This is a genomic window from uncultured Salinisphaera sp. (assembly GCF_964012375.1).
GTDB lineage: Bacteria > Pseudomonadota > Gammaproteobacteria > Nevskiales > Salinisphaeraceae > Salinisphaera.
This window is the reverse complement of record NZ_CAXGSH010000023.1, coordinates 1-42,125: the sequence shown is the minus strand read 5'-3', so window position 1 is coordinate 42,125 and position 42,125 is coordinate 1. Positions and strand designations below refer to the sequence as shown.

General features: G+C 64.6%; 43 protein-coding genes. 26 read left to right on the top strand and 17 right to left on the bottom strand.

From position 1 onward, the window contains the following. Both ABNU97_RS06110 and ABNU97_RS06105 read left to right on the top strand, forming a co-directional pair. Positions 1-955: SDR family oxidoreductase (locus tag ABNU97_RS06110; protein ID WP_348765862.1), on the top strand; the 955-nt coding region annotated here is incomplete at its 5' end. Positions 956-1,059: 104 nt separating this feature from the next. Continuing rightward, complete coding sequence (locus ABNU97_RS06105) at positions 1,060-1,644, top strand: hemerythrin domain-containing protein (RefSeq protein WP_348765861.1); 585 nt, start codon at positions 1,060-1,062, stop codon at positions 1,642-1,644. On the opposite strand, the gene ABNU97_RS06100 is transcribed toward ABNU97_RS06105, so the two are convergent. The 3 genes from ABNU97_RS06100 to ABNU97_RS06090 form a co-directional block, all read right to left on the bottom strand. Beyond that, positions 1,641-2,474 carry an AraC family transcriptional regulator gene (locus ABNU97_RS06100; RefSeq protein ID WP_348765860.1) on the bottom strand — a complete coding sequence of 278 codons (834 nt, stop codon included), beginning with the start codon at positions 2,472-2,474 and terminating at the stop codon, positions 1,641-1,643. The genes ABNU97_RS06105 and ABNU97_RS06100 overlap by 4 nt on opposite strands. Beyond that, positions 2,471-3,079: a LysE family transporter gene (locus ABNU97_RS06095; RefSeq protein ID WP_348765859.1), complete on the bottom strand. Its 609-nt coding sequence runs from the start codon at positions 3,077-3,079 to the stop codon at positions 2,471-2,473. Before ABNU97_RS06095 ends, ABNU97_RS06100 begins: the two co-directional genes overlap by 4 nt. A 118-nt stretch (positions 3,080-3,197) precedes the next feature. Then, positions 3,198-3,776, bottom strand: coding sequence for a methyltransferase domain-containing protein (locus ABNU97_RS06090; RefSeq protein ID WP_348765858.1), 579 nt, complete (start codon positions 3,774-3,776; stop codon positions 3,198-3,200). 160 nt (positions 3,777-3,936) lie between these two features. Here ABNU97_RS06090 and ABNU97_RS06085 point away from each other — a divergent pair, with 160 nt between their 5' ends. The 3 genes from ABNU97_RS06085 (at position 3,937) to ABNU97_RS06075 (ending at position 7,284) form a co-directional block, all read left to right on the top strand. After that, a complete protein-coding gene (locus tag ABNU97_RS06085) occupies positions 3,937-4,734 on the top strand; it encodes a GNAT family N-acyltransferase (protein ID WP_348765857.1) in 798 nt (265 codons plus the stop codon). 178 nt (positions 4,735-4,912) lie between these two features. After that, a complete protein-coding gene (locus tag ABNU97_RS06080) occupies positions 4,913-5,272 on the top strand; it encodes a hypothetical protein (protein WP_348765856.1) in 360 nt (119 codons plus the stop codon). Then, positions 5,269-7,284 (top strand): pyrroloquinoline quinone-dependent dehydrogenase, encoded by a 2,016-nt coding sequence (locus ABNU97_RS06075; RefSeq protein WP_348765855.1) that lies wholly within the window; start codon positions 5,269-5,271, stop codon positions 7,282-7,284. Before ABNU97_RS06080 ends, ABNU97_RS06075 begins: the two co-directional genes overlap by 4 nt. Positions 7,285-7,409: 125 nt before the next feature. Here the strand turns inward: ABNU97_RS06075 and ABNU97_RS06070 are convergent, their stop codons facing one another. Beyond that, complete coding sequence (locus ABNU97_RS06070) at positions 7,410-7,844, bottom strand: SRPBCC family protein (protein ID WP_348765854.1); 435 nt, start codon at positions 7,842-7,844, stop codon at positions 7,410-7,412. A 158-nt stretch (positions 7,845-8,002) separates the two neighbouring features. On the opposite strand from ABNU97_RS06070, the gene ABNU97_RS06065 reads away from it, so the two are divergent. The 4 genes from ABNU97_RS06065 to ABNU97_RS06050 all read left to right on the top strand — a co-directional run bounded on the left by ABNU97_RS06065 (position 8,003) and on the right by ABNU97_RS06050 (position 11,975). Then, positions 8,003-9,031 (top strand): serine hydrolase, encoded by a 1,029-nt coding sequence (locus ABNU97_RS06065; RefSeq protein WP_348765853.1) that lies wholly within the window; start codon positions 8,003-8,005, stop codon positions 9,029-9,031. A 102-nt stretch (positions 9,032-9,133) separates the two neighbouring features. Continuing rightward, positions 9,134-9,880: an MBL fold metallo-hydrolase gene (locus tag ABNU97_RS06060; protein ID WP_348765852.1), complete on the top strand. Its 747-nt coding sequence runs from the start codon at positions 9,134-9,136 to the stop codon at positions 9,878-9,880. Then, the gene (locus tag ABNU97_RS06055) at positions 9,877-10,491 is read left to right on the top strand and encodes a hypothetical protein (protein ID WP_348765851.1); all 615 of its coding nucleotides are present in this window, start codon (positions 9,877-9,879) and stop codon (positions 10,489-10,491) included. The genes ABNU97_RS06060 and ABNU97_RS06055 overlap by 4 nt, the downstream gene beginning before the upstream one ends. Positions 10,492-10,598: 107 nt before the next feature. Continuing rightward, the gene (locus ABNU97_RS06050) at positions 10,599-11,975 is read left to right on the top strand and encodes an NAD-dependent succinate-semialdehyde dehydrogenase (protein ID WP_348765850.1); all 1,377 of its coding nucleotides are present in this window, start codon (positions 10,599-10,601) and stop codon (positions 11,973-11,975) included. A gap of 435 nt (positions 11,976-12,410) precedes the next feature. Here the strand turns inward: ABNU97_RS06050 and ABNU97_RS06045 are convergent, their stop codons facing one another. Continuing rightward, positions 12,411-13,373 (bottom strand): AraC family transcriptional regulator, encoded by a 963-nt coding sequence (locus ABNU97_RS06045; protein ID WP_348765849.1) that lies wholly within the window; start codon positions 13,371-13,373, stop codon positions 12,411-12,413. Between the two features lie 186 nt (positions 13,374-13,559). Here ABNU97_RS06045 and ABNU97_RS06040 point away from each other — a divergent pair, with 186 nt between their 5' ends. Beyond that, entirely contained in the window at positions 13,560-14,351 is a 792-nt protein-coding gene (locus tag ABNU97_RS06040; protein ID WP_348765848.1) for an MOSC domain-containing protein, read from the top strand. Between the two features lie 99 nt (positions 14,352-14,450). Here the strand turns inward: ABNU97_RS06040 and ABNU97_RS06035 are convergent, their stop codons facing one another. Beyond that, on the bottom strand, positions 14,451-14,690 hold the full coding sequence (locus ABNU97_RS06035; RefSeq protein ID WP_348765847.1) for a hypothetical protein: 240 nt from the start codon (positions 14,688-14,690) through the stop codon (positions 14,451-14,453). A gap of 123 nt (positions 14,691-14,813) precedes the next feature. Beyond that, positions 14,814-15,254, bottom strand: coding sequence for a potassium channel family protein (locus tag ABNU97_RS06030; protein ID WP_348765846.1), 441 nt, complete (start codon positions 15,252-15,254; stop codon positions 14,814-14,816). Positions 15,255-15,403: 149 nt separating this feature from the next. Between ABNU97_RS06030 and ABNU97_RS06025 the strand changes: the two genes are divergently transcribed. From ABNU97_RS06025 to ABNU97_RS06010, 4 genes are all read left to right on the top strand, one after another. Further along, a complete protein-coding gene (locus tag ABNU97_RS06025) occupies positions 15,404-16,852 on the top strand; it encodes a DUF2235 domain-containing protein (protein WP_348765845.1) in 1,449 nt (482 codons plus the stop codon). An 89-nt stretch (positions 16,853-16,941) separates the two neighbouring features. Beyond that, entirely contained in the window at positions 16,942-17,985 is a 1,044-nt protein-coding gene (locus ABNU97_RS06020; RefSeq protein ID WP_348765844.1) for a hypothetical protein, read from the top strand. A 348-nt stretch (positions 17,986-18,333) separates the two neighbouring features. After that, on the top strand, positions 18,334-18,975 hold the full coding sequence (gene queE / locus ABNU97_RS06015; protein WP_348765843.1) for a 7-carboxy-7-deazaguanine synthase: 642 nt from the start codon (positions 18,334-18,336) through the stop codon (positions 18,973-18,975). 208 nt (positions 18,976-19,183) lie between these two features. Then, positions 19,184-19,711, top strand: coding sequence for a 6-carboxytetrahydropterin synthase (locus tag ABNU97_RS06010; RefSeq protein ID WP_348765842.1), 528 nt, complete (start codon positions 19,184-19,186; stop codon positions 19,709-19,711). Positions 19,712-19,919: 208 nt separating this feature from the next. Here the strand turns inward: ABNU97_RS06010 and ABNU97_RS06005 are convergent, their stop codons facing one another. Next, positions 19,920-20,456, bottom strand: a complete 537-nt coding sequence (locus tag ABNU97_RS06005) for a DUF1176 domain-containing protein (protein WP_348765841.1) — start codon at positions 20,454-20,456, stop codon at positions 19,920-19,922. A gap of 343 nt (positions 20,457-20,799) precedes the next feature. Here ABNU97_RS06005 and ABNU97_RS06000 point away from each other — a divergent pair, with 343 nt between their 5' ends. Next, positions 20,800-21,852, top strand: coding sequence for a GGDEF domain-containing protein (locus ABNU97_RS06000; protein WP_348765840.1), 1,053 nt, complete (start codon positions 20,800-20,802; stop codon positions 21,850-21,852). Positions 21,853-21,889: 37 nt separating this feature from the next. On the opposite strand, the gene ABNU97_RS05995 is transcribed toward ABNU97_RS06000, so the two are convergent. Next, positions 21,890-23,341 (bottom strand): MFS transporter, encoded by a 1,452-nt coding sequence (locus tag ABNU97_RS05995; RefSeq protein WP_348765839.1) that lies wholly within the window; start codon positions 23,339-23,341, stop codon positions 21,890-21,892. Positions 23,342-23,548: 207 nt separating this feature from the next. Here ABNU97_RS05995 and ABNU97_RS05990 point away from each other — a divergent pair, with 207 nt between their 5' ends. Both ABNU97_RS05990 and ABNU97_RS05985 read left to right on the top strand, forming a co-directional pair. Then, a complete protein-coding gene (locus ABNU97_RS05990) occupies positions 23,549-24,709 on the top strand; it encodes a hypothetical protein (RefSeq protein WP_348765838.1) in 1,161 nt (386 codons plus the stop codon). A gap of 142 nt (positions 24,710-24,851) precedes the next feature. Beyond that, complete coding sequence (locus ABNU97_RS05985) at positions 24,852-25,178, top strand: hypothetical protein (protein WP_348765837.1); 327 nt, start codon at positions 24,852-24,854, stop codon at positions 25,176-25,178. 173 nt (positions 25,179-25,351) lie between these two features. Here the strand turns inward: ABNU97_RS05985 and hmpA are convergent, their stop codons facing one another. Further along, positions 25,352-26,578 carry an NO-inducible flavohemoprotein gene (hmpA, locus tag ABNU97_RS05980; RefSeq protein WP_348765836.1) on the bottom strand — a complete coding sequence of 409 codons (1,227 nt, stop codon included), beginning with the start codon at positions 26,576-26,578 and terminating at the stop codon, positions 25,352-25,354. Between the two features lie 75 nt (positions 26,579-26,653). Here hmpA and ABNU97_RS05975 point away from each other — a divergent pair, with 75 nt between their 5' ends. The 4 genes from ABNU97_RS05975 (at position 26,654) to ABNU97_RS05960 (ending at position 29,235) form a co-directional block, all read left to right on the top strand. After that, positions 26,654-27,085: an Rrf2 family transcriptional regulator gene (locus tag ABNU97_RS05975; RefSeq protein WP_348765835.1), complete on the top strand. Its 432-nt coding sequence runs from the start codon at positions 26,654-26,656 to the stop codon at positions 27,083-27,085. Positions 27,086-27,207: 122 nt separating this feature from the next. Continuing rightward, positions 27,208-27,411, top strand: a complete 204-nt coding sequence (locus ABNU97_RS05970; RefSeq protein ID WP_348765834.1) for a DUF2795 domain-containing protein — start codon at positions 27,208-27,210, stop codon at positions 27,409-27,411. A 213-nt stretch (positions 27,412-27,624) separates the two neighbouring features. Then, positions 27,625-28,035, top strand: a complete 411-nt coding sequence (locus tag ABNU97_RS05965) for a YkgJ family cysteine cluster protein (protein ID WP_348765863.1) — start codon at positions 27,625-27,627, stop codon at positions 28,033-28,035. A gap of 276 nt (positions 28,036-28,311) precedes the next feature. Further along, positions 28,312-29,235: a glutathione S-transferase family protein gene (locus tag ABNU97_RS05960; protein WP_348765833.1), complete on the top strand. Its 924-nt coding sequence runs from the start codon at positions 28,312-28,314 to the stop codon at positions 29,233-29,235. Positions 29,236-29,484: 249 nt separating this feature from the next. Here the strand turns inward: ABNU97_RS05960 and ABNU97_RS05955 are convergent, their stop codons facing one another. Then, positions 29,485-29,862 carry a YchJ family metal-binding protein gene (locus ABNU97_RS05955; protein WP_348765832.1) on the bottom strand — a complete coding sequence of 126 codons (378 nt, stop codon included), beginning with the start codon at positions 29,860-29,862 and terminating at the stop codon, positions 29,485-29,487. Between the two features lie 161 nt (positions 29,863-30,023). Then, positions 30,024-31,007, bottom strand: a complete 984-nt coding sequence (locus tag ABNU97_RS05950) for a calcium/sodium antiporter (protein ID WP_348765831.1) — start codon at positions 31,005-31,007, stop codon at positions 30,024-30,026. A gap of 360 nt (positions 31,008-31,367) precedes the next feature. Here ABNU97_RS05950 and ABNU97_RS05945 point away from each other — a divergent pair, with 360 nt between their 5' ends. Continuing rightward, positions 31,368-32,909, top strand: a complete 1,542-nt coding sequence (locus tag ABNU97_RS05945) for an AbgT family transporter (RefSeq protein WP_348765830.1) — start codon at positions 31,368-31,370, stop codon at positions 32,907-32,909. A gap of 84 nt (positions 32,910-32,993) precedes the next feature. Here the strand turns inward: ABNU97_RS05945 and ABNU97_RS05940 are convergent, their stop codons facing one another. Next, the gene (locus tag ABNU97_RS05940; RefSeq protein ID WP_348765829.1) at positions 32,994-33,551 is read right to left on the bottom strand and encodes a lipocalin family protein; all 558 of its coding nucleotides are present in this window, start codon (positions 33,549-33,551) and stop codon (positions 32,994-32,996) included. Positions 33,552-33,917: 366 nt separating this feature from the next. On the opposite strand from ABNU97_RS05940, the gene ABNU97_RS05935 reads away from it, so the two are divergent. Beyond that, positions 33,918-34,937, top strand: coding sequence for a GGDEF domain-containing protein (locus tag ABNU97_RS05935; RefSeq protein WP_348765828.1), 1,020 nt, complete (start codon positions 33,918-33,920; stop codon positions 34,935-34,937). Between the two features lie 146 nt (positions 34,938-35,083). Further along, on the top strand, positions 35,084-35,986 hold the full coding sequence (locus ABNU97_RS05930; protein WP_348765827.1) for a GGDEF domain-containing protein: 903 nt from the start codon (positions 35,084-35,086) through the stop codon (positions 35,984-35,986). A 159-nt stretch (positions 35,987-36,145) separates the two neighbouring features. Here ABNU97_RS05930 and ABNU97_RS05925 read toward each other — a convergent pair whose 3' ends face one another. The 4 genes from ABNU97_RS05925 to ABNU97_RS05910 all read right to left on the bottom strand — a co-directional run bounded on the left by ABNU97_RS05925 (position 36,146) and on the right by ABNU97_RS05910 (position 39,273). After that, positions 36,146-36,361, bottom strand: a complete 216-nt coding sequence (locus tag ABNU97_RS05925) for a hypothetical protein (RefSeq protein ID WP_348765826.1) — start codon at positions 36,359-36,361, stop codon at positions 36,146-36,148. A gap of 25 nt (positions 36,362-36,386) precedes the next feature. After that, positions 36,387-37,247: an endonuclease/exonuclease/phosphatase family protein gene (locus tag ABNU97_RS05920; RefSeq protein ID WP_348765825.1), complete on the bottom strand. Its 861-nt coding sequence runs from the start codon at positions 37,245-37,247 to the stop codon at positions 36,387-36,389. 17 nt (positions 37,248-37,264) lie between these two features. Continuing rightward, positions 37,265-38,143, bottom strand: coding sequence for an MBL fold metallo-hydrolase (locus tag ABNU97_RS05915; protein ID WP_348765824.1), 879 nt, complete (start codon positions 38,141-38,143; stop codon positions 37,265-37,267). Positions 38,144-38,322: 179 nt separating this feature from the next. Next, positions 38,323-39,273, bottom strand: a complete 951-nt coding sequence (locus tag ABNU97_RS05910; RefSeq protein ID WP_348765823.1) for an alpha/beta hydrolase — start codon at positions 39,271-39,273, stop codon at positions 38,323-38,325. Between the two features lie 258 nt (positions 39,274-39,531). Here ABNU97_RS05910 and ABNU97_RS05905 point away from each other — a divergent pair, with 258 nt between their 5' ends. After that, on the top strand, positions 39,532-41,025 hold the full coding sequence (locus ABNU97_RS05905) for a protein adenylyltransferase SelO (RefSeq protein ID WP_348765822.1): 1,494 nt from the start codon (positions 39,532-39,534) through the stop codon (positions 41,023-41,025). Positions 41,026-41,191: 166 nt separating this feature from the next. After that, positions 41,192-41,965, top strand: a complete 774-nt coding sequence (locus ABNU97_RS05900) for an SDR family oxidoreductase (protein ID WP_348765821.1) — start codon at positions 41,192-41,194, stop codon at positions 41,963-41,965. Positions 41,966-42,125 lie beyond the last annotated feature (160 nt).

The window sequence follows — 42,125 nt, the reverse complement described above, 5'->3', positions numbered from 1 at the left end:
CGGCGGGGTCATTCCGGTCCAGGCCGATCTGCTCGACGCGCAGGCCACCGCCAAAGCGCTGGCCGGCCTCAAGATCACTCACGTGTTCTTCTGCACGTGGACTGCTCGCGACTCCGAGGCGGAAAACGAAAAAGCCAACGGCGCGATGATGCGCAACCTGTTCGACGCGCTGGACGAAACGAAACTGCGCCATGCGTCGCTGGTGACCGGCACCAAGCAGTATCTCGGTTCGTTCGAAGCCTACGGCAGCGGCAACGTGGAAACGCCGTTTCGTGAATCCGCCGAACGTGTGCCGGGGCCCAACTTCTACTATGTACTCGAAGACATTCTGTTCGAAAACGCCCGGCGTTACGGTTTGAGCTGGAACGTGCATCGACCGCATACCCTGATCGGCTATGCGCGTGGCAATGCCATGAACATGGGCGTGACGCTCGCGGCCTATGCGTCGATCTGCAAGGCCACCGGTCGTGCGTTCAAGTTCCCCGGTTCGCAGACGCAGTGGAACGCGCTCACCGACCTCACCGATGCGTTGCTGCTGGCACGGCAGATGGAATGGGCGGCCATTTCGCCCGGCACCCAGAATCAGGCATTCAATTCGGTCAACGGCGATGTGTTTCGCTGGCGTCGTCTGTGGCGGGAGATCGGCGAATACTTCGGGCTCGAGGCCGAGGGCCCGGACGAAACCCCGCATCCGCTCGAGCAGCAGATGGAGGGTATCGAATCCACCTGGGCCGAACTGGCCGAAACTCACGGCCTGGTGGAGTCGGATATCGGCCGCCTGGCGTCCTGGTGGCACAGCGACGGCGATCTGGGTCGCGAGCAGGAATGCGTGAACGATATCAACAAGTCGCGCAACTTCGGCTTCATGGACCACCGTGAAACGCGCGCGTCGTTCTTCGATCTGTTCGATCGGCTGGCTGCCGAACGCATCATCCCGCCGATTCAGGCCGACTAAGCCCCTGGACCGGGCCCGGCAGGCTGCGCCTGTCGGGTCCGAGGCCTGCAGACGTGTTGCTGTGCGCCGGCAAAGCGGCTGCGGCTTCGCGTTATCATTGCGTGATGCACACGATTTCCGACGACCTGCGCTTGGATCAACGCGCCGCGCTACCGGCCGAGATCGCGCTGCTGCGGGCGAAGTATCCGGCACCGCAATGGCCGGCGCACGCCAATTACGGCGAACTGGCCGCCTTCTGGCTGCAGGTTCACGATGCGCTGCGCGCCGAGGGCGGCGCCCTGGCCCGGGTTAGCGAGGATTTTCGCGAGGGGCGCACCGACATCGCGGCGTTTGAGCGCGCGTTCGCGCCGCGTCTGCGGGCCTATCTCCAGCATCTGGAAGGGCATCACCGAATCGAGGATGCCCATTACTTTCCCCGCTTTCGAAACCTCGACGAGCGCCTGATCTACGGCTTCGATCTGCTGGAGAACGATCATGAAATCATTCATGAACAGCTGCTGTCGGTCGTAGATAGCGCACAGTCGTTGCTGCAGGCGTTCGCGGTGGGCGACGACGCGCTGCGCTACCGCGTGGACACCTATGCCGAGCGCGCGGACCGTCTGCTGCTGCTGGTTAAACAGCACCTGGCTGATGAAGAGGAAATCGTGATTCCGAGCATTCTCGAATACGGCGAACTGGCACTGCGCTAGCCGCGCTCGCGGCTTTGGCCGGTGGCCTGGGCGGTGAGCTTGAGCCAGCGACCAGGCGAAATGCCGTAGGCATCGCGAAACTGTCGGGTCATATGGCTCTGGTCGGCGAAGCCGGCCGCCAGCGATGCATCGGCCAGCCCGTCGCCGGCATCCAGACTGCGTTTGCAGCGCTCCAGGCGGCGCATGGTGAGGTAACGATAGGGGCTGGTGCCGAACAGCACCCGAAAATCCCGCGACAGCCGCCAGCGGTTCTGCCCGGTCACGGCCTCGATCTGATCGAGGGTGATGCGCCCCTGTGGGCTGTCATCGATGAACGCGCGTGCACGCTGTGCGGACACGGCGTCGACCCGCCGCGGTTTGGTTTGGGTGCCCGCCAGCGCGTTCATGGCACGGATCAGATCGAACAGGGCATCGTCTTCCTCGAACGATTCGAGCGCGTCGTCGATCGGGCGCAGCAGCCGCAGCACGCTCTCGGCCATACGGGCATCGGTGGTAATGCCGCCCGGTAGAAACGGCAGCGGCTGACCACCGAGCATGTCCTGGAACACGGTCGGCGGAACATAGACCATGCGGTAGCGAAAGCCGTGAATATCGCCGGCATGGCCGTCGTGCACTTCGTCCGGATGAATCACGATCGTGCGCCCGGGCAGACTGTGTCGATGCGAGCCGCGGTAATGAAAGCTCTGCACCCCCGCCAGGGTGACCCCGATCGCATAGGTATCGTGGCGATGCGGGTCGTAGGCATGGCTGCCGAAATAGGCCTCGATGCGTTCGAGGCGCGGCGTGGGCGAGTGGATGAACCAGTCGTGTTCGTAAGTCGCGGCGCTCATGCGATGCCGTTGCCGGTGGCGATAAAGAAATCGTAAGCGATTGAAGCGGCCACGGCGACCAGGCACAGGGCCATCACCTTGTTGGCGATGACCAGCGCGCGGCCGTGATGGATGCGCGCGCCGGCAAGCCGGCCGAGCAGTGCATAGCAGGCCGGCGCGCCAACAGCACCCAGCGAAATAAGCAGAGCACAGGCGAGTATGCCGCTGCCGCTCAATCCGGCGGCCGGAAACATGAGCGTCGTTACCGGCAGCACCAGCACCCAGCCCTTGGGGTTGAGCAGCTGCAGGCAATAGCCCTGGCGAAAACGCAGGTCGGTGGCGGGTTCGGCCGCCTTTGCCGCGTTCGTGTCCGCGGTAAAAAGATGATAGGCGAGATAAAGGATATAGGCGCTGCCGGCGCCGGCCAGCCACGGTAGCAGGGCGTCGCGAACGAGGGCCGCACCGGTATAACCCAACACCAGGAATACGCTCAGCATGGCCACGCCCACGCCGACGCAATAGCCGGCCAGCGTGGCCGGCGGGCGGTGCAGCGCCGTGTTGAAGGCAAGCAGGTTGACGGGCCCCGGCGAATACATCACGCAGAAGGTATAGATCGCGATTTCCATGGCGTGTCGACGAACAGGCGGACGGGTATCGACAAGCTTGAAGCGGACACGTCAAGGCGATCTTGAACGATCGTGCAAGCGATCGTTCAACGTTGCTGCGCGTGGCGTTCGGGCGGGGTTACAGGCCGACGTCGGGCCGATACTGCCACAGCGTCGCTGGCGGCCAGTTAAGTGCGACCCGCCGAAAGCGGTCGGCGCGATAGCCCCAGCGCTCCAGCGCCCGCTGGCGCACGGGCGAGCCGGGCAGGTAGGTGATCTGGGTGAAAAGCGTGCCGGGCAGGGCGCGTGCGAAGCAGCCGTCGAGCACGCGGCGCTGATCGGCGCGGGAAAAATGCAGGATCGGCAGGGTGGATACGATCGCGGCCACCTGGTCGATACCCTGTTGGGCAAACAGTGAATCCAGCGCCCGGGCGTCGCCCTGGACGATGCCGCCATGCCCAAAGCGTTGCCGCAGCAGGGCAACGAGGTCGTTGTCGTATTCGACCACGCACAGCCGGCGGCGATCGATGCCGGCCTCCAGCATGGCGGCGGTAATCGGACCGGTGCCGGCGCCGAGCTCGACGATGTGGCCCTCACCGGGGGCGGCGTCCAGCGCATCCACAAAAGCCTGGGCCACGGCGCGCCCGGTCGGCGTCCAGGTGGCGATCTGGCGCGGCTTGGTCAGCCATAGCCTCAGTAGCAGGCTGGTATCCGACATGTTGCTGTCCTGGAGCGAGCGTTATCGCTACTGGATAGCAGCTTGAAATGACGCAATCGTTACATTCCGCTGCGTCATACAGGCGTCACCGTTGGGTCATTTGCGTATCACACAGGGCTCGGAGAATTGCCGTCGTTGATTCGCGATCGAGATGCCCGCCATGACCGCAACGACGACCAAACAAGCAGCGCAGGAGCGCGGTGCCCGTTTCTACTACAGCTTTGCCCGGACCCAGAACGAGATCGACGACAGCCTGGCCCTGCGCTATCGCGTATTCGTACAGGAAATGGGTGCCCAGGCCACGCTGGCCGGCAGTGGCCTTGAAGCCGATGCCATGGACGCCTTCTGCCTGCATTTGCTGGTTCGTGATGCCCGCGATGGGCGCGCGGTTGCCAGCACCCGGGTTCTCACGCACGAAGCAGCCGTCGCCGCCGGCGGCTTTTATTCGTCCAGCGAATTCGAGCTCGACGCGGTGCTTGCCTGCCAGGGGCGCTTTCTCGAAATCGGCCGTACCTGTGTTGCCGAAGAGTATCGGCGCAGTCCGGCGATGGCGGTGCTCTGGAGCGGTATCGCCGATCTGATTCGTGCCGATCGCTACGATCACCTGATTGGCTGTGCGAGTATCGATCTACGCGACGGTCTGGCGCTCGCCCATGCGACCTATCGCCAGATCTGGGCCCGCCAGCCGGCCGAGCGGCATCGTTGCGTGCGACCGCGCCTCGCGCTGCCGCCCGCCGAGGCACCGCTTGATCGTGCCGTGCGCCTGCCGCCGCTGATCAAGGCCTATCTGCGTGTCGGGGCCTGTGTCGGCGGGCCGCCGTGTTACGACCCGGACTTCAACGTGGCCGACGTGTTCATGCATCTCGATCTCAACCGGCTGACGCCGCGCTATGCGCGGCACTTTCTGGGCCGGACCATGCCCGATGATGGCCGCTCGGCCGCGCGCATGTCGGCTTGAGCCACCCGGCGCCTGTTCGATGATCTGCCTGTTGATCGCGCTGCGCGGCGAGCTGCGGCGCTCTCGGCGCTAGCCGCCGGCTGGCCAGTGGCTGGCGCGCCGATGTAATATATGCGTTATGCATCTATTGGGCGGGCGTGACCGCGTTGGCCCTGGCTTTTCGCAGACGGCGGTTCCCATGTCCTCACCCGATCGCACGGCCCGTTTGGGTGCCGTGCTGCTTCTTGTCGCAGTCCTCGCCGGGTTCGGCGTCGCGGTTTATTCCTATTTTGCGCCGCTGACCGGCGTCACAGAGACGCTGGGCGCGCTTGCCGCGATTGGCGTGAGCGCAGCGCTGGTCGTACTGTCGCTGCTGCTCGCTCGGCGGCCCGACCAGGGCGTTCTGGTGGCGGTGACGTTGATCGGACTGGTCGGCAACGCGTTTGCTGGCGCGCTCCTTCACGAATGGTGGCTGTGCATGGACATGGGCGTCGGGTTGATCGGCTTGCTCGTGGATACGCTGGCGCCGCAGCGTGGCCGCAAGGCGGTGCACTCATGAGTACCAAGGTGTATGCCGTACTGCGTGCCGCAGCCATCGGCGCGGCGCTCGCGCTGCTTGCAGCTTGTGGTAACAACGCCGCGACACGCCAGACGGGCGCGCCCGAGGGTCAGGCTTCGGGCACCGTGCCGGTTGCTGCGAACACGCCCTCGTCGCTGGTGCCCGCCGAGCCCACCTGGGACAGTTTTCATGGCCAGCTCAACGCACAGAAATACAGCCCGCTGAGCCAGATCACCGCGGACAATGTCGCCGGGCTCGAAAAGGTCTGGGAATTTCATACCGGCGACGTCTCCGACGGCAGCGGCGATACACCCGCGACGGTCTGGTCGGCGACGCCGATCTTTGCCAACGACACGCTCTATATCGGCACGCCGTTCTATCGACTGATCGCCCTCGATCCGGCCACCGGCGAACCGAAGTGGACGTTCGATACCCACACCAAGAAGCAGGCCTTGACCCAGCCGGTGCTCAAGAACCGGGGCGTATCCTACTGGGCGGCCGAACAGCCGGTGCCGGGCAAGGCCTGCCAGAAGATCGTCTACATGGGCACGATGGACGCACGCCTGTTCGCGCTCGATGCCGATACCGGTGAAAAATGCGAGGGTTTTGCCGATCACGGCGTGCTCAACGTCAATCAGTGGAACGACACCCACGCCAAGTGGCCGCTGTCGCTGCTGCAGCCGCCCACCGTGGTTGGCGATCATCTGCTGCTGGGCTGGGCCGGCAAGGACTGGGCCTTCGAACAGGCCCCGCCCGGCACGGTGTTCTCGATCAATGCCCGTACCGGCGAGCGCGAATGGACGTTCCAGGCGCTTTCCGACGAGATGCGCAAGAACAGCGGCACGGCCAACGTGTGGACGCATATGTCGGCCGACGAAGAACTCGGGCTGGTGTATGTGCCGGTATCGTCGCCGTCGCCGAACTTCTGGGGCGGCAATCGCCAGGAAAAGGCGCCGCTGGCGACCTCGACCACCGCGCTGGATCTCGATACGGGCGAGGTCGTATGGTCGCGCCAATGGGTGCATCACGATATCTGGGATTACGATATCAACGCCGCGCCCACGCTCATGGACATCACCGTGGATGGCGAAAACATCCCGGCCCTGGTCCAGGCGACCAAGATGGGTTTTCTGTTCGTGGTCAATCGCAAGACCGGCGAAGACGTATGGCCGATCGAGGAACGCCCGGTGCCCGCCGGCGACGGTTCGGTCGCCGGCGAGATCTATTCGCCCACCCAGCCGTTCCCCACCAAGCCCGCACCATTGCTCGACCAGACGAAAAAACCGCCGGTCTGGAAACTCGCCGACATCGTCGGCGGCGGCCAGTGTTCGCGGCTGTGGGATCAGCTCGACTACCGCGGCATGTATACGCCGCCCACAACGAAGGGCGAGGGCGCGATGGCCTATCCGGACAGTTCCGGCGGCGTGCAGTGGGGCGGTGTGGCCTTCGACCCCGCCAGCCAGACCGCGATCGTGAATACCTCGCATATCGTGCAGTACGTCAAGCTCTACGAGCGCGAAGCGTATGAACAGGCCGATACCGGCTCGGGCAACGAGAGCGGGTTTTCGCCCCAGAGCGGGGCGCCTTACGGCATGCGCCTGAAAGTGGCGATGAACTGGCTGGGCATGCCGTGCTGGCAGCCGCCGTTTGGTGAACTCGTGGCCCTGGATATGCATACCGGCGACGTGCAATGGCGCCGCCCCGTGGGTGCCTCCCAGAAGTACGGTTTCTTCATGCCGGAAAAATGGGGCTCGCCCACCATCGGCGGCCCGGCGGTCACCGCCGGGGGCGTGGTGTTCATCGGTGCATCGATGGACGCCAAGCTGCGTGCCTTCTCGCTGGCCACCGGCGAGCAGCTCTGGTCCGATCAGGCCCAGGCGCCGGCGGTGGCCAATCCGTCGGTCTATGAATACCAGGGCCGTCAGTACGTGGCCTTCGTTGCCGGTGGCAATACGATCCTCAAGGATCAGGTCGGCGACCAGGTGGTCGTCTACGCGCTGCCGCAGGACTAGCCGGCCGGGGTGGGCCAGGCGCAATCGAAGGCCGGGCGCGGCGTAGTCGATTCGACGCGTGAAAGCCCATATTGCAGGAACCGGCCCGTACGTCTGCCGGGCTGGCGGTCACGGGTCGAGCGTTCTCACTCCAGGCGTTTCGCCACCGCGTCCAGGCCGGTACGGAATACGCCGTCGGCCACGGTATCGATTGTGGCAGCGGCGTCTTCGGCCGCCACTTCGAACTCGGCCTTCCAGACCACGAGGCTGGCGGCCTCTTCGGTGATCGGGATCACGTCGATGGTCGCATCGTAGCCGCTCACCGGCATGGGCGATTCGAGAATCGCGTAGCGCATATGCCGGTCGGCATCCGATAGAGCGGTGAGCCGCTCGCGGATATGACCGCCGTCGGCGAGGTGAAAGCTGCGCACACAGCCCACGGCATCGCCTTCGCGTCCGTGCTCGATCTCGCTGTCGATGATCGCCGGATGCCAGTCCGGCATGCCGTTGAAGTCGCGCAGCAGGGTCCACACCACGTCGGCGTCGGCCCGGATCACACGGCTGATGAATACACGTTCCATGGCAAGCTCCTGAATCACTGAGGGCGTCGATCGTCGCGCCGCATGCGCGTATGCGGCGATACGCCTCGGCGGTTGTACGCACCATAGCACTGAACAAAACGCGCGCCGGGGCGTGGACGATGCAGCCTGTGCGGCCGAGAAGCGATTACGATAAGGCCATGCTGAAATTCATCTACACAAACGGGCAACGGGCCGTGCCGGGGCTCAAGCGCGCCGGCGCTGTTTGCGCTCTGATCCTGTACACGGGCATCGCGAATGCCGCGATCGATACGCCAGCGCTTGAGTCGATCGCCGAACGGGCCGGACAGCTGCCACGAACCCACAGTTTTCTGGTAGCTATCGATGGCGAGACGGTGCTCGCACAGGGTTACCGCGGCCATTCGGTGGATGCCAAGGCGAATATCAAGTCGCTGTCGAAGACGCTTATCGCCACCCTGGTCGGCGCGGCCATCGACCGTGGCGTGATCGACGGTGTAAACCAGCCGATCGGCGACCTGCTGGGGCCGCGCATGCCGCAGAACGTGGATGCCCGGGTGGCGACGATCACCGTTGGCCAACTGCTGTCGATGCAGTCCGGGCTGGAGCGCACCTCGGGCGCGAACTACGGCAGCTGGGTCGCCAGTCGCGACTGGGTGGCCAACGCGCTGCAGCGCCCGATCGTGGCCGAACCCGGCACGCGCATGCTCTATTCGACCGGCAACAGCCACGTTCTGTCGGCGATTCTTACCCGGGCGAGCGGGCGCAGTACGTTGGCACTCATGCGCGACTGGCTCGGGGAGCCGCTGGGTATCGATATTCCGCCCTGGACGCGCGATCCCCAGGGCATCTATTTCGGCGGCAACGAAATGGGCATGACGCCGCGCGCGCTGCTGGCCTTCGGCGAAATGATCCGTCGTGGTGGCAGGATCGATGATCGACAGATCATTCCGGCCGACTGGATCGAAGCCAGCTGGCGCGGGCGAACCCGTTCGGTCTATACCGGGGATGCCTACGGCTACGGCTGGTTCACCACCAGGCTCGCAGGCGTGACGGCCCACTACGGGCGCGGGTATGGCGGACAGGTTCTGTTCGTGGTGCCAGAGCGCGACATGACGGTGGTGATGACCTCCGACCCGACGCCGCCGTCGAACGGACGCTATTTCGCCCGCCAGGCCACGATCGTCGAGGCGTTGATCGAAGCGAGCTGACTGCATGCGGCGACCGTTGCCCGCTCGCCGCGCACGCCGGCAACCTGCGCGGGGCACGTGTTCGCTATCATGCGCGGCTGACTGCGTTGCCGAGTAGTGATCATGTCCAGCAAAGATGCCGGCCTGTCGTTCCTGTGCCTTGGCACGGGGCGCGGCGCGACCGCCGTTTACGACGGCGAGCCCAGCAGTGCCATCACCCTGAGAATGAACGGCCATGACGTGCTGCTGGTGGATATCGGCTTTGGCGTGGTGCAGGCCTGCAAGCGATGGCTGGGCGCGATTCCCGACACGATTCTGGTCACCCACAACCACAGCGATCACGCGGGTGAATTGCCGGTGGTACTCGCCGCCGAAGCGGCGGCTGGGCGCCGCCTGCGCGTTGTCGCCGAGCCGGCGGTCGGGGTACGCCTTAAAGCACACCGCCTGCACGAACTGGAAAGTACGGGCGAGCCGCTGGCTGCGTTCTGCGACTGGGTCGATACGCCAGCGGGGCAGGCGTGGCCGTTAACCCCACGGTTGTCGCTGTGTTTGCTGCGCGCGCGTCACAGCGAACCCTGCTTCGGTTTCGTTGCCAGCCTCGACGGCGAGCCGATTCTGGGCTACGGCGGCGACTCGGCGGTCGATAGCGACTACTACGACCGGCTGTTCGCCGCGCCCAACGTAATACTCGATGCCCGTGCCACCGGCAACAACGAGCACGCCGATTTCGACACGGTCGCGGCGTATATCGCGGGCCGGCCAACACATCGGGTATGGATTACCGGCTACGGGCGCGCCGATCAGGCGCCGGCGAGCATGACGCCGATCTATCCGGGCGACGCGGTCGCGCTGGGCTCGGGCGCCGCATGAACAGTACTCGTCTGATCGAGTGGCTGGTGGTCGCCCTCTACCGGCTGTCGCCCTATGCCTGGCTGGATGCGGGTATGGCGCGCCTGGAGCGCGCGCAGGGCGCAGGCTGGCGACGGGCTCGCTATGTGGCCTCGGAGGCCTATATCGTCGGCTGGCTGATATTGGCGGTACTGCTGTGGTGGCAGCATGAACAGCTGGCGGCATGGCTCGCCGTGCCGGCGTTGCTGCGCGTGGCCGGCATACTCAACAAGGAAATCGGCGTCATCCTTTTCGGGCGCTGCAAGATCACGCCCGGCCGTATCGTGGCCGCCACCGGTCGGACCATCGTGCTGGCGCTGGAAAACTATGCGACGGCGGCCTTTCTGATGGCTTTCGTGTATACCAAGATGGGCCGCTTTGAAACGTCGCATGGACAATCCGGCATGCTCGAGGGCGGTCATGCGCTGGTCCAGTCGCTATCCGTCCATTTCTCGATGAGCGGTGCCTACCGGCCACTGGATCTGGATACATGGATGCTCGTAATGGCCCAGAGCGCGTTCAGTTTCCTGTTCAGCCTGATCGTGATTTCGCTGTTCGTATCCCTGCTCGATATCGGCGCCGACCGTCATTAACCGCGTGGTTGGAGGATCGGGCAAACAATCGACAGCCTGCGATAAGCAACGGCTTGCGAATACCACTATGCTCGGGGGTGTTCATTCATAGCCTGTATGGAGGCTACGTGGCTAACACCGTCAAGACCATCAACCCGGCGACCGGTCAGGTCATCCGGGAATTCGACACGATTTCCGACCAGCAGCTGCAAGACAAGATCGAGAAGACCCACGAGGCCTTTCTCGACTGGAAGCAGCGCTCCTTCGACGAACGCGGCAAGCTGATCCGTAAGGTCGGCGAACTGCTGGTTGCGAACCAGGATCGTCTGTCCAGCCTTATTACCGAGGAAATGGGCAAGCCGATCAGCCAGGCGCCCGGCGAGCTCAAGCTGTGCAAGGGCATCTGCGACTACAGCGCCGACAATGCGGCGACGTTCCTCGCCGACGAAGAACGCGACCTGCCGGGCGGGCGTGCGCTGGTCAGCCATCAGCCGATCGGCGTGATCTTCGGCATCCAGCCGTGGAACTTCCCGTTCTATCAGGTCATTCGCTACACCATCGCCAACCTGATGGCGGGCAACACCGTGCTGCTCAAGCATGCGCCCAACGTCTGGGGCTGTGCCGAAGCGCTGGAAGACATCTTCCGTGAAGCCGGTGTCCCCGAGAACGTGTTCAACGTGCTCTATATCCAGGAAGACCAGGCCAGCCAGGTCACCGAGCACAAACTCGTACGCGGTGTGACCTTCACCGGCAGTGCCGCGACCGGCCGCAAGATCGCCTCGGCCGCCGGCGAGCATCTCAAGAAGACCGTGCTTGAACTGGGCAGCAACGACGCCTTTCTGGTGCTCGAGGATGCCGATATCGACAAGGCCGTGGATGCCTGCGTGACCGGTCGTATCAACAACAACGGCCAGACCTGTGTTGCGGCCAAGCGTTTCGTCGTGGTGGACGCGGTCTACGAGCAGTTCCGGGATGCCTATCTCGCCAAGATGAAGCAGATCGAGTTCGGCGACCCGAGCGACAAGAACACCCAGCTCGGCCCGATTGCCCGCGAAGACCTGCGCGACAACCTGCATGCCCAGGTCAAGGAATCGATCGAGAAGGGCGCAACCTGCCTCACCGGCGGCGAAGTGCCCGATCGTGAGGGTTACTTCTACCCGGTGACCGTGCTCGAAAACGTCACCCCCGGCATGCCGGCCTATGACGGCGAGCTGTTCGGCCCGGTTGCCTCGCTCATCCGTGCCAAGGACGAGGCGGATGCGATCCGTATCGCCAACGATTCGGTCTACGGTCTGGGCGGCGGCATCTTCTCGGAAGACGAAAAGCGTGCCGAACTGCTGGCCCGGGATCATTTCGATACCGGCATGGTCAGCATCAACGGCTACTATATCGCCCAGCCGAACCTGCCCTTCGGTGGCGTTAAGGACAGCGGCTATGGTCGCGAACACGGCGGCTTCGGTATGCGTGAGTTCGTCAACAGCAAATCGCTGATGATCGCGCAATAGCGTCTCTGCCCGAACGTCGTCCGCGTGACGTCGTGAAAGCCCCCGGCCCGTTGTGCCGGGGGCTTTTTTTGTGTTCGTACGACGGCAACTTGTTCTCGAAGGCAGTTCGCGAATGAACGCGAATACACGCAAATCGAGCGGGGTACTGGGCGTGCTCTGGTAGAACTGGCCACGCGTAACGGCACGTCGGTTAACAAACGCCGCTCCCGCATCCGCCCGTCATTGGCGGTCATTCGCGTTTGTTTTCGGACGGACTGCTTCGTTCTGCCGGTGGGTTGGCGTGAGCCGTACGCCGCAAGTTGGCCGGACCTCAACTCGCGGCGGTGTTGGATTGCGCGAAGCGATTCGCGCTACCGGGCGGCGTTGCCTGTTGGATGACGCTGCGCTAATCCAACCTACGCCCGACGATGGTCGCGATCGTCGAATCGCGAGAGCTTATGTAGAGATGCCCCGGGCCGAATCGGTCAGCGCCAGGGTGCCGGTATGAGCCTGGCGCGGGCGGTCGTGGGTCGGCGCGACGCCGAAATAGCGCTTGTACTCGCGCGAGAACTGCGAGGCGCTTTCATAGCCCACCGCATGCGCCGCGCCGGCCACGTTCTCCACCTGGCTGGCAAGTAGGTCGCGGGCGGCCAGCAGGCGAATACGCTTTTGATACTGCAACGGCGACAGCCGCGTGACCCGCTTGAAGTGGTGGTGAAAGCTCGATGCGCTCATGTGCACACTCGCCGCCAGATCGGCCACCGACAGCGAGCTGGCATAGTCGGTATGCAGCTGGTTGATGGCGGTGCCAATACGCGCGTAGGCGCCGCGCTCGTGGATGAGCCGTCGCAGCAGATGCCCCTGCGGGCCACGCATGGCTTCGAAGATCACCTCGCGCACGCGAGCCGCATACAGCGCCCGCGCAGAAAGCTCGTCATCGAGGCAGTCGAGCAACCGTGTCAGTGCGTCGCTCATGTTCGAATCGAGCGCCACGGCCGCCATCGGCAGCGATTCGGTTGCGGTAGGGTCGGTCGCCGGCCAGACATGCTCGGGCATTGAAGTGACCAACTCGTCGAGCACGTCCGGGTCAATGCGCAGCGAAGCCCCCAGCACCGGCACTTTGCTATCGCCGCGTGTTTCACATTCGAAGGGCACCGGCATGGCCTGGACGAGATAGTGTCCGGCGCCGTAGTGGATGACCCGATCTTCCAGATAGGCCGTCTTTTCGCCCTGGGCGACGAATACCAGCGACGGCTGGTAGACCTCCGGCTGACGAATTGTGCGTCCGGCATAGCCGAGCAGCGACAGGCCGTCCAGGGCGGTGGGCGTGAAACCGTCTCGACTGATATGCGGCGCGATACGGGCCGCCAGATGTTCGAATCGGCCCTGCGCGCGTTCGTTACGGGATATATCGACCACTACAGTCTTGTTGCAGGAAAAGCGTCCGCTCAATTATGCCTGTATTGGCCACCCGGGCCATGCCCGCCGCCTGTGCCCATGGCTTGAGCCAGGCGGCAGGTGTTCTATCATTTGCGCTACGTAAACCGCGACGTGGCTGGCGCGCGCCATATTGCTGTTGCACGTGCCGGCCGACGGAGACATACCTTGCCCAGCCTTGCTGCAATCTATCGCTACCCAGTGAAATCGACCGCCGCGCAAGCCCTCGCTACAGCCCGCGTGGAGCAGGAAGGGCTGGCCCATGATCGGCGCTTCATGGTGGTCAAACCCGACGGCGCATTCGTGACCGCCCGCCGGTATCCCGTTCTGCAGACGATCACGGCCCGCTTCGACGGCAGCCGGCTGACCCTGGTTCACGACGACCAGGTCGCGGTGGCAGAGTCGGTCGTGCAATTCGCACGCCAGCGTTTCGAGACCGGCGTGTGGGCCGACGATTTCCCCGCGTGGACAACCACTCTGCGCCTGGATGCCTGGGTGAGCCGCATCGTCGGCGAGCCCGTTCATCTGCTGTGGCTGGGCGAGCAGTCATCGCGTTTTCGCGACAAGCTGGGCGTTCGCGTGAGCTTTGCGGACGGCTATCCGTTGCTGCTCACCAGCGAAGCGTCTCTCGCCGACATCAACGCGCGTACCGATGGCTCGCACGTGATGGCCCAGTTTCGCCCCAACGTCGTGGTCAGCGATACCGACGCGTTCGCGGAGGATGGCTGGCAGCGTATCCGTATCGGCGACGTGCTATTTCGGGTCGACGCGCCGTGTTCGCGCTGCGTGATGATAACGGTCGACCCGGCACGCGGTGAGCGCCGTACCGACGGCGAGCCCATGCGTAGCTTGTTGCGGTATCGCAAGGGCGAGGACAACCAGGTGTATTTCGGCCAGAATCTCGTGGCCGAGAACGAAGGCGAAATCCGGGTCGGCCAGACTGTCGAGGTATTGGACTGACCCGCAACGCCAGCCTGTATCTAGGGCCGCGATCGGCAGTCGTTGTCGCAGCCCACGATCCGCCGCGGGCCAGCCCGCGGCGGATAGACGTGCGACGGCTTACTGACGCTTGCTCGACTCCGGGGTCTTGTCCTTGCTTTCGTCGTGGACGACCGGGTTCTGGCCTTTGTAGCCACCGACCTCGTCTTCCTTCACCGGCGACTGGACGCGATAGCCTTCCTCATGGGCGGCATAGCCCCCGGCCGCGCCGGCACCCGCGGCAGCCAGCACGCAGCCCTGCATGCCCAGGCTGGCGGTGGCGAGCGTTGCGATCGTGACGAAAGTGGCGAGTCTACGCATGAGTACACCTCGAAGCATCGAAAGATCGCCCGAGTATGCGCAGCCAATATGAGCCGATGCTGAATACAGCCATCCGTGCCTCCAAGGTCGAGGATCGCCGGCGCCGCCGGATACGGCCCGGTATCACCCGTCGGCCGGGTCGTTTGTGCGCCAGTAGCGCTGCATTTCGATATACAGAAAGGACGCCGTCCAGGTGATCAGCATCAGTCCGGTGAGCGATTCGATGCCGGTGAGATAGCGCAGCCCGGCGAGCGGCTGAATATCGCCAAAGCCCAGCGTCGTGAACGTGGTAAAGGAAAAATAGGCGCAGTCGAGCAGGCTGCCGTTGAACTGGCCTTCAAAGTGGCCGAAGCCGCCCCAGGACAACATGCCGTAGTAGGCCAGGGCGAACAGCCAGACTTCTACCGCGTGGGCGCACAGCGCGCCGAACACCCCGAACACGATACGAAATCGGTGGGCGGCCGGCAGGCGCGGCATGAGCCGCGTCATGCGGTAGAGAAATTCATAGTGGATGAACACCGCAAGCGCCACGACGCAGATATTGATGGCAATGATGGTCGGCACGGATCGAATACCCCCCGGGAATCGGCGAAAGCCAGCCTAGCGCGGTGCGTCCGGCGTGGACAGTGGCCGTTGTAGCGATCCTTGGCGCGCGATTGCGCTAGAGTTGAATGCCGCCGTAGGTGGGGCGACATGCCTGAAAGGGGGACGGCATGGCAAAGAACATACTGATCTTTTCGGACGGGACCGGTCAGATCGGCGGGCTACGCCCCGATCAGCGGCTGTCCAACGTCTACAAGATGTATCGGGCCATGCGGGCCGGGCCGGATTCGCCCATCGACCCGAACCAGCAGTTCGCCTTCTACGATCCGGGCCTGGGGGCAAGCGAGGGCCGCGGCAGCAAGCGCGAGCGCATACGGGACGTGCTGTCGTCGGCGCTGGGTACCGGCATCGACGACAACGTCATCGATTGCTATGCGGCCGTCATTGCCCAGTATGAGCCGGGCGACCGGGTGCTGTTGTTCGGGTTCAGTCGCGGTGCCTATACCGTGCGCGCGCTCGCCAACGTGATGAATCTCTGTGGCGTGCCGACCCGCGATGGCGACGGCCACGCGGTGCCGCGCTACGGGCCGAGACTACGCAAGATCGCCGCCGATGCGGTGCGCTATGTGTACAACCACGGCGCCGGCAAGGAACGCGCGCGCTATCAGTACGAGCGCGAAACCAAGGCACAGCGGTTCCGTGACAAATATGGCTGTAACGGCCGCGGCTCGGGCGGCGAGCCGCAGGGCAACGTGCAGCCGTGTTTTGTGGGCGTGTTCGATACCGTGGCCGCGCTGCAGAGCCGGTCTGCCATCGCACTCGCGGCAGGGTTTGCGCTGCTGCTCATGGCAACGGCCGTTACCGGCTGGCTATGGCTGGGTGGTTGGGCGGCGCTGCTGATGAGTGTGCCCGCGCTGCTGGCCAGCCTGCTGGCGGTGCGGGTGCTGTTTCGCCAGTTCAAGTATTTCTACGAGGACCCGAACCGGCGCCTGCGCTGGTGGCACCCGATCGACTGGGTAGACGCCTTTCGCCACGGGCATTTCGCGTTGTGGACAGGAAAGCACTACGACCGCTATATCGACCGCGACGTGCGTTTTCTGCGGCACGCACAGTCGATCGACGAAGCAAGAGCGAACTTTGCCCGGGTCGAATGGGGACGCCCGGAAGATATGGCATGGCATCGTGCGCAGGGCCGCGAAGACTGGATGCGACAGCTCTGGTTTGCCGGCAATCATTCGGATATTGGTGGCAGCTATCCCGAACATGAATCACGGCTTTCGGATATAACGCTCGACTGGATGGTGTCGGAACTCGAAGCCGCCATGCCCGGCGCCGTCGCGATACGACACGACCTGCTGTTTCGCTTTCCCGATGCCCTGGGGCTGCAGCACGATGAACGCAAGCATCTTTTATTCATGCAGCCTCGCTGGCTGCGGCGGTGGACGAACGATCGGCTCACCTGGCCGGAAAAGCGACGCCAAGTGCCCGTCGGCGCCCCGTTGCACGACAGCGTCCTGAAGCGATTTCAAGCACCGGCGGTCGCCCATGCCGATGTCGTCAAGCCGTATCGACCGTCCAACCTGGCGCAGCACACGTCGGTGGCGGCTTATTATCGGTGACAGGTTGCGGCGTGGTCGGGCCCGGGCCAGCGTGTCAGCCGTTGCTGATAACATTGCCGCGACCCTCCTGCAGGACACGGACGACACCAATGGACGCTGACGAATTCGCAGGATCCCGGGCCCAGGCCTTGCTCGACGCCCACGTCGCGTATCTGGCCGCACACCTGCAGGGCGAAACGCTCGAACGCGAGTACCAGCGGCGCGTCGACTGGGTACTCGCCGATGCCGCACGGCTGCGCCTGGGCGATGTCGTCAGCGAAGCCGCGGTCAAGCAAACCGCGATCGACTACGCCGCCGATATGAAACTGGGCGGCGGTATTCCGGTGCTGGTGGGCGATATCGCCGCGGCGATCTACGAACATCCGGTGCACGAACGCACCACGCTGGCAGAACTGCTGCCCGATCGCGAGTTCGAGGAGCTGCTCGACAAGCTGCTGGAAATGCAGCGGCTGCGCGAAGAGGTCATCCATCACTCTGTTGCCAACCCGGTGTTCGCCAATCTGGTGGCCCAGCTGCTGTATTCGGGGCTGCGCGGCTATCTTGCCGAGGGCCAGCGTATGGCTCGGCGTGTGCCAGGGTCGGGGATTGCGATGAAGGCGGGGCGGGCGTTACTCGATCGTGCGCCGGCCCGGCTCGGAGCGGCCGTCGAGCGCGGTATTCGTGCCTATGTGGAGCGCTATACGCGCAGCGGCATCCGGCTTAGCGAGGCCTATCTGCGCGCGGCGTTCGAGTCCGACGAACTGCGCCAGGCCGTGCTCGATTTCTGGGACGACCACAAGCATCGCTCCGTGGCCTCGGTGCGCGACTTCGCCGGTCAGCTCGATATCGAAGAACTGTTCGTGATCGGCTACGAATACTGGCAGCGCCTGCGCCGCACGCCGATTTATCGCGAACTCATCGAAAACGGCGTGGAAGTGTTCTTCGAGACCTATCGCGACGTAACGCTGACCGACCTGCTGGCTGATATCGGGGTGACCCGCGATATGATCCTGCGCGACGGCATGCGATTCGTGCCCCAGGTGGTCCATGCGCTCAAGGCACGCGGCATGCTGGAGCCGATGCTGCGCCGCCACCTCGAGGACTTCTACCGCAGCGATGCGGTGGCCGACATCCTGCGCCGGCCCGCCGGCTGAAATGCCCGCGATTACGATCCGTGGTCGGGCTCGCCGGTCGATTTTGTTCACGGCGTTGCCCGGAACCAGGCGTCGCAAGCGTGCGCCGCGTTCGCGTTCGAACAGCCCTGTCTGATTCGCGGTGCTCGAGCGCGTCGCGGATCAATCGAGCCTGCGGGTCCTGAACACGCTTGCCCGGGCCGGTGCCGCTTCAGCGATCTGCGGCGGCACAACGGCCTGCAGGCGTCGAGCGGGCGAACCCGGCCGGGTTACACTGCGCGCCGGTCACGCTGTCCAGAGATTCACCATGCCTGCCCGAGCCCGCCGCGCTAAAACGCGACACCACGAGCCTGCCGGGGCCGATAAGCGATGAGCTACGCCGTCAAGGAAATGTTTCTCACCCTGCAGGGCGAGGGCGCACAGACCGGCCGCGCGTCGTTGTTCTGCAGATTTGCCGGCTGCAACTTGTGGACCGGGCGAGAGAAGGATCGGCACAAGGCGATCTGCCAGTTCTGCGATACCGATTTCGTCGGCGTCGACGGGCCCGGCGGGGGCCGTTTCGAGCATGCGCAAGCGCTCGCCGAGCGCGCGCGCGAACTCTGGGACCAAACCGCGAACGCGGGCGGTACGCCTTATATCGTCTGCACCGGTGGGGAGCCCTTGCTTCAGCTCGATGAACCGCTTATCGACGCGCTGCATGCAGTGGGCTTCGAAATCGCGGTGGAAACCAACGGCACCCTGAACGCGCCGGCGGCCATCGACTGGGTCTGTGTCAGTCCCAAGGCGGGCAGTACCCTGGTCCAGACCCACGGCAACGAGCTCAAGCTGGTCTGGCCGCAGCCGGGTTTCGCCCTGGAAGAGTTCGAAACGCTGGCCTTCGATCGCTTCTATCTGCAGCCCATGGATGGCCCGGCCCGCGAAGCGAACGTGGCCACCTGTATCGAAACCGCGCTAAGCCGGCCGCAGTGGCGGCTGTCGCTACAGACCCACAAGATGATCGGCATCGCCTGAGCGCTGGTCGTGGCCGCGCAAAGCCTCGGCCGGGCCGTCGGATAAGGCGCTTTCGTACCGGGGCGACATCGGTAGCAGGCCTGTCGCGTCATCCGTGGTTGCCGTGGCTTGCGTAGAATGACAGCGCCCAGGGCGCCGTATTCTTCTACAGCCGTAGCCGGGATACGGTCGCCGCCCGCAGTCATTCGAGTACCTGTTTGGAGACGTCTTGACCGCCGCCTATCGTATCCGTCGCCAGATCGGCATCGACGCCGGCCATCGCATACGCCTGCACGGCAGCAAGTGCCGTCATCTGCACGGGCATCGCTATACCGTGGAAGCCGTCTGCGAGGCCGGTGAGCTGGCCGATACGGGCGAGCAGGCCGGCATGGTGCTGGATTTCGCCTTTCTAAAGGACGAAATGCTCGGCGAGATCGATAGCCCCTGCGATCACGGCTTCATCGCCGAAGTGGCGGACACCGACCTGCTGGCCCTGTTTACGCCGGCCGGCACCGACCCGGCCGAATTCGCGCAGGCGCTCGAAGCCGTGGTACGCGAACAGGGCTTCGCCCTGCCGGACGATACCGCGCTGGGCACAAAGCTCTACGTAATCGGCGTCCCGCCAACCGCGGAAAACCTGGCGCGCCACTGGTTCGAACGCCTGGCGCCGCGGGTGGCCGTACGCAGCGCGGGCCGGGCCCGCCTGGTGCGGATCGTCGTGTGGGAAACGCCCAACTGCGCGGCGGAGTGGCCCTAACGTTTGGCACCCCGCGCAGCCACCCGGTCGGGACTATTGATCCGGCACCAATCCAGCTGAATGCGTGAGCTGTTGCAACGCCATCGAAAGAAACGCCGGTACCTGTGCGTGCTTTGGCCCAATGGCTTCATAACCGTTGGCCGGAGCGTGCGCGCTCTCGCACACACGCGTGATCAGCCCGAAAAATCATCGGTTTCATGCCGGTCTATCAAGGCTGGGCAGGGGCTTCGAAGATGACCGGGAAGGGGGCGGCCGAACCGTTGCATTCGCTTCGGGCACGATATTCCACCAGCCGGAAGTCGTAGCCGTCCCAGTGCCAGCGGCGCGCGCCGCCGCAGTCGCCGATGCCGCGATCCTTGTATCGGTCGGAAAGCACGCCGGACTCGGCGTCGAACTCGGGATCGAACAGGTCCGCCGTGCCGGTCCAGCTGTCGTTGCGCCACTGCGCGAAGAGCAGGCGGCGCGGCGCGCCATCGGCGGGGGCCCATACCGCGTTGTAGCTCGTCTGGTAGGCGCCGCGTATGCACGGCACCAGCCACAGCTTGCCGCCGGAGTCGGGCAGCGTGTAGCTGCGGGCATCGTCCGCCAATTCAGCGGCTGGCGTGTCGCTACAGGCGATTTCGACGGCCGGCACCGCCGGCGACTGGGCGGTGCTCATGCCGGTGCCTGCACACCCGGCCTGGGCCAGCATGAGCGTGCCCGCAAGAAGGCCGGCCGTCGACAGAGCGAATCGATCGGTATGCATGGCATCCGCCGCTTGTTTATTGACGGTGCGATTATAGGCGCGCTGAGAGCGCATCCGCTATCGGACGGGCGATCCGCTCGCGTGCTTCGTGGGTAAGCGCGGCAACCCGCTCGCGCCCGGGTCTTGCCGATCGGCGCAGCCGTGGGCAGGATTGCGTCGCGTCGCCAAAAAGTCAGCACCGGTATGATTGCGTTGTCGGTGTTTTGGCCGGCAGGGGAAGGGGACGAGCGACGGCACAGGCGGGGGGCGGTTTGACGTGCGATCGGAAAACGGATCGGGGCATGGGTTACTGGATCACTGGCATCGGCTGATCGAAGGCGATACGCATTCGCCCGAGCAGCGCATGAATCGAAGCTTTCTATTCTGTGCCGCGGTCGGCTGCTTCAGCGGGGCGATACTCAATTATTCTGCCGGTCTGACCGACATGGTCTATGTCGTGCTGGTCACGATCATCGGGGCCGGCATGCTTGCCATGTGGGCGCATCTGCGGCGCGGGCGCAATGCCCGCCATTCGGCGATGGTGACCAGCTGCCTGGTGGCCATCGGCCTGCTCCCGCTCAACTGGTTCTATAACCAGGGCACCCAGGGGCCGAGCCTGCTGCTCTTCCTGGCGGTGGGCGGCTATGCGTTCTGCCTGCTGCTGGTTGCCCCCGTCCAACGACTGCTGATCGCGATGCTGTTCCTGGTCGTGCCGTATGTGTTGATCTGGCTGGATTATCGCTTCCCCGACTGGATCGAGCCCTATCCGTCGGAGGCGGCCCATGCCATCGATGCTGCAGCGACCTACTCGATCTGTGTGATCCTGCTGCTGGTGATGGTGACCGGGTTCTTTCGCCGTTTCGAAAGCGAGCACCGGTTGCTCAACGAGTATGCAGAAAAACTGCGTGAGGCCGGTCTGCGTGACAGCCTGACCGGCCTGTTCAACCACGGGTCGTTCTATGCTCTGGCCGATGCCTATTGTCGCAAGGCCGACCCGACGCCGGCCGAGCATGGCGCGCTCATCATTTACGATCTGGACCACTTCAAGAACGTCAACGACAGCCACGGCCACGTTTATGGCGACACCACGCTGAAGTTTTTCTCGCGCGTGCTGCGCGAGATCGTGGACGCACGCGGCGGCACCGCCGGGCGTTGCGGTGGAGAGGAGTTCGCGGTGCTGCTGCCCGGCGCGGGACAGGCCGAGGTGGAAGAAGTGGATGCAACCCTGCGCGCGCAGCTTGCGGCGCAACCCCTCGAGTATGGCCCGGTCCGAGTCAGCGGCGGCGTTGCGTTCGAGCCGGCCACCAGCATCAAGGCCTGGATGGAGCGTGCCGACCATGCCCTTTATGAAGCCAAATGCCGGGGGCGCGACCAGACGGTTTACTACGATCGATCGGATACTGACGTGGTGGCATAAAGCCAGTCCCGAGTGCAGCGTCGCCGCAACGCCTGGCCTACGTCGACGCCGGGGTGGCGGCTACGCCTCGCCCGAGCCCGACCAGCAACACCATGGCCATCAGCACGGCCGTGCAGGCGACCAGGAACGCATCCGAGAATGCGGCGGTGGCCGCTGCGCCTTCGTAGAGCGGATTCAACGCCGGCGCGGCCTGCTGCTGGCGCGCGGTGAGCACCGAACCGAACACCGCCGCACCGCTGCCAGCGCCCATGAAGAAGAACAGTTGATAGATGCCGAAACCCACCCCGGCGATCTCGGGCGACAACGCCTTGGATGCCGCATTCGCCGCCGGTGAGGTGACACCCGCATAGCCAATGCTGGCGATCACCAGCGCGATGGTCACCATCCAGGGCGCCGCGCCCACGGCGAACGACGACATGAATAACAGCCCGCACAGCAGCCAGGTCAGGCTGATGCCCAGCACCGGCCGCGGGCCGAATTTGTCGGACAGACGCCCGATCGTGGGCGCCAGCAGGGCAACGGCAATCGCGCCCGGCGCAACGACCAGGCCGGTTTCGAATGCGCTCAGGCCCAGCTGGTTGATAAGCAGCAGCGGGGTGAGAAACAGACCGCCGCCGATGAACGCAGCCTGGGAGAGCAGGGCGATCGCGGCGGCCGAGAGAAACTGGCGGTTGCCGAAAAGAGCAGGCGGGGCGAATGGATGGCGCGCGGTGCGGATACGGCACACGAACAGGGCGATCAGAGCGGCTGCCAGCAGCAGCGCGCCCCAGGCCTGGGGCGCGGCCAGCCCGGAATGGTTGGCCGCGGTCACGCCAAACAGCAGCGCGGCCGCGCCGAGTGCGAGCAGCAGGCCGCCCGGCAGGTCAAGACGGGCAAAGCGATGGGGCTGGCGTGCGCGTTCGGCGTTCAGGTCGGGCAGGAAACGCCAGGCGGCAACGAAAAGCAGGCAGATCACGGTCAACGTGCCGTAGAAAAGCACGCGCCAGCCGAAGGCGCTCACGCCAAGCCCGCCAATAAGCGGCCCGGTAGCCGCGCCGAGCCCGATGGCCGAAGACAGCGTCCCGAACACCACGCCGCGCTTGCCCGGCGCGAACAGCCGGGCGACCGAACCGAATGCCAGCGAGGGAATCGCGGCGGCACCGGCCGCCTGAACCGCTCGACCTGCGACCAGCCAGCCAAAGCTAGGGGCGAGCGCACAGGTCAACGAGCCAATGCCGAAGATCACCAGCGCCGAGAGAAAAGTCAGCCGGAAGCTGTAGCTGTCGGACACCCGCCCATACAGCGCCACGCCGGTGGCAAACACGATCGAAAACGCCGTGATCACCCACCCCGACAGGCTGGGCGAGACGTTAAGCCCGGTGCTGATGGTCGGAATGGCGACGTTCACCATGCTGTTGTTGAGCACGCTCGTGAACGCGGCCAGCACCATCACCAGCAGCAGGGGATTGGTCAGCGGCGAGGCGGAAGCGGTATCGGAGAAGCGATTCATTCAACGCGCCGGGTCGGAAAAACGGCGCTTACTTTGCCATGAAGCGGTTGCAAAAACGTGGGTCGGTGCCGCGTTTGCCCGCGGCTATCGGCTGACCGCCAGTGCGGGAACCGAAATCAACGGTTGAAAAAAGCGCAGCGGACCAGCACCGACGGCCTTGTAAGCAAGGACACGATACGAACAACGTCTGGAGACCGATCGATCATCATGACCGATGCCAAATATAACGAAAGCCCGGAAACCCATGCGCCCATGCTGCAATGGCGCGATATCAGCGCGCTCACGCTGGCCGACGAATCGCCCTGCGTGACCATCTATGTGCCGACCACGCCGGTATCCAACTACCGCGAAGAAAACCGCATCCTCTACAAGGACCAGGTAAAGAAGGTAGGCGAAGCGCTCGAACAGCGCGACATGGACAAATACGAACGCGATGCGCTGCTCGAACAGCTTGAATCCGTCGGCGCCAACGAGGTGTTCTGGACGCACCAGCAATACGGGCTGGCCGTATTCGCCTCGCCCGAGCGCCTTACCGTGCGCCGCATGATGACCCGTCCGGCCGAAGCCCAGGGCATCGTGGCCGATTCGTTCCATCTGCGTCCGGCGCTGCGCGCAGCCTCCAACTGGATGGACTATCAGGTGCTGTGCGTGAGCGTGCAGGATGTGGCGCTCTACGATGCCAATCAGGACGCGATCGTCGAAGTGGATCTGCATAGCGAGGTGCCGCGCGGCATGGGCGACGCACTCGGCAAGCCCGATACTTCGCCCAACCGCAAGGATTCCGAGAGCGCCGGCAGCAACAGCACCGATCTGAAGAACTACTTCAAGGAAGTCGACAAGGCGATCCGGGCCTACCACGGCAAGACGATTCGCCCGCTCGTGCTGGCCGCCGTGGCCGAGCATCAGGGGCTGTATCGCGAAGTCAGCGAGCACCCCAATCTGCTCGAAAACGGGCTGAATCACGACCCGTTCGAGGCCATCCGCCAGAGCAATCTCGGCGAACAGGCCTGGGAGATCGCCGAGCGTGCGACCCGCGACAACATCGAACAGGTCATCGAACGCTACAACGAACGCGCCGCGCACGAGGAAGGCGCCAGCGCGCTCGACGATGTCGCCTACTCGGCCACCATCGGCCAGATCGATACGCTGTTGATCGACGAGACTGCCCGCGTCGAAGGCTCGGTCGATAGCAACGGCCGTATCGCATACGGCGGGGCGGGCGACGGCTACACCGACGACGTGCTCGACAAGGTCGCCGAGTTCGTCATCGCCAGCGACGGCGACGTGAAGTTCGTGCCGGGCCACATGATGCCCACGGACACGGGCGTGGCGGCGGTGCTGCGCTATGCGATGGAGCCGCAGACATAAACGCGGCTTCCGGCGAAGCCGCCGGCCCGACCGGGCTGGCAACTTCAGCGAAAGGCGGTCATTGTCTTCAGTGACCGCCTTTTTCATGGGCGGCCCAGGCCCGACGCGTGCGCGCGTTCCTTGTTACTCCGGGAGGCTATCCATGATCGCTCGTACAACCCTACTTGCCCTGGGCGCATCGCTGGCCGTGGGCGCGGCGCATGCCGCCGAAACCGCCGCTTCGCCAGCCGCCGATGCCCCAGCGGTCATGGCCGAGGGCGCCGGCGCGACAACGACGCCGACGCCGGATACCGGTGTTGCGGCCGATCGCAGCCAGTTGGATCCCGGCCGCGAGGACTCGGGGTACTACGCCAACCCGCCGGAAAACGACGCCGAGCAGCAGGACCGCAGCGGACGCACACACGGGCTGGACGATACGGCACGGGATACCGACGACGCGCCCCAGGCAGCCGGTTCGACACGCCCTTAGCGGACCTTGCCTTACCGCTGATGCCACCAAGGGCCAGGGCGCCGATGCAGTCGATCGCCCACCGCGGCCAAATCCACGCATCGGCATACCCCATGGATCAATGGCTTCTTGTCGAGTACGTCGCCCGTACGCGCCGACCGCGATCCGAGGCGAAGCGCCCGTCAGCGCTGACGTTAGGCGGCCGCCAGCGAATCGGCCGGGCCGAAGAACTCGTAGTGCATATGTTCGCGGCCAACGTCGCGTGCGTCGAGCATGCGGCATACATGCGCCAGCATGGGGTTCGGCCCGCAGAAGTAGTATTCGGCGGGCCTATCGCCGACCACGGCATCCATTAGCGCGTCGTCGATGAAACCCGGGCTCGCCTGTGCTGCTGCGGGTACCGTCTCGGGTGCGTCCTCGCTGTAACGAACGTGCAGCTCGAAGTTGGGGTGGGCCTCGACCAGCGTTGCCAGTTCAGCCGCGAACGGGCGCAGACCTTCGTTACGTACGGCCTGAACGAGAACCACGCGGCGATCCGGCGCCGCGGCGAGGGCAGCATGCAGCATCGACAGAAGGGGCGTAATGCCTACGCCGCCCGCCAGCAACACCAGGGCGCGGCCGTCCTGGGGGACCGGCGCCAGGGTGAACTCCCCGCAGGGCGGGCTTAGCCGAACGCGATCGCCCACGGCGAGTTGGTCGTGGGCATAGTGCGAGAACACGCCGGCCGGCGCTGCGTCGCTGGGAGCGTCCTCGCGCTTGACGCTAATCCGGTAGTAGGGCGTACCCGGCGCGTTCGACAGGCTGTAGTTTCGCAGTGCCGTAGTGCCATCGGGCAACGTGCTGTGCACGGCGACATACTGCCCGGGCCGCTGGGCCGCCAGCGGTGCGCCGTCTTCCGGCTCCAGATAAAGCGACAGGATATTGTCCGAAGCTGGCTCGCGCCGGGCCACCACGAACGGCTTCAAACCGGTCCAGCCATAGCGCTGCTGTTGCGCGTCGTAAAGCGTGTGCTCGCGCGCGATGAAGATATCGGCCAGCTGGGCATAGGCGGCCGCCCAGGCATCGAGCACTTCGGGCGTGGCGGCATCGCCCATGACGGCTTCGATACTTTCCAACAGGTTCTTGCCCACGATCGGATAGTGCTCGGGGAGAATGCCCAGCGACACGTGCTTGTTGGCGATCAGCTCCACCGCATCCGCGAGCGCGGCCGGGTTGTCGACGTACTGCGCATAGGCACACACCGCCGACGCCAGGGCCCGCTGTTGGCGCCCGGACTGTTGATGGGCGGGATTGAAGTAGGGTTTTACTTCGGGGTTGTTCTTGAACATGCGGGCATACATGTCGCGCGCCAGCGTCTCGCCGCAGGCCTCCAGGGCCGGGGCCGTGGCCTTGATCGTTGCCGTCTGTTGTTCGCTGAGCATGGCTGCACTCCTAAAGTGGCATCTGATTTACCTGTTTAAAATAAGTATATAGTTTACCGATTTGGGGTCAAGCACATGCAGCTCACCACGCATACGGATTACGCGCTGCGTCTGCTCATTTTCGTGGCGGTACGCCGGGACGAATCGCCGGCGCGGGTACAGGATGCGGCCGCGCGCTACGGCATTTCCGCCAATCATCTAGCCAAGGTGGCCCAGACGCTTGTCCAGCTGGGTTATCTGGACAGCTTTCGCGGGCGTGGCGGTGGGATCGCACTGGCCGTACCCGCAGAATCGATCAATATCGGCGCGCTCGTGCGCCAGACCGAGAATCTGCGTCTGCTCGAATGCTTCGGCCCGGGTTCCACTTGTCCGATCGATCCGGCCTGCACGCTCAAGCGCGCGCTCGCCGAGGCCCAGCAGGCGTTCCTCGAGGTGCTCGACGGTTATCACCTGAACGACCTGGTTGCCAACGGCGATACGCTGCGCATGCTGCTGGGCCGCCCGTGATCGGCGGGGCGGCGAGACGCGGACCAGGGGCAAACGGTACTCGGCGGCCGGCACGGCGGGTTCGGCTGGCTCTGGCGTGGTCATGGCTGGCAAGGTGTCGCTTTATTCCCGAGGAGTGACCCATGGCCCGTCCCGACCACGCGAGCGCGGCAGAAATTCAGACCTATCTGAGCGGGGTGGCGTATCCCGCCAGCAAGCAGCAGCTCGCCGAGCATGCAGAACAACAGGGGGCCACCCTGGGTGTGCGTACCGTGATCGAAGCGTTGCCCGACGCTGAATACAGCGACGCCGCGGCCGTGAGCCGTGCGGTGGGCGCAGTCGAATAGGGCAAATCCGGATGCGCGGGCCGGGGCCGACCGGCAGGCGTTGGCCACGACAGCGGGTGCAAACGCCGAGCGCTGTCGGCGCCGCGCTCTCCGGTCCTCTGCCGATTCTTGATGTCTTGCGGCCGGCGACCGCGCGGGCCTATCGACCGGCGCCTGGAAGTCGCTCATAATTCGGCCAATCGAGACGCTGCCGGGGCAGCGTGGGTACCCATCATCATGCATCCGTGTTTGAGTTGTGGCGCGTGCTGTGCGCATTTTCGTGTGGCGTTTCACTGGCTTGAAACGGAGCGGTCCGACGGCATCGGCGTACCGGCCGCGCTTACGGAAACGCTCGATCCCCATCGCCTGGTAATGAAAGGAACGCGCAATGGCCCGGTGCGCTGTGTCGCGCTGTCTGCGGATATCGGCCAGCACGCCCGCTGTACGATTTATGACCAGCGTCCCAGCGTATGCCGTGACGTCGCCGCCAGCTGGGAGTTCGGCCAGCCCAGCCCGCAGTGCGACCGGGCCCGTAGCGCGCACGGGCTGGCGCCGCTTACCGAGCGTGATTGGGCGTACGTGCAGCCGGCGGTCGCCGCGAACGAGTCCGGCCTTCGGCCGCCAAACGCACCGGTGGCGGCCTAGCCGTAACAGCCGGCTATCGGTTTAAAGCGCGTTGCCATCGGCGGTTCAAGCGGCTGTCTTGTGCTGTGGCTGCAGGTAAAAAAAACGCCCGGTATTCATGTCGAAGGTTGGATTCCTGCTTGCTGCGAGCCGATGCCGATTGGGTGCGTGCTCGTGTTCGCGGCGCGCGGGCGTCACCATAGATGGCGTGTTAACGTTCCGAGTGCCACGCGGCACTCGGCAACACAGCGGTCATTGCCATCCCGCGCGCTTTGCAACTACTGAGAAACGCCCGTCATGAATGATTTTCTGATCCTGCATCACTACGACAGCTCGCCCTATGCCGAAAAGGTCCGGCTGATGCTCGGTTTGGCCGGCGCAAGCTGGTCGTCGATGCTGTCGCCGGTGCAGCCGCCACGGCCGAATCTCGACCCGCTCACCGGTGGCTATCGCCGTATTCCCGTGGCCCAGGTCGGTGCCGATATCTTCTGCGATACCGCGCTCATCGCAACCGAACTGGCCGAGATGCTCGATTGCCCCGAGCTGGACCCGGCGAACGTCGACGCCGAGGCCGCCGCACTCATGGAGCAGGCCCAGAAAAAAGCGTTCTTCGCCGCTATCGGCGCGGTTCCCACGCCGCGTCTGCTGGGGACCATGCTGCTCAAGTTCGGGCCGATTGGCGCGGTCAAGTTCATCAAGGACCGCATGGATCTCGTCAAGGGCGGCACGGTGCGCGCGCCGCAGGGCGACAAGGCCCGAGCGGAATTGAATTCGCTGCTCGACAATCTGGAAACGCGCTTGGAAACGCATGCATGGGTCGGCGGCGATGCGCCGTCGGTCGCCGATTTTGCGACTTTTCACCCGCTATGGCTTTATGCCGCCTGCAATCGCCGCCCGCTCGAAGCAGGGCCGAAAGTCGAGGCCTGGTATCAGCGTGTGGGCGAAATCGGCCATGGACAGCGTGAAGAAATCACGCAGGAACGAGCCTTTGCCGCAGCACGTGACGCCGAACCCCGGCCGTTGCCGGAGAGCGTGGCCGATACGCCCGCGCCGATCGGTACGACCGTGAAGGTAGCACCCGCGGACTACGGCAAGGTGCCGGTCACGGGCAGACTGGTCGCGGTCACCGCGGACCGGGTGGTACTTGCCCGCGATACCGACCACTTCGGTCTGCTGCACGTTCATTTCCCGCGCGACGGGTATTCGGTGACCGCGCAATAGGATACGGCAGGCCAACTGGCTTGCCTGCTGATTGGATAGACGACGTATGCATCGGTTAGCAGATCAGGTGACCGGGTTCGCTGTGTTCAGCCGCGTCGCAGGGGTGCAGTTTGCCGTGCGTCGTCTATTCTCAAGCGCGTCTTCGCCGTCAGCCGAGGCGGCTGTGTGTTCGCGTAGGTGCGTTAACGCCGAACGATCCCCTGTCTCCCTGGCGAATGGGTAATTCGACTGGGCGGTGGCTCACCGTCTTCAGGCGGCACAGCATTTCTTGAACTTGCGGCCGCTGTTGCAGGGGCAGGGGTCGTTGCGCCCGGGCCTGAGTGCATGTACCGCGTGGTCGCCGTCGAGATAGAACCACTGGCCGTGTTCGCGTAAAAAGCGCGAGCGCTCTTCAAGCACGGCGAAGCCCTCAAAGTTCCGGCAGGTGGCACGGAAATGCACCTCTCCGGTGTCGCCATGGGCATCGCTGCTGAGTACGTTCAGGCCCAGCCACCGATCGCCGCCGGCCAGATCCAGGGTCTGCGGCCGCGTGTCGGGATGCCAGCTGGTCTTGACGTACGCGGCGTTGCCCAGCGCATAGGCGCTATACCGGGCGCGCATCAGCGCCTCCGGCGTAGGGGCCGGCATTCCGCAGTGGTAGGGCGCGCAGCATTCGTCATAATGCGCGCCGGATTGGCAGGGGCAGTTCACGATATACCGGGCGATTGCAAAAAGGCCTGCTTAGCGTGGCGCGTATGTGGCGCGGCCACAAGCGGTATGCGCGCTGCGGTTTTACCTCGCATCCGGCTTCAAACGGCGGCGGTGAATGCGCCGAACACAAGCCATGCGGTGTAGGCGACGAACGAGAGTAGAAACACGCCGCCCTCGATACGGTTCAGATGGGCGGGGCGGCTGCCAAAGCGCATTGCAAAGACCAGCAGCAACAGCGTCAGCCCCAGCATGATCGGCCAATCCCGACTAAGCACGCTCGGATCCACGTCGATGGGAGTGATGAGCCCGGCCACGCCGACCACGCCCAGCGTGTTGAACAGGTTGGAGCCGACGACGTTGCCCAGTACCAGGTCGTAAGCGCGGCGACGGACCGCGCTGATCGACGAGGCCAGTTCGGGCAGCGAGGTGCCGATGGCCACGACGGTCAGGCCGATGACGAGATCGCTCACGCCGAGCGCGCCCGCGATGGTGCTTGCACCCCATACCAGCAGGCGCGAGCTGGCCAGAAGCAGCACCAAACCAACGGCCAGCCAAACCAGCGAGCGGCCGAATGGCGGCACGTCGCTGGGCGTATCGTCAGGCGTGGGTGCCGTGGCCGTTGCGTGCGCCGGGTTGCGGTGGGCTTCAAAGGCGACGACGGCGATATAGCCGATCAGGGGCAGCACCAGCAGCAGCGCGTCAAAGCGGCTGATCGAACCGTCGCCGATCAGCCAGCGCGACATCAGCGTAACGACAATCAGCAGCGCCATCTCCCGGCGTACGATGCCCGCGCCGACCGCCATGGGCGATAACAACAGTGCGACGCCGAGAATCAGACCGATATTGGCGATGTTGGAACCGTAAGCGTTGCCGATGGCCAGCCCGGGCTGGCCCTGCCAGGCCGCAAGACCGGACACCAGGAACTCCGGCGCCGAGGTGCCGATACCCACGATCACGGTGCCGATGATGAACGAAGGCAGGCGCAGGTGATGGGCCGTACCCACCGCACCTTCGATGAAGCGTTCCGAACTCCAGATCAGTACGGCAAGGCCGACGAGGACGGCGGCTGCGGCCATCAGCATGACGTATCTTCCTCAGATTGGGCATGGGCGATAAATCGATCAAAGCTCATGATGCCAGAGGAGCCACAAGCTGTTGATTCAAAGCGCCACAACAGCGAGCTGCCGTAATGGCGCTATTATCAATCGACTATAAACATAGATGATTTTCAGGGTTGATTAGCGCCTGCGCGCACGCCGATGCTGTGCTCGCTTTGGTTGGACGTGGCGTCACGGCGAACCGCGAGCGACCCACGAGCCGTAGTGGCGAAGGCGCTTGGGCCCAGCGGGCGCTCGCGGTAATGTCTAACAGCGCCGCTGCTTTGGTTGCCACAGTCACGGCGCCGTCAGCGCGATATCGCCAACGCATCGGGGGATCAAACGATGAACGAGCGGGGAATACCGAGCAATCTGCTCCAGCGGATGCTCGACCGAATCGAGCGAACGGGCAACCGTCTGCCGCATCCGGTGCCGTTGTTCGCTTTGCTGGCGTTGATTGTGGCGATCGTCTCGGCGCTGCTGTCGCAGCTGGGCATGACGGTATCGCCGCCCGGCGGCGGCGCGCCGGTGGCGATCGAGAACCTGCTCTCCGGCGAAGGTATCCGCTATATCTTCGGGTCGCTGGTCGACAACTTCATGAACTTCGCGCCGCTGGGCGTTGTGCTGGCCACCATGATCGGTATCGGCATGGCCGAGCGCACCGGCCTGATCAGCGTGTTGCTGCGCGGTTTTATCCTGTCGATCCCGAAATCGCTCATCACCTTCGGTCTTGTGTTCGCCGGCATCCTGTCGAGCGTCGCCGCCGACGCCGGCTATGTGGTGCTGCCGCCGCTCGGTGCCATGATATTTCTCGCCCTCGGGCGCCACCCCATCGCCGGGCTGGCGGCCGCTTTTGCCGGCGTTTCGGCCGGCTATAGCGCCAACCTGTTGCTCTCCGCGGTGGACGTCAACCTCGGCCAGCTCACCATCGAAGCAGCCGGCACCATCGACCCGACCTATGCGGATGCGATGAATCTGGCGATGAACTACTACTTCATCATCGTTTCGACCTTCTTCCTCGCCGTTGTCGGCACGCTGGTCAGCCAGTTCGTGGTCGAGCCGCGGCTGGGCGACTATCGCAACGACGAACAGGGCGGGCACGACCGCTCCAGCACGGCCATCACCGCCGAGGAAAAGCGCGGCATGAAGTGGGCTGGTATCGCGCTGCTCGTCACCATCGCGCTGCTCGCGTTGCTGGTCGTGCCGCCTGGCGCGCCGCTGCGCGGCGAGGGCGGGGGCATCGTGCGCTCGCCGTTCATGGACTCGCTGGCCGTGGTGCTGATGATCGTGTTTTTCGTGCCGGGGTTGGTGTACGGCATCGTGATCGGCGCGATCAAGAACGACCGCGACGTGGCCGAGAATCTGTCGCAGACCATGGCCAGCATGGGCATGTTCATCGCCCTGGCGTTCACCGCCGGCCAGTTCGTGGCCTGGTTCGCCGAATCCAATCTTGGCGTGTTCATGGCCGTCTATGGCGCCCAGGCGCTGCAGGCGATCAGCCTGGGTGGGGCGCCGCTGCTGATTCTGTTCGTGCTGATCGTGGGCTTCGTCAACCTGTTCATCGGCAGTGCCTCAGCCAAGTGGGCCATCCTCGCGCCGGTGTTCGTGCCGATCATGATGCAGCTCGGCTATTCACCGGAGCTCACCCAGATGGCCTATCGCGTCGCCGACTCTTCCACCAACATCATTACGCCGCTGATGCCTTACTTCGCGCTGATCATTGCCTACGCGCAGCGCTACGACGAAGACATACGCATCGGCTCGCTGATATCGATCATGCTGCCGTTCTCGCTGGCTTTTCTGGTGTTCTGGACGCTGCTGCTCATCGTCTGGATGACGTTGGGCCTGCCGCTGGGGCCCGGCGCGGGCATTGTCTACGGCGGCTAGCGGCGACGATTACCGGATGTGGCCGGCCGAGCCCATGCGCGGCGCCGCGTACTGCGGTCGGTCGTCGTCGCGCGAGTGCACGCCCTAGGACTCGCGATAGGGCGCACAGACCTCGCCCTGTTCAGGGTAGACGAGCGCGGCGGTGTCGAAACCCATCGCCTGGGCACGGCTCACCCAGGCGTCGCGTTCGGCCGAGGGCAGTTCCGGCCGGCGCGCGAGGATCCAGAGATAGTCGCGGTTCGGCCCACCCACGATGGCGGTTCGGTAGCCCTCGTCGAGTGCGAGTACGTTGTAGCCGGCGTAAAACGGGCCGAAGAAACTGACTTTCAAGCGCGCCCGGTCTTCGCCGTCCACGAAATAGGCTCGGCCGATCGCCTCGTCGGGCTTGCCCTCGTCGAGGTCCACGCCGCGGTTCACGACCCGGACACCGCCGTCGTCGCGGGTGCTGTAAGTTGCCGTCACGCAGTCAAGACCTTCTTCGAAGCCGTGATCCAGGCGCGCGATTTCGTACCAGCGGCCGAGATAGCGATCCAGCGTGAAGGGTTCAACCGCGCTTGTGCCCTTGGGAATGCCCACGCAGCCGGCAAGCAGGCTCGCAGCGACGAGCAGGGTGAGCCAGACAGGGTAATGGCGGTAAGGCATGGTCGGGATACGGGGCAGGCGGGCGATGGCGCGATTCTACCGGCTCTTCTTTCGCCGTGGGCCACCCCAGCGTCCGCCGACGGCATCAGCATCGACGCTTCGATGATGGTCCGTGGCCGGCTGAACGGCGAGGGCCGGATCTGGCGATAGACATGCTCGGCGATCGCCGCGTTCGTGCCGTTTTCCGGTAGGTCAAAACGTCGCTTCCGGCATTTGCGGGCGATTCACACCCGCAATCGCCGTCTGCGTTGCCCGCAGCGGGCATTGTTCCTTACCGATGAAAAACTTAAACAATCGCGCCGACGGCCGATAACCGACGCGTTATACCGGGACGCGCATATGCGCCGTGTATCGCCAGTGAGAGCCATGAGCCCAGCCTCGCCCGATTACGGCATGCCGCTGTCGTATCGCCATCGCCGTCATCTGTTGCGCCTGCTATTAACGGTTACGGCACTGTTCGGTCTGGTTTTCGTTGTCGTGAACCTCAACGCCGGCCGCTATGGCCTGATGGCCGTGGATCTGGCCATTGCTGTGCTGGCGGTGGCCATGCTGCCCGTGGTTCGTACTACCCACCACCTGCGCCGCTGGTGTCTTTGCTATCTGGTATCCATCTACGCGGCTACGCTGTATGCGCTGGCTTTGCCCACCACGTCGGTTACGGTATTCAGTTGGGTGATGGTCATGCCGCTCACCGCCCATCTGCTGCTCGGTCGCCGGCTGGGCGGCCTATCCTCCGGGCTGTATCTGGCGATTGCGGCGGGCCTGTTCCTGTGGCGTTTCGGCGTCGATTCGGTCCTGGAGGCCCCCGGCGCCACGGCCAATATCGCGGCGGTGACGGTTTGGACCTACCTGTTCTCCTACTTCTACGAGGCGAGCCGCGAGTCCGCGGAACGACAGCTCTCGCAGCAGGCGCTCACCGATTCACTGACCGGGCTGCCCAACCGGGCGCAGCTGGAGCAGTCGTTCCGGCGCCTGGCAAACGCAGGTGCATATCCGGTATCGGTATTGATGCTCGACCTGGACCACTTCAAGGGCATAAACGACGACTACGGCCATGCCACGGGCGACGCGGTGCTACGGGAGGTCGGCCGGACGCTAAGCGAACACACGCGCTCGCAAGATGTGGCCTGCCGTCTGGGCGGCGAGGAGTTCTGTGTCCTGCTGGCGCATACCGACAACGGCGCGGCAAGGCAGCTGGCCGAACGTCTGCGTGAGGCGATCGAGGCGCTGCGCTGTCGGCAAAACGACTGCGTGCTTTATCTCACCGCCAGCATCGGCGTCGCCAGCTCTACCGGCCCGGGCGAACAGCTCGACCCCATGCTGCACATCGCCGACGAAAAGCTTTACCAAGCCAAGTCCAGCGGGCGCAACCGGGTCGTCGCTTAGCGCATGCCCCGCAACGGTGTGGAGGCGCGCCCGAGCAAAGCGAGCGGGCGCGCTACTTGCAGACGGATCGAAGAGGGGGCAGATTCAGGTATCTGAACCTTCGGGGTATCCACATCAAAAATCTCGACCGGCGGACGACGCAACTCATGGAGGAGGCGCTTGCCGCGCTGCCGGACCCTGTTTTTGTGCTCACCGAGAGCGGTCGCTATGCCGCGATCTTTGGCGGACAGGATCGCGATCATTATCACGACGGCTCCTGTCTCGTGGACTTCAGTCTCTACGACGTGTTGCCGCCGGCCCGGGCCGACTGGTTTCTGGCCGAAATCCGGGCGACGCTGGCCGCGGACTGTCTGCGTATCGTCGAATACGAGTTGGCAGCCGCCGACGTGGCCGGCGTTGACCCAAGCGAAGGACCGGCTGCGCCCATTCGCTTCGAAGGGCGGGTGCAGCCGCTACGCTCGCTCGTCAACGGCGAGCGCGCGGTGCTGTGGTTGGCAAGCAATATCACCAGCCGCCACGAGATGGAGCAGCGGCTGCGGCGCTTGAGCGAAACCGACGAACTGACCGGGTTTCCGAACCGTCGTCGCCTGATGGCCGCACTCAACGAAGCCTTGGCCCAATACGAGACGCACGACAGCCGCATAGCGTTACTGCTTCTGGATATCGATCACTTTAAAACGATCAACGACCGCTATGGACATCCGGCAGGAGACGCGGTGATATGTGCCATATCCAGCGCCTGCGGTGCGCGTATCAAGCGTCGTGACCTGTTCGCCCGACTCGGCGGCGAAGAATTCGCCACGGTTCTATACGACATCACCGCGGTGCAGGCACTTACGGTCGCGGAACGTTTACGCAAGACCGTCGCCGAAGTCTGTTTCGAGGCGAAGCCTGGCGAAACGCCCGGGGTGACGGTAAGCATCGGTGTGAGCGTGGCCGGCCCCAACCGGCGCCGCAGCCACGACCTCCTGAGCCAGGCCGACGCTGCGCTTTATATCGCCAAAACGGGTGGGCGCAATCGCGTGGTTCTGGCAGAAGACTGCCACTAAGCCCGACTCGGCTCGGCACGTAAACGAGCCTAAAATGTTGAATCGCGCGCGGCCAAAACCAAAGCCAAAGCCAAAGCCAAAGCGAGGGCAGGGGGAGAAGGCATAGCGTTGGGTATGAAATCCCCGGCAGACATTGGGTATACAAGCCGCTCGGATGCGTCAGGGGCGAAATTCAACCGCGAGCTGTATCGCACCGGCGAGCAGCAACGTCAGTATCATCTTGGCAAGCGGGTTGCTTCGACTTCGCCAGATACAGGCGGTGGCGACGAAAACGCTGACAACGATCACCATCCAGTAACCCAGCGCCAGCGCGTTTACGGCGTCGTAGATCGGCGCCGGCTCTCTGGCAGCGAGCGGTAGCTTGCTTGTGGGCATCGGGGCGTGCTCTCTAGTCGCGCTGCTAATCGACCGTAAAACCAACCGACAGTCTGTTGTGGTCCGATATGGCCGCGTCGGACTCGTGACCCACAACGCCATTTTCGACCACGCGAAGACCGCGATAATAGATATGGTCCAGCGCCAGATCGCCGCCGATGATGGCTTTCGTGCGGCCCGCGAGGGCTTTGCCGAAGACGGGCTTCAAACCGTGCGCGGCGACCATCCTGTCCACGACGGCCTGGCGTGCGGCGTTGCGGGTGTTCAGATCGCCCGCCAGGATGACGGGCCCGTCGTGTGCCGCAATCGCCTGCCCAATGGCGCCGACCTGTTGTGTGTAATCGTTCAGGCTGCGCCACTCGAAGTTGAGCAGGTGGGTATTGACCACCTGCAACGTATCCGCCGAACCGGCCAATCGATAGCGTGTAACGAGCGTGGACTTGGGCGTGATCCCGAATTCTCGATTCTGGCTCAGCAGGGCAGTACGCGAGACCGGCCGTGCCGAGGAAGCGGTCAGTACGCCCGTTGCCTGGTCGCCGCCGCAGCCGAGAAAGCGAGACCGGAAGCTCGGTGCAAACACCCAGCCAAGGTCGGCCGCCGCAAAGGCCGCGCCGAGCGCGTCTTGTGGGTTTTGCCGGGGCTCGCAGGCCTCCTGCAGCAACAGCAGGCTGGTCGTCTCGAACCGCTGTGCCGCCGTGCCCCGCCTGGCGAAGGCGGGCCAGCCTGCGCCCTTGTGCTTCTGGATGTTCCAGCTGATCAGCGCGATGTGCTCAGGCGCCAAGGCCGGTGCAGAAAACCCGTCGCCGTTGATCGCACGCGTGGGCGGCACCGACACGCAGCCGGTACCGGCCAGGATCAACATCAGGCCGATCAGGGCCGTTGCCATGCGCACGCGGCGTGGGCTCAATTGGCGGGCACATCAGGGCGCATATCGAAATACGACTTATCGATGAGCGTGTCGTGCACGCCTTCGATATTGAGCTTGAGCCAGGCGTCGTACATGCGCAGATCGTTGAATTCGGGCAGGCGGATATCGTCCTGCAGCTGCGCCAGCGAACGGCCTGCGAGCATGCCGTCGCGCACGCTGTCGTAGAGCGCGTTCAGATAAGCGAGATAGCGGGCAACGTCTGCCTTGTCGCCGGCGTCGCCATGGCCACCGATGAACAGCTCGAAGTCGGTCGCGAGAATATCCTCGGTGCTGTCGATCATGCCCTGAATATCGTAGCCCTTGAGGTTCTTGTAGGGCATGCGGCCAAGTACGATCCAGTCGACAACGTACATCACGTTCGCGGGCTGAAAGTGCATGCTCACCGAGCCGCGGCCGTTGTTGACGCCGTGATAGCGCAGCGCTACGCGGGCCTCGCCCAGGTACAAAGTCATTTCGTTGTCGAAGGTGATATCGGGAATGCGTGTATCCGCCCGGGTGTGTACCAGGTCGGCGCGGGCCAGCCGATGGGCGACGAAATGCACGCCGTCACCATCGAGCGCCTGCCCACCATAGCTGTGATCGACGTGGTTGTGGCTGTAAACCACGTAGCGCAGAGGCACATCGAAGCGCCGGTCCAGTTCGTCCTTCAGCCAGGCCGCGGCCCGGGGGTTGAGCGGATCGGTGGCGATAATGCCGGCATCGGTCACCATGAAGGCCGAGCGGTAGTTGCCGGCCGTGAAGCGATACACGTTGTCCTTCATCCGCTCGATGACGTATTCCGCTGCAAGCCCCTGGCACGCAGCGAACAGCAGGCCCAAGAACAGGCTCGCGCGAAACAGGGCGTGCGGTCTCATCGGCAATCGAGGTGGTTGGATCGGCAGGCCGATCTTAACCCGCGCCATGCGCGCCCCGTCTAGGCGGCACAGATAGCGCGTCGCAATGGGTCGCGGCCTGGCAGCCATGCAAAGCCGAGCCGCGGCGTGGGGCGCAAGTTGTCGCGAACGAAACCGACGGTGGCCCGGTGATGAAGGGTCTAGCCGACGATGCCCAGACGCGCACGCACCGCCGCGGCGACGCGGTCCATTGCGTCGCCGGTCGCTGCCAGCCAGGCATGCATTTCGATAAAGCCATGAATCACGCCGGGGTAGTGGGCATGATCGACGTCGACGCCGTCGTCCGCCAGGCGTGCGGCATAGAGCACGCCTTCGTCCATGAGCACATCCGCGCCGGCGGTAATGACGAGCGCCGGCGCCGTGTCTTCCAGGGTCGACGCCAGAACGGGGGACACCCGCCAGTCGAGCGGGTCGGTACCGGCATCTGCGCTGCGCTGGCCGAACCAGGCCATGAGCTCGGCGGTGAGCGGCGGCACGTTGGCGTTGCGAACCTTCGATGGATACTGGCCGGCGGCTTCGCGCAGGTCGGTGGCGGGGTAGATCAACACCTGCAGGGCCAGTGGCCAGCCCTGGTCGCGCGCGGCCAGGGCGACCACGGCCGACAGATGGCCGCCCGCGCTGTCGCCGCCCACTGCGAGGCGTTGGTCGTCGATGTCGAACGCGGCCGCGTTCTCCACCAGATAACCGTAGGCAGCGATCGCGTCTTCCGAGGCGGTCGGCAGGCGATGTTCTGGCGCCAGGCGATAATCCACGGCCACAAGCTGGCAGCCGGCGCGCTGCGCCAGTTGCCGACAAATACGGTCGTGCGATTCCAGATCCCCCAGCACCCAGCCGCCGCCGTGAAAGTACACCAGTGTGGGCGCCGCGCCTTCGGCCAGGCCTTGCGGGCGGTACCGCCGCGCCGCCAGGCGACAGTCGGCGAGCGCGAGCTCATGTTCAAAGACTTCGTCCATCGGCACCGGCTCGCCACCGCTCGCCGCCAGCGTATCGATATAGAACTGGCGCGCTTCAGCCAAGCCGAGATCGGTGAACGCGATTTCCGCTTCGCGCATCTTCGCGACCACGCGGGCGACTTCGGGGGTGAGTGCCATGGGGCGTCCTTATCCGGGCGGGTGTATACAGCAGGCTTGATAGCACGATTGTTCGAGGTCGTACACGCCCTGGGTTTTCGACCGCCGTCGGCCGCGGCCCGCACGTGCCGCGGCGCGTGCGCGATGTCTGCGTACACGTTGATACACCCATACCCAGCCGTTGAACGTCGCGCTCAAGGCCCGCATTGTTGAGAACGTTGAGTCGAGTCAGGCGCTCGACATGACGCTTGCGACATCCTTTGCCGCGGAGGCATTGCCATGACCGAAACCGCTGCCGCCGAGCCGTTCGTGCTCGACAATAGCTATGCCCGACTGCCGAGCGAATTCCACGCCCGCGCGATGCCCACCGCCGTAGCGGCGGCGAGACTGATTCGGGTCAATCGGCCCCTCGCGGAGCAGCTCGGTCTCGACGCGCAGGCCCTCGAAAGCCCGGCAGGGCTCGATATTCTGGCCGGCAATCGCGTGCCGAAGGGGGCCGAGCCCCTGGCCATGGCCTATGCCGGGCATCAGTTCGGCAACTTCTCGCCCGTGCTGGGCGACGGCCGTGCGGTATTGTTGGGCGAGATCATCGACCGCAACGGCGCGCGTCGTGATATCCAGCTCAAGGGCGCGGGGCGCACGCCCTTTTCCAGCCGGGGTGACGGCCGCGCCGCCCTGGGGCCCGTGATCCGTGAATACGTCGTCAGCGAAGGCATGGCCGGCCTGGGTATTCCGACAACCCGTGCACTGGCCATGGTGGCGACCGGCGAGTCGGTGCTTCGCATGCGTGCCGAGCCGGGCGGCGTACTCACCCGCGTTGCCGCCAGCCACGTGCGTGTGGGTACGTTCGAATACTTTTATCGGCAGGGCAATAACGAAGGGGTACGCGCGCTCGCCGACTACGTCATCGACCGCCACTACCCGCACGTCGCCGATGCCGACAATCCCTATCACGCCTTGTTGGAAGCGGTCGCCGCCCGCACCGCCGACCTGATCGCGCAATGGCTGCTCGTAGGCTTCATCCACGGCGTGATGAATACCGATAACGTCTCCATCGCAGGCGAAACGATCGATTACGGCCCCTGCGCCTTCATGGACAACTACAACCCGGCAACGGTGTACAGCTCCATCGACCGCGGCGGTCGTTATGCCTATAACCAGCAGCCCGGTATCGGCCAGTGGAATCTGGCGCGCTTCGCCGAATGCCTGCTGCCGCTGTTGGACGACGACGAAGACAAAGCCATTGCGCAGGCCCAGGCGGTGCTCGAACGTTATATCGAGCGCTTCGAAAAGACGTATCACGACGGTCTGGCCGCCAAAATCGGGCTGCAGGAGCGCCGCGAGGGCGACACCGAGCTGGCCTACGATCTGCTCAAGTGCATGGCCGAGCAGGGCGCAGATTTCACGCTGACCTTCCGGCATCTGGCCGATCTGGGCCAGGCGTCGGACAGCCGCGATGACGCCGTGCGTGCGTTATTCGACGACCCGGCCGCGTTCGACGGCTGGGCCGCGCGCTGGCGCCAGCGCCTGGCCGAAGAAACCCGCGATGACGCAGCACGTCGCGCGGCCATGCGCGCCGTCAACCCCGCCTACATTCCGCGCAATCACCGTATACAGCAGGCGATCGAGGCCGCCGAGGACGGCGACTATCAGCCGTTGGAGGCACTGCTTGCGGTGGTTGCACGCCCGTTCGAAGACCATCCCGAGCTCGCCGACTACGCACGGCCGCCGGCGCCGGAGGAAGTGGTCCAACGCACCTTCTGCGGCACCTGAGCCGGAACACGACTCGTGCGCCGCCGATCATTTGGCTCGAGCGAGCGGGTGTGTCGAATAGCCGGGCGGGTTTGACGCCCAGAAAGCGCTTCGCCACTCTCGATCGTCTGGCCCGTGCACGGGGTGCGAGGCCGATCGAATAAACAGACATATAAAAGGATTTGCGATGGATACCGCCGCTCTTTTTTCGCTTGAAGGTCGTTGTGCGCTCGTTACCGGCGGCTCCCGGGGCATTGGCCGCATGATCGCGGAAGGGTTGCTGCGCCAGGGCGCGCGAGTCTATATCAGCGCCCGCAAGGCGGAGGCCTGCGACGAAACCGCGAAGGAACTCTCCGAGATCGGCCCCTGTGTCTCGCTGCCGGCCGACGTGTCCACCATGGACGGTATTCACGGCCTGGTGGCCGCCTACGGCGAACATGAGAAAAGCCTGGACATCCTCGTGAACAACGCCGGTGCGGCCTGGGGCGCGGAGTTCGACACCTTTCCCGAAAGTGGCTGGGACAAGGCGGTGGATCTCAACATGAAAGCGCCGTTCTTTCTGGCCCAGGCGTTCAAGCCCATGTTGCTCGAAGCCCGCGCGGCCGGCCCGCTCGCGAAGATCATCAATATCGCGTCTATCGATGGCCTGTCGCTCAACCCGCAGGAAACCTATTCCTACCACGCCTCCAAGGCTGGCCTGGCGCATTTGACCAAGCGCATGGCGGTGCGCCTCGCGCCCGAAGGCATCGTGGTCAGCGCCATCGCCCCCGGCGCGTTCGCCTCGAACATGAACAAGGTCGCCCGCGACCACGGCGACGAGATCGCCGACCGTATTCCCTCGCGTCGTATCGGCGAGCCCGAAGACATGGCCGCTGCCGCGATCTATCTCGCTTCCCGCGCCGGGGATTATGTGGTGGGCTCGACGCTGGTGGTCGACGGCGGCGTGAATATCGCCCGCTAGGCCACACGGTACGAAACGCGGCGACTCCGGCAAGCGGCAGGGTGGATCGAACGCCCGGCCGTATCGGCCACGGTGCGCTGCGCGCGTGGCCGGGTTCTCGGGCGTCTTCCAGCCAGAAAGGTCACGCGGCTTGCTGCCAAATAGAGGGCCTGCGGTAGCG

Coding starts and splice junctions, on each gene's coding strand:
- ABNU97_RS06060 (WP_348765852.1), top strand. CDS start 9,134: ATGTCCAGCAAAGATGCCGGCCTGTCGTTCCTGTGCCTTGGCACGGGG.
- ABNU97_RS06035 (WP_348765847.1), bottom strand. CDS start 14,690: ATGCGTAGACTCGCCACTTTCGTCACGATCGCAACGCTCGCCACCGCC.
- ABNU97_RS05925 (WP_348765826.1), bottom strand. CDS start 36,361: ATGCCCACAAGCAAGCTACCGCTCGCTGCCAGAGAGCCGGCGCCGATC.
- ABNU97_RS06100 (WP_348765860.1), bottom strand. CDS start 2,474: ATGAGCGCCGCGACTTACGAACACGACTGGTTCATCCACTCGCCCACG.
- ABNU97_RS06070 (WP_348765854.1), bottom strand. CDS start 7,844: ATGGAACGTGTATTCATCAGCCGTGTGATCCGGGCCGACGCCGACGTG.
- ABNU97_RS06020 (WP_348765844.1), top strand. CDS start 16,942: ATGGACGCTGACGAATTCGCAGGATCCCGGGCCCAGGCCTTGCTCGAC.
- ABNU97_RS06025 (WP_348765845.1), top strand. CDS start 15,404: ATGGCAAAGAACATACTGATCTTTTCGGACGGGACCGGTCAGATCGGC.
- ABNU97_RS05945 (WP_348765830.1), top strand. CDS start 31,368: ATGAACGAGCGGGGAATACCGAGCAATCTGCTCCAGCGGATGCTCGAC.
- ABNU97_RS05915 (WP_348765824.1), bottom strand. CDS start 38,143: ATGAGACCGCACGCCCTGTTTCGCGCGAGCCTGTTCTTGGGCCTGCTG.
- ABNU97_RS05960 (WP_348765833.1), top strand. CDS start 28,312: ATGAATGATTTTCTGATCCTGCATCACTACGACAGCTCGCCCTATGCC.
- ABNU97_RS05995 (WP_348765839.1), bottom strand. CDS start 23,341: ATGAATCGCTTCTCCGATACCGCTTCCGCCTCGCCGCTGACCAATCCC.
- ABNU97_RS06055 (WP_348765851.1), top strand. CDS start 9,877: ATGAACAGTACTCGTCTGATCGAGTGGCTGGTGGTCGCCCTCTACCGG.
- ABNU97_RS05905 (WP_348765822.1), top strand. CDS start 39,532: ATGACCGAAACCGCTGCCGCCGAGCCGTTCGTGCTCGACAATAGCTAT.
- ABNU97_RS05930 (WP_348765827.1), top strand. CDS start 35,084: ATGGAGGAGGCGCTTGCCGCGCTGCCGGACCCTGTTTTTGTGCTCACC.
- ABNU97_RS05975 (WP_348765835.1), top strand. CDS start 26,654: ATGCAGCTCACCACGCATACGGATTACGCGCTGCGTCTGCTCATTTTC.
- hmpA (WP_348765836.1), bottom strand. CDS start 26,578: ATGCTCAGCGAACAACAGACGGCAACGATCAAGGCCACGGCCCCGGCC.
- ABNU97_RS05955 (WP_348765832.1), bottom strand. CDS start 29,862: ATGCCGGCCCCTACGCCGGAGGCGCTGATGCGCGCCCGGTATAGCGCC.
- ABNU97_RS06065 (WP_348765853.1), top strand. CDS start 8,003: ATGCTGAAATTCATCTACACAAACGGGCAACGGGCCGTGCCGGGGCTC.
- ABNU97_RS06000 (WP_348765840.1), top strand. CDS start 20,800: ATGAATCGAAGCTTTCTATTCTGTGCCGCGGTCGGCTGCTTCAGCGGG.
- ABNU97_RS06080 (WP_348765856.1), top strand. CDS start 4,913: ATGTCCTCACCCGATCGCACGGCCCGTTTGGGTGCCGTGCTGCTTCTT.
- ABNU97_RS06075 (WP_348765855.1), top strand. CDS start 5,269: ATGAGTACCAAGGTGTATGCCGTACTGCGTGCCGCAGCCATCGGCGCG.
- ABNU97_RS05970 (WP_348765834.1), top strand. CDS start 27,208: ATGGCCCGTCCCGACCACGCGAGCGCGGCAGAAATTCAGACCTATCTG.
- ABNU97_RS06090 (WP_348765858.1), bottom strand. CDS start 3,776: ATGTCGGATACCAGCCTGCTACTGAGGCTATGGCTGACCAAGCCGCGC.
- ABNU97_RS05920 (WP_348765825.1), bottom strand. CDS start 37,247: ATGGCAACGGCCCTGATCGGCCTGATGTTGATCCTGGCCGGTACCGGC.
- ABNU97_RS06105 (WP_348765861.1), top strand. CDS start 1,060: ATGCACACGATTTCCGACGACCTGCGCTTGGATCAACGCGCCGCGCTA.
- ABNU97_RS05900 (WP_348765821.1), top strand. CDS start 41,192: ATGGATACCGCCGCTCTTTTTTCGCTTGAAGGTCGTTGTGCGCTCGTT.
- ABNU97_RS05950 (WP_348765831.1), bottom strand. CDS start 31,007: ATGCTGATGGCCGCAGCCGCCGTCCTCGTCGGCCTTGCCGTACTGATC.
- ABNU97_RS06005 (WP_348765841.1), bottom strand. CDS start 20,456: ATGCATACCGATCGATTCGCTCTGTCGACGGCCGGCCTTCTTGCGGGC.
- ABNU97_RS05985 (WP_348765837.1), top strand. CDS start 24,852: ATGATCGCTCGTACAACCCTACTTGCCCTGGGCGCATCGCTGGCCGTG.
- ABNU97_RS05935 (WP_348765828.1), top strand. CDS start 33,918: ATGAGCCCAGCCTCGCCCGATTACGGCATGCCGCTGTCGTATCGCCAT.
- ABNU97_RS06095 (WP_348765859.1), bottom strand. CDS start 3,079: ATGGAAATCGCGATCTATACCTTCTGCGTGATGTATTCGCCGGGGCCC.
- ABNU97_RS05940 (WP_348765829.1), bottom strand. CDS start 33,551: ATGCCTTACCGCCATTACCCTGTCTGGCTCACCCTGCTCGTCGCTGCG.
- queE (WP_348765843.1), top strand. CDS start 18,334: ATGAGCTACGCCGTCAAGGAAATGTTTCTCACCCTGCAGGGCGAGGGC.
- ABNU97_RS06085 (WP_348765857.1), top strand. CDS start 3,937: ATGACCGCAACGACGACCAAACAAGCAGCGCAGGAGCGCGGTGCCCGT.
- ABNU97_RS05990 (WP_348765838.1), top strand. CDS start 23,549: ATGACCGATGCCAAATATAACGAAAGCCCGGAAACCCATGCGCCCATG.
- ABNU97_RS05910 (WP_348765823.1), bottom strand. CDS start 39,273: ATGGCACTCACCCCCGAAGTCGCCCGCGTGGTCGCGAAGATGCGCGAA.